Raw genomic sequence first — 57,671 nt, 5'->3', positions numbered from 1 at the left:
CATCGGCCGGCCGGGTCGCGTGCGGCCGGCCGACGACGCGCTCCTACTTGATCGCACCGGCCGCCATGCCGCGCTCGAACTGCTTCTGCAGGGCGATGTAGGCGACGATCGTGGGGATCGCCGTCACGACGGCGGCGGCGAGGATCTTGGGGGTGTCGTCGTTGTACTGGCGCCGGAAGAACTCCGGCAGCAGGGTGACGACGCCCATGTCCTCGTTGATCAGGAACACCTTGGGCAGCAGGTAGGCGTTCCAGGCGTTGATCAGCACGAGCACGATCAGCGCGACGGCCATGGGCTTCGCGAGCGGCAGGAGGATCGACCAGAACATCCGCCACGTCCCCGCCCCGTCCAGGCGGGCGGCCTCGAAGAGCGTGTCCGGGATCCCGTCGACGTAGCCGCGGGTGATCAGCACCGTGAACGGGATCTGCAGCGCGGCGATCGGCAGGATCACCGACCAGAAGGTGCCGAGCAGGTCGAGCTGCACCGCGGTGGCGTAGAGCGGGGCGATGAGCACGACCTCGGGCAGCGTCAGCGCGGCCATCATCATCCAGAAGAAGACCTCCTTGCGCCGGATGCGGAGCTTCGAGAAGCCGAAAGACGCCATCATCGTCGCCAGGTAGATGATGACGATCGACCCGCCCGCGACGATCGCCGAGTTGAGGAAGAAGCGCGCGAACCCGGGCACTGCGAGGACGGCGGCGTAGTTGCCCCAGCCGGCGCCGGCGAACGAGCGCGTGACCATCGCGTAGATCGGGATCGCGAACGGGATGATCGCGATCGTCACCACGAGCTGCAGCAGCAGCCGGGCGCGCACCGAGCGGGTCTCAAACACGGGGGGCCTCCTTCGTCACCGGCACGACCGGCACGCGCTCGCGTCCGCGGACCTGGATGATCACCGACGTGCCGACCGCGATGACCAGCAGGATCACCGAGAGGGCCGCGGCGTAGCCGAGGTTCCGCGAGGACCCGGCGGTCTCGGCGTAGATCATCGTCCCGAGGAACTCGGACGAGTGCGCCGGCCCGCCCTGGGTGAGCAGCCAGACGTTGTCGAAGAGCTTGAGCGCGGTGATGAAGTTCAGCACCGCCAGCGACACCGTGATCGAGCGCAGGTTCGGCAGCACGATCGAGAAGAGGATGCGGAGGTTCCCGCCGCCGTCGATCCGCGCGGCCTCGAGCATCTCGGGGTCGATCTGCGCCATGCCGGCGTAATAGAGGATGAAGCCGAACCCGACCGAGCCCCAGCAGCCGACGACGATGATCACCAGCAGGGACGTGGCGGACTGGCCCAGCCAGCCCTGGGAGACGGCACCGAGGCCGACGGCGTCGAGGATCCGGTTCAGGGTCCCGTCGGTCTGCCAGACCTGGATGTGCGCCGGGGCCAGCGTCGCTGGAGCGACGACGACCGGGATCACGATGATCACCTTGTAGACGTTCGCGAGCAGGATCCTCGAGTGCATCGCGGCGGCGAACAGCACGCCTCCGAGCACCTGCACCGCGAACACGACGACGAAGTAGACCGCCGTGTTGCGGATCGCGCCCCAGAACACCGGGTCGCTGAACGCCTGCACGTAGTTGTCGACGCCGACCGGGATCATCCGCTGCCGGCCGCCGCCCCACTCGAAGAAGGAGAGGTAGCCGGAGTAGAAGATGCTGTAGTAGATCAGGCCGACCGAGAGGATGAACCCGGGGAGGATCCAGGGCAGCCCCCCGGGGAGGAGGTGCGAGACCCTGCGGATCGGGCCGCCGGGCTTCTCCTCCCGAGGGGGCCGGCCGGTGCCGGTCGGACGCTGGACCGTCGCGGTCATGGCGAGGTGTCTCCGATCCCGATCACGCCGCTCAGTCGATCCCGATGGAGCTGGCCTCGGAGCCCGCCTGCATGTCGGCCGCGATCTGCTCGATCGTGCGGTCGAGGGTCGGGTCGAGCACCTGCTGGATCGCGATGACCACGGCGTCGAGCGTGGTCTCGGTGGTCTGCCACTGGCGCGACTGCTCGGTCGAGGTGCTGGCGGCGAGGAGCTCCTCGATCGCGGGGCGCTGCACGGCCTCGTCGACGAGGGACACCTGCGACCAGTCCGGCTCGATGCCCTGGAGCGCGGGGAGCAGGTCGAGGGCGTTCGCCACGTTCTGCTGACCGTTCTCGGACATGGTCATCCAGGCGACGAAGGTCTTCGCTGCGGCGATGTTCGGCGAATCGCCGTTGATGGCCAGCCCGTAGTCGGCCTCGCCGAAGTAGGCCGATCCGTTCCCCTTGCCGGCGACGTCCGGGAACGGAGCGGGCAGCTGCACGAAGCAGGTCGGGTCGCTCACTCCGGCGGCCTCCATGGCCGACTTGCAGGACTCGGCGCCCGAGTACTGGGTGTACCAGAAGCCCATCTGCACCATCGCGGCGTCGCCCTTCATGAAGGCCTCGTTCGCGAGCGGGTACTGGGTGCCGTCGAGGGCGTCCGGGCCGATGATCCCGTCCTCCTTCATGTCCTTGATGATCTGGAGGACCTCGATGCCCTGCGGGTCGTCCCACTTCGCCTCGCCCGTGGCCGCCTCGATGAAGAAGTCGGGATCGACCGAGTTGGCGATCGCGTGGTACAGCTCGCTCGGGAAGGTGTCCTCGCCGCCGGCGCCCATCGTGAAGCAGGTCTTGCCGATCGCGGCGACCTTCTCGCAGGTGTCGACCCAGGAGTCGTAGTCGGTCGGCATCTCGGCACCGGCCTCGTCGAGCACGTTCTGGTCGTACCAGAGGAACCCGGCCGACATCCCGCCGAGGGGGAGCGAGACGAGGCGGCCGTCCGAAGCGGTCAGCTGGTCGGTGTAGCCGCCGCCGAGCCTGGTCGACCAGTCCTGGCCGAGGGTGTCCTCGGCCAGCGGGGCGAGGTCGATGGCGTAGGGGCCCCAGGTGTCGGGCGATCCGCCAGCGGGGGAGAGGTCGAAGACGTCGGGGCCCTCGCCGGAGTCGAGCGCCGGGGTCAGCGCGGTGCGGAAGTCGACGTTCTCGAAGTTCTTGTAGGTGACCTCGATGTCGGGGTACTCCTCGTTGAACGCCGCGATGTAGCGCTCGGCGACCGGAGTGTCGGGCGTCCAACCCCACCAGGTCACCTGGCCGCTGTCCGAGGGGGCGGCGGATTCGTCGCCCGCGTCTCCACCGGCGCTGCAGCCGGCGAGCAGCAGGGAGGCGGCCGCGACGACCGCTGCGGCCGCGAGGGGGAACTTGCTCATCCTGAGTCCTTCCATCACTTCTTCGTGGGGAGTCCGCCTCGAGGGTCACGGTGCGGCGGGGCGTGAGCGACGGCCGGTCGTGGGAGGTGGTGGTAGCGACGCTAGCCGCGTCGAAGTCGTTTGGGAAGTACTAACGTTTCTTTTGTTATTAAGTTCGCGACGACGTCGGTCGTCCGCGTTCGGGAGGGGCAGCGGGTGAGTGCGTCGGGGCCGGGCGCTGCGGCGGCCGGGGCGGGCGCGGTCAGCGGGAGCCGGTCAGCGCGAGCAGACTGCTCAGCCCCTCCTGGCTGCCCGGCCAGTGCCGTCGGATCGCCTCCGGCCCTGCGCGGCGGATCGCGAAGCGCAGGACGAGGGCGACGACGAGGACGTCGTCCGCGACTCCGAGCACGGGGATCACGTCCGGGATCAGGTCGATCGGGAGCAGGAGGTAGCCGAGCAGGCCGACCAGCGACCAGCGGACGGTGCGCGGCACCGTCCGGTCGGCGAGGAGGGCGCGGAGGAGCCGGACGACGTCCGGGATCAGGCGCAGCGCCTCCCGCCAGTCGATGGCGCGGCCCCTCCGCCGCTGCTCGCGCCAGAGCACGAGGACGAGCGCGCACCAGACGAGCACGGCGCCGCCGAGCACGGCGAGGGCGAGCGCCCACCAGCCGTCGGCGGTCATCGGGAGACGGGTGCGGGGCGGGTCACTCCGTCACCGTAGCGAGCCGCCGGGCGCGAGCGCGGCTCCGAAGCGGTCGGGGAAGTGTGCGATCTGCAGGTACTTCGCACAGGAATGCGGTTCCCGCCGCGGCACGAGGGCGGAGGGGCGCCGGATCCCCTGCAGATCGTGCATGCGCACACCCGCAGAGGGTCCGATGGGGGGCGAGCGCTACTCCGCGTCGCCGTCGAGCCGGTCGCGGACCGAGGTCTGCACGTCGATGCGCTCCTTCCGCACCGAGTCAGAGACGGTGCGCATCTCGACGATCCGGTCGACGAGCACGCTGACCCGCTCGACGGGCACGACGCGGGTCGTCGGCACGAGCTCCTCGGCGTGCAGCACGAAGGTGATCGGGGCGGGAGGCTCGGCATCGATCGCGGGCCCGGCGCCGTCGATCGGCTCGCGCTCGATGACCAGCTCCTCGCGGCGCAGCGGCACGGTGACCGTGCGCTCCTCCGTCACGACGACGCGGCGGATCCGCACCCTCTCGGTGGCGGTGCGCGCGGTCGTCGCCGAGAGGCGCTCCTCCGAGCGGATCACCGTGACGGCGTCGTCGGACGGGTGGTCGGCCGGGGGTCGGCTGTCGGGCACGGGGTTCCTCACGGGCTGCGGAGTGGGAGGGGTGCCGGCGGCGGGTGGGGTCCCGCCGCCGGCGACGGGGATCAGAGTCCGTCGCGGTCGCGACGTGGGGTGACTCCGTCGTCGTCGACCTCGATCTCCTCGTGGCGGACGTCCTCGGTGACCTGCTGCTGCTCGGTGACCGTCTCGGTGCCGAGCGAGACGCGCTCGACGGGGACCGTCTCCTTCGCGGCGACGACGCGGTCCTCGGTCAGCACGACCTCGTGCTCCTCCTCGCTGAGCTCGGGGCCGGAGGTGGCGGCGCCGACGTTCGCGTCGGTGATGGGCTCGCGGACCACGCGGACCTCGTCGTGCGAGACGGGGACGGTGACGCTCTCCTGCTCGGTCACGATGTGCTTGCGCAGGCGGGCGCGGCCGGTGGTGACCTGCTCGGTGCCGACGTGCAGCTGCTCCTCGGAACGCGTCATGGCGTCGTCGGTGGTCGGGCCGGAGGTGTCGCGGCCGACGTTCGTGTCGACTCCGGTGGTGCCGGTGCCGGTCGCGTCGAGCCCGGTGGTGCCGGTGCCGGTCGTGGTGTCGGCGTAGCCCGCCGCGCCGTCGACGCCGTCCGAGACGGAGGCGGCGCCGGAGAGGTTGTAGTAGCGGTACAGCTCGGCCTCCTCGTCCTCGGTGAGGGAGCCGTCGGCGTCGACGTTCGGAGCGTCCTTCACGAAGGACTTGTCGTACGGGACGGTGAGGCGGTCGCCGTCGAAGGAGGCGCCCTCGAGGGGGACGAAGGTCTCCTTGGTGCCAAAGAGGCCGGTGCGCACGGTCGCCCAGACGGGGTTCCCGGTGTCGTCGGCGAGATAGACCTGCTCGACCGAGCCGATCTTGTCGCCGTCCGATCCGTAGACGGTCGAGCCGTAGATGCTGTCGATAGCGGTGGTGTCGATCATGGGACTTCCTTGCTTCTCGAGTTCCGGTGGGGCGGAGGAAGGACGGCCCGAGTCGACGCCGTCCTCGATGCCGACGGTAGGCAGGATGGCCGCGGAGCGAAGGCCCGTTGACAGTTCCCTCGGGCGGGGGAGTATGCTCCCGCGCCTCTCCTGAGGAGGCACCGAGGTTGGGAGCGTGAGGCGGCGAGTTTGGAGATCATCCCGTCGCGGACCGCCGTCGCCTCGCCCGCTCACGCTCTTGTGGGCGCGTCCGGACTGTCGCTGCCCGACGGCTTCGAGCGAGAGCGGGGGCGATGCAGCGCGAGCAGTGCGGTCACAGCACACGAGAGGACGAGTGCGCCGTACCCGTACGCGATCTGGTCGGGTGCGAGGACGTCCGCGAGGCGTCCCGCGGCAAGTCCCGGGATCGCGGCGCCGCTGTAGGAGATGAGGTAGAGCGTCGCGAGGAGTCCGGCGCGAGCTCGAGAAGCTCATCCTCTCCACCCTGCGGACGCGGTTCGAGATCCGCCTCGACGACATCCCGTCCTCCGCCGATCCCCGCGACCACTCCTTCCGTACAGCGTTCTGACCCGCACCAGGACCCTCTCCGGTGCTGCCGCTGCGACTGCTCGGACCCGATCCTTCGACTTCCACTGCGCCCGTTCGTTCCGTGTACGACCCACCTAGGAAGCACACCCATGAAGAACATCACTGCTCGATCCTCAGAAGGCCCCCGCAACGTCGGCCGCCGGAGCATCCTGCTCGGCGCCGCGACAGCTCCCCTCGCTGTCGCACTCGCCGGCTGCACGCCCGCCGCCTCCGACACCCCGTCACCGAGGACTGCCGCCGGCACCACCACGAGCACGGTCGCCTCAGCGACCACGCTCTCCGGCCGCCGGATGCTCGCAGAGCTGGAGGTGTCGAGCGTCGGACTGGGAACGCAGACGCTGCACGGGCTCCTCTACGGCCCCGTCTCCAGCCGCGAGAACGTCGTCGACCTCATCCGCACCGCCGTCGATCAGGGCGTGACCTTCTTCGACACCGCGGAAGCCTACGGACCGTTCGAGTGCGAACGGATCCTCGGCGAGGGACTGCGATCAGTGCGCGACGACGTCGTCATCGCGTCGAAGTTCGGGTGGAACGTCGACCTGGAGACCGGACAGATGCTCGGAGGCTTCAACAGCCGCCCCGACCACATCCGCGACGCCGTCGACGGGATGCTCGAGCGCCTCGGAACCGACCACATCGACCTGCTCTACCAGCACCGAGTCGACCCCGCCGTCCCGATCGAAGATGTCGCCGGGGCCGTCCAGGACCTCATCTCCGAAGGGAAGGTGCTGCACTTCGGGCTCTCCGAGCCGGGCCTGGAGACGATCCGACGCGCCCACGCCGTCCAGCCGCTGACCGCGATCCAGAGCGAGTACTCCCTGCTCTGGCGTGGACCTGAGGAGGGAGTCCTCCCGCTCTCCGCCGGGGTGGTGATCTCGACCGCTGCGACGAGGTCGTCCTCGATGGTCAACGTGACGTCCTGATGGGAGGGACCGGACCCGTACCACCCCTCTGCGAAGTACTCACCGTCCTCGTACGACGTCACCTCGACGTCCGGGGCCGGCGAAGGGTTCGTGGGAGTGACGACGGGTGCGGGGGCCGAAGCGGTCGCGTTCTCGGACGCGGTCGATGTCCCGGGCTCGGCCTGTTCACTGGAGCACGCGGACGTCATCGCGCTGAACGCGATCACCCCGAGAGCCGCGGCGGTCCGTTTCGTGGTGCTGCGTGCACGTGTGCCGGAGAAGTGAGTCGATGCGGGCATGCGGGCAACGCTAGGCGCGGACCGGCAGAGGAGGGAGGGACCAGTACTACCCCGATGATCCTGGGGAGACCCCTCGCGTAAGAGGGTGAGTACCAGCCACTGCCGCCCCGCTCAGGTGCTGCCTACGGTGATGCATGGCGGGACGGAGTTCTCGGCGGTGACTCGCCGGCCTTCATGGCCGACGCCGACGCGGAGCTGTCATCCGACGGCCGCGACCACTGGCCAGTGGTCGTGGCGAAATCGGCCGCTCTGCACGAGATCGCCCCGCTGCTGAGCGTCGAGGACCTCGCGCGGCGTGCGATGCCGGTACTCGTCGTCGCCGGGGACGACGACGAGGTGCGATTCGAGGACCTCGTCGAGATGTGTGCGGCATCGCCTGACGGCGAGTGGCAGCTCAGCCCTTGAGCCCGCCGGCGAGGAGGTCGGCTCGCCAGAACCGCTGCAGGACGAGCACGAGGATGATCAGCGGGATGACGGAGACCGCGGAGCCCATGATGACGAGCGGGTAGAGGTCGGAGTCGCCGGCGCCTTTCGAGAGGAAGGTGTAGAGCCCGAGGGTGATGGGGTACTTGTCCTGGTCGCTGAGCATGATGAAGGGGAGCAGGAAGTTGTTCCAGATGCCGACGAACTGGAGCAGGAACACGGTGACGAGTCCCTGGGACATCATCGGCAGCGCGATCGCCCCGAAGATGCGGATCTCGCTTGCGCCGTCGATGCGGGCGGCTTCGAGGGTGTCGTCCGGTACGGCGGCGGCGGCGAAGACGCGGCAGAGGAAGATGCCGAACGGGTTGATGATGACGGGCAGCAGCACGGACCAGTAGGTCCCGGCGATACCGACGCTCGCGAGCAGCAGGTACTGCGGGACGGCGAGCACGATGCCGGGCACGAGCACGCCCGCGAGGATCGCGGCGAAGAGCGTGTCGCGGCCTCGGAAGCGGAACTTGGCGAGTGCGTAGCCGGCCATGGCCGAGACGAGGGTCGAGGCGACGGCGCCGACTCCGGCGTAGAGGACGCTGTTCAGTCCCCACTGCCAGAACTGCCCTCCGCCGTAGGCGCTGAGCGCGACGAGGTTGTCGAGCATTCCGGAGCCGGGCGCGAACGAGAAGGTCGTGAACAGTTCGCGCGGCGACTTCGAGGCGGCGATGACCACCCAGAGGACGGGGACGAGGCAGTACAGGGCTCCCAGGAGGAGCGCGGCGGTGGCCAGGGTCGAGCCGAGCGGTCGGCGCGGTGCTCGGGGAGGAGTCCGACGGTCTCCTCGAGCGGACGTCGCCCGCTGCTCCTGAGCGTCGGTGGGGGCGGAGGAGTGCAGTGCGGTGCTCATCAGTTGTCTCCGAAGGTGCGGCGCTGGAAGAAGCGGAGGACGAGCAGCGAGAAGCCGAGGATGCCGATCGCGAGGACGACGGAGGCGGCTGCAGCGCCTCCGAGGTTGTCGTTGGTGAACGCCTCGCGGTAGATCTTCATCAGAGGCACCCAGGTCGACGAGATGGTCGTCGTCAGGGGCCGCAGGGTCGCGGGTTCGCTGTAGAGCTGGATGGTGCCGATGATCGAGAACAGGCCGGTCAGAACGAGCGCCGGGGTCACGAGCGGGATCTTGATCCGCCAGGCGATCTGCAGCTCGTTCGCCCCGTCGATGCGGGCCGCTTCATAGATCTCGGTGGGGATCGCTCGGAGCGACGTGAAGATGATGATCATGTTGAAGCCGACGCCGGACCAGAGCGCGATGTTGGCCAACGAGAAGTACAGCGCGGGGCCCTCGAAGAAGCCGACGGATCCGCCGCCGAGCGCACGGGTGATCCAGCTCACCGGGCTCGTGCTGGGCAGGTAGAGGAAGCCCCAGAGCAGGCTCGCGATGACGCCGGGGACGGCGTAGGGCAGGAAGATGACGGTCCGCGAGAAGCTTCGGGCCCTCACGCGCGGAGTGTCGAGCAGGAGCGCGAACAGCAGGGCCAGGCCCAGGACGCTCGGGATCGCGATGAGTCCGTAGAGCAGGACCCGGCCGAGGCCCGCGACGAACTCCGGATCGGTGAGCGCGGCGACGTAGTTGTCGAAGCCGACCCAGGTCTCCACGCGTCGGCCGAAGGCGCCGCCCCCGTCGACGACGAAGCCGCGGAAGCTGAGGTAGATCGCGTAGAGGATCGGGATGATCAGGAAGGCGACGAAGAAGGCGATCGCCGGTCCGGCGAACATCCACGGCACGAGGGCGCTGCGCGCTGATCGGCGCCGGGTGGTGGCGGGTGGTCGCTCCCGCAGGGCGGTGCTGTCGACGGTGGCTGACATCAGCGGCTCGTGCTCCGTTGCTCGGTGGTGCTGGGGAGTGGTGCGAGGGAGGAGGGGCGGTGGGTGCCGCCCCTCCCGGTGGTCACTCGGTGACCGTGTAGCCCTGCTTCTCGAGGTCGGCGACGACCGCGTCCTGCGTGGCCGTGTAGACGTCGCGGAAGGAGGTCTTGCTCAGCGCCGCCTCGTTGAGGGCGTCGCCGAAGGTCGACGCGGCGACGTTCACGTTGGGGCCCCACACGACCGGCACCGTCGTGTTCGCGATGACCTCGTCGGCGACCTGGTAGAAGTCCGTCTGCTGCGGCATCAGCTTCGGGGGCGCCGCGCTCAGCGTCGCCTCGCGGCCGGCGTTCCCGCCCGGGAAGATGTCGAGGGTGAGCAGCAGCTCCGAGCCCTCGTCCGACGCGCCGAGCCAGGCGGCGAACTTCGCGGCCTCCTCCGCGTGCTGCGACTTCTCGGGAACGAGGTAGGCGGATCCGCCGAGGAACGGCACGGCCGCGTCGCCGGCGGTCCACTGCGGAAGGGGTGCGGACTCCCACTTGCCCGCGGTGTCCGGGGCGACGGAGTAGATGACGCTCGGTGCCCAGGAGGCGGCGGCCCAGCTGAGGATCTTGCCGCTGTTGGCCTTCGCGTTCCACTCCGGAGTGAGCAGGGGCTCGACCGTGACGAGGTCGCGATCAACCAGGTCCTGCCAGAAGTCGGCGGTCTGCAGCGACTCCTCGCTGTCGATGTCGACCGACCAGGAGTCGCCGTCGTTCGTCCACCACTGAGCGCCGGCCTGCGCGGCGTGCGAGGCGAAGAACTCGAACTGGGTCGCCGAGAAGCTGGCGATGTACGCCTCCGGGTCGGCGGTGTGGATCTTCTCGGCGGCGTCCGCGTACTCGGCCCAGGTGGTGGGGACGGCGACGCCGTACTGCTCGAAGAGGTCGGCGCGGTAGGTCAGCATCATCGGGCCGATGTCCTGCGGGACCCCGTAGACCTCGTCGCCGAACGTGGTGAGGTCCCAGATGTTCTGCTCGACGCCGCCCTTCACATCGGCGACGTCCTCGGTGATGTCCTTCACCGCTCCCGAGACGACGAGCGACGGCAGGGCGAAGTACTCGACCTGGACGACATCGGGCGCCTCGTCCGCACGGTCGGCGGCGAGGAGCTTCGAGGCCGTCTCGGCGGTGCCGCCCACCTCCGAGAGCTTCACCGTGACGTCGGGGTTCTCCTCGTTGTACCGGTCGATGATCGCCTGAGCGGCGGGGTCACCACCCTTGAGGCTGTACGTCCAGAACTCGAGCTCGACCGGGCCGCCGGCCTCAGCGCCGCTGGAGCAGGCGGACAGCGAGAAGGCCAGTGCTGCCGCGGCGAGCACCCCGCCCGCTCGGATGGTGCGACGGCGGCGTGCTGCTGCCGAGGCGTGTGCAGTTTCGGAACGGGCTGCGGACATCCCACATCTCCTTCGACGTGTACCCGCCCCGGTGAATCCCGGGTGCGGTGCGGTGCTGTTGAGGGCTCTTGGCGCCCGGACCTATGCTGATGTTAACGTTGTCATCTGTCAAGCGCATCAGCGCCGCATCTCGAGGGAAGCCATGGCCGTCTTCACCAACCCCGTCCTCCCGGGGTTCCATCCCGACCCGTCGGTCTGCCGGGTCGGCGACGACTACTACCTCGTCGTCTCCTCCTTCGCCTACCTCCCCGGCATCCCCCTGTTCCACAGCACGGACCTCGTGTCGTGGACCCCGATCGGCCACGTCTTCGACCGCCCGGACGTCATCGACCTCGACGGCCTGGACGTCTCCGACGGGCTGTGGGCTCCGACGATCCGGCACCACCGCGGTGTCTTCTACGTCGTCACCACCATTGCCCGCGAACGGCAGGGGATCCTCACGCTGCTCGCGACGGCCACCACCCCCGCTGGCCCCTGGTCCGACCCGGTCACCCTCGACGCGGAGGGGATCGACCCGTCCCTCTTCTTCGACGACGACGGACGCTGCTGGTTCACGGGATGCCGCGACGCGCTCCATCCCGCCGTCGGAGGGCCGGGGGAGCTGTGGATGCGCGAACTCGACCTCGACACGCTGCGACTGATCGGTCCGACGCACGTCCTCTGGCACGGCGCCGTCCGCGGAGCGTGGGTCGAAGGGCCCCACATCCACCGACGCGGCGACGACTACTTCCTCATCGCGGCCGAAGGGGGCACCGAGGGGAACCACTCGGTCACCGTCGCTCGCGCTGAGACGGTGGCCGGCCCTTACACAGGCGACCCTCGGAACCCGCTCCTCACCCATCGGCACCACGGTCCGGAGGAGCTCATTCAGAACGTCGGCCACGCCGACCTGGTGGAGACGGCGACGGGGGAGACCTGGGCAGTGCTGCTCGGCACCCGCCCGAGCGAGGGACACCACGTGCTCGGCCGCGAGGTGTTCCTGGTACCGGTGTCGTGGAGCGCGGCGGGGCCGGTCTTCGCCCCGGGCACCGGCCGCGTCCGGAGCTTGGAGACGCGACCACGGATGACCGCGTCGGCCGAGAGCAGTGCGACGAGTCGCCGCGAAGCACCGGATGGATCCGGTCTGCGTCCGGACGTGAACGGTGCGCTCGGACCGGAGTGGCTCTCCCTGCGCGCGCTTCCCCCTCGCTGCCCCGATGGCGTGCTCTCGCTGCCGACCGGATCGGGGACCCTCGCCGGTCGCGGCCGCCCCTCGTTCGTCGGCCGCAGGCAGACGTCGATGCACTTCACCGCCACCCTCGTCGTCGACTTCGCACCGCTCGAGGCGGGGGAGGAGGCGGGGCTGGCGCTGCACCAGGGCGAGTCGGGGCACGTCACGGTGACCGTGCGCCGCGGGCGGGAGGGGCGCGAGCTCGTCCTGTCGGAGTTCGCCGCAGGTGTCCGCACGGACACGGCTGTCGCGGAGCTGCCGGACGGCGACGTCGAGATCCTGGTGGGCGCGGCGGGCCTCGACTACACGATCGCCTTCCGGCCCTCCGGTCACCTGCTCCCGACCCGGCTCGGGCAGGCGGATGGACGACTGCTCAGTACGCAGACCGCCGGCGGCTTCGTCGGAGTCCTGCTCGGCCCCTATGCCACGGCGAACGGACACCGGTCCACCGCATCAGCGCGGTTCCCGCACTTCGACTACCTCGACGTGAGTGCAGAGGAGGACGTGCGCAGCGCCTTCGCGGAATCAGCCGCTCGGCTGGTTCCGGCGGTCTGACCGACCAGTCCGCTCCTCGGCGCAGCGGTGCTCTCACGCAGGACGAGGTCCGGGGGGATCCGCGCCACACGCGGCGCGTCCCCCCGCATCATCTCGGTCAGGATCCTGATGGAGAGCGACCCGAGATTCACGAAGTCCTGACGGACGGTGGTCAGGGCCGGCACGAGGTACCCGGCGCCCGCGATGTCGTCGAAGCCGACGAGGGACACGTCCTCCGGCACGCTGACACCTCGACGCGCGAAAGCGGCCAGGACACCCATGGTCATGTGGTCGTTGCCCACGAAGATCGCCGTCGGCAGAGCCTCCGGCCGCTCGAGCAGCTCGTTCGCGAGACGGAATCCGCTGTCGGCCGTGAAGTCGCCCTCGAGCAGCAGGCCCTCGCCTCGACCGGCGGAGTGCAGTTCTGCACGCCACCCCTCCACGCGCGCGCGAGCATCGAAGGTGCGCAGCGCGCCGCTGATGTGAGCCACCGAAGAGTGCCCCAGCTCGAGCAGGTGACGGACGGCCAGGCGGGCCCCGAGCACCTGATCGAGCTCGACGAAGCTCAGACCGGTCCCCTCGACCTGACCCGACATGACGACCGTCGTGGGGACGCGCGTGTGAACGGACGCGAGCGCCTCCACGGCGAGCGGACGGTCGGCGATGACGGCGATGCCCTCGACGGCCTGATCCGACAGCCTGCTCAGCGTCTCCTCCAGGTCGCCCTGGTCGCCCCCCTGCCAGCTCGCGAGTGTCACCCAGAATCCGGCGCTCTTCGCCTCGCTCTCGACACCGAGCAGGATCCGCGGCAGCTCGAACAACTCCGACCCGGCGATGACCACTCCGATCGTCGACGATCGGCCGCTCTTCAAGGCTCGCGCGAGGCTGTTCCGGCGATAGCCGAGTTCCTCGATCGCGGCCTCCACCTTCGCGCGCGTCTCCGGCCGGACGGGAGGGTGCCCGTTCAGGACCCGCGACACCGTCACATGCGACACGCCTGCCAACCGAGCCACGTCCACCATGCCGGGTGCCTTGACCATGGATCCTCCCGACATCGCTGTGAGCTGTACCGACGCCGAAGATTGCGCAAGCGCCATGACAACGTTACCCGTAGCAGACCAAGGACCCACGGGATCGTGAGCACGACTGTCCGACGGCAGCCCCGCGTGGCCCCGCTACGGCCGTCGGTACGGAGCGGGGCCACGCGGGGCTGCCGCTCCGCTACTTGATCGAGCCGCGCATCACTCCGCTGACCACCCAGCGCTGGGCGAACAGGTAGACGATCAGCAGCGGGGCCATCGCCATGAGGTAGGACGCGAAGGCGACCGTGTAGTTCGTGTTGAACTGCCCCTGGAAGACGTACTCGGCGAGCGGGAGGGTGCGGGCGGCGGGGTCCGAGAGCACGACGAGCGGCAGGATGAAGTCGTTCCACGCCCAGACGCAGGTCAGGATGCCGACGGTGGCGTTCATCGGTCCGAGCAGCGGGAAGATCACCTGCCAGTAGGTGCGCCAGGTCGACGCCCCGTCGGTGCGCGCCGCCTCCTCGAGCTCGATGGGGATCGAGCGGATGAAGGCCGTGTAGATGAACGTGTTGATCGACAGGCCGAAGACCGCGTAGAGCAGGATCAGGCCGACCTGGTTGTCCAGGCCCAGCAGGGCGGTCTCCTTCACGACCGGCAGCATGATGATCGGGAAGGGCACGAAGACCGCGGCGAGCAGGTAGAAGTAGACGCCCTTGAAGAACGGCTTGTCGAGGTTGCGGGCGACGGCGTACGCGACCATCGAGTTCGAGAAGAGCGTTAGGACGACGGCTCCGACCGTGATGAGCGCCGTGTTCACGAACGCCTGAGGGAACCGGGTCGCGGTCCACGCCTCGGCGAAGTTGCCCCACGAGATCGAGGTCGGCAGCTCGAAGCCGGTGCCGCCGAGCTGGTCCGGCGTCTTCAGCGCCGTCACGACGGCGAAGTAGAGCGGCAGGAGGATCGTGAGCGAGCAGACGGCGATCAGCGCGGTCGCCCACCAGTTGATCCGGTAGGTGTCGCGGGAGGGGCGGCGCTTACCGGTGCCGTCCTGGCCGAGGGCGATGGCGGTGGTGGGAGTGACGGTGGCGGTCATCAGAACGACGCCTCTCTGCGGCTGAGGACCCGGAACTGGATCAGCGAGACCACGATGATGATGAGGAAGTAGAGGACGGCGTTGGCCGTCTGGTAGGCGTACTCGCCGCCCTGGAAGCCGCCGCGGTAGATGAGCAGCGTGATCGACTCCGTCGAGGTGCCCGGCCCGCCGTTCGTCAGCGCCACGATGTGGTCGAAGACCTGCAGGAAGTTCTTCATCGAGATGACCATGTTGATGGTGAAGAACGAGGCGATCAGCGGGAACGTGATCGAGGTGAACTGGCGCCAGGTCGACGCTCCGTCGAGCGAGGTCGCCTCGTACAGCTCCCCCGGGATCGTCTGCAGGCCGGCGAGGTAGATGATGATCGAGAAGGCCGACGCCTGCCAGACCGCCAGGACCACGATCGCGACCCAGGCCCAGTCCGGGTTCGCGAGGATGTTCTCCCCGACGACCGGGATGCCTCCGAGGATCTGCGGCAGCGAGTTCGCGAAGAGGTACTGGAACACGTACCCGATGACCAGCGTCGAGAGCACGTACGGGATGAAGTAGATGCCCCGGAACGCGGTCTGGAACTTGATCTTCGCGTTCAGCGCGATGGCGATGGCCAGCGAGATGACGTTGACGAGGATCGTCGCCACGATCGCGAAGCCGAAGGTGAAGCCGTAGGCCTTCCAGACCCGGTCGTCCTGGAGGAGGGCGACGTAGTTGGAGAAGCCGATCAGGTCCCACGCGCCGTAGCCGGCGTAGTTCGTGAAGCTGAAGAAGATGCCGGTGAGCACCGGCACGGTGTGCAGCACGAAGAAGAGGAGGACCGCGGGGATCGTCATCCAGTAGAAGGTCTTCGAGGTGCGGCCGATCGTGCGCTTGCGCGGCGAGCGGGGCGGAGTCGTCGCGAGCGTCTGCGCGGGCGCCGTGGTGGTCGTGGTCATGGGCCGGGTCACTTCCTGGTCGTGCGTGCCGCGACTTTGCGCCACTCACTGTCGAGGGTCCGGAGCGCCGCATCGGCGTCCCCGTCGGCGAGGAACGCCTGGAGGGTGGGGTTGAGCGGGATGCTCGCGGGGATCTGGTGGTCGACGAAGCCGATCAGGCGCCCCTCGGCGAAGTACGGCTGCAGCTCGGCGAGGGTCGGGTCGGCGTTGGGCGCGGCGTCGACGAGCGGCGAGTACGCGGCCTGGCTGGCGACGTACGGCTCGACGACACCGGGGGTGAGCAGGAAGTCGACGAAGCGGCGGGCCGCCTCGAGCTTCGGGGTGCCGCGTCCGATCGCGATCGCGACGTCGACCCCGGAGGTGACGCGGGTCTCGGCGGGATCGTCGAGCACCGGGTAGGGGAAGACGCCGAGGTCGATGTCGGGGTTGTTCGTGCGGACCGGGTTGATCGCCCAGATGCCCTGCGCGTACATCGCGGCCTCGCCGGCGGCGAAGGCCTGATTGCCGTCGTCGTAGCCGCGGCCGAACGCGCCCTCCTGGGTGTAGGAGAAGAGCGTGCCGAGTCGCTCCATCGTGGTCGCGTAGTCCTTCGAGAACGAGACCGGAGAGTCGGGGCCGAGGTCCGCCCCCTCCTGCCGCAGCGCCTCGAAGAAGCCCTCGGGCTGGAGCTGCCCGCCGATGGCGTTGAAGGCGGGGGCGCCGGTCCAGTTGTCGAGCAGGGCGCCGTAGAACGGAGTGACGCCCGCGGCGACCAGGGCGTCGCAGACCGCGATCAGCTCGCTCCAGGTCGTCGGCACCTCGAGGCCGTTCTCGGCGAAGATCGTGCGGTTGTAGAGGATGCCGTCGGCGTTGTTCGCGAACGCGAGGGCGTTGATCTCGTCGCCCTCGAAGCTGCCGAGGTCGGCGAGGATCTCGAGCGCCGCGGGATTCACCCGGTCGACGAGCTCGTCGCCCGTGAAGTCGTGGAAGACGCCGGCTTTCGCGAGGTCCGCGTAGTAGCCGCTGCCGTTCAGGGTCAGCACGTCGGGGACCTTGTCCTTGACCAGGAGCGTTCGGATCGCCGTGTCCGGGTCGGGCACGTTGTTGGCGATCACGCGGATGTCGGGGTTCGCCGCCTCGAAGTCGCGGATGATGCGCGCGAAGTCCTCGACCGCCTCGGCCTTGAACTGGAAGAAGTCGAGGGTGGTCACGCCGTCCGCAGCCCCGGGGGAGGCGCAGGAGGCGAGGGCCGCAGCGGACGCCGCGGCGAGGGGGACGGAGAGGAAGAGCCTCCGGGAGAACCCGGGGGGATCGTGTCGGGGGGTCATGCAGCGCCTCCTTGCGCGGGGGGATGAGATCGAGCGCGCTGGCTCACGAGGTGATGCCGGCGCGGGGATCGGCGAACGGTCCGCCGGTGGAGTGAACGAGGAAGGCCGATCAGATCGCCGTGAGGATGAGGACGACGAGCTGCTCGGGAGCGAGGACGGGCGCCTGCAGGCCGACGGTCGCCAGCACTCGTCCGCTGAGGACGGTCTCGCGTTCGGTCCAGGGGAGCGGCGACTGCCCGGGACCGCCGAGGGGCGAGGTGACCGGCGCCAGCCGCACGGAGTAGGCGGCGTCCGGGTCGAGTCCGGGGAGGGTCATGCGTCCCGGCGGGTAGCTCTCGCCGGTGCGCAGCTGGGCGAAGGTGAACAGGGCGGCCGAGTGGTCGGCGGCGACCACGCCCGAGAGCGCGGCCGCATCATCCGCGAGGTCGGCGCGCACGGCGGTGCCGGTGTGCAGCAGTACGCGGTGCTCGCGGTGGAAGGCGACCCAGGCTGCCAGTTCGTCCTCGACGGCGGGGTCGAGATCCGAGACGTCCCACTCGATGCCGAGGTGCCCGGGCAGTGCAGTGCCCGCACGGAACGCGAGCGACTGGGTGCGGCCGGTCGAGTGCGACCGGGGGCCGCCGATGTGCTGTCCCATCAGCTCAGGTGGAACGACGAGCTGCGTGTAGGGCTGGATGGTCTGCCGCTCGAGTGGGTCGATGCAGTCGCTGGTCCAGATCCGGTCGGTGCGAGCGAGGATCCCGAGGTCGACACGGGCGCCTCCGGAGGCGCAGGACTCGATCTCGACTCCTGGGTGCCGTGCACGCAGCTCGTCGAGCAGCCGGTAGAGCGCGAGCACGTTCTCGCGCACGGCCGCTCGCCCCGTGGCCGGGGACACCGCCTCGATCAGGTCGCGGTTATGATCCCACTTGAGGTAGGCGATCGGGTATTCGGCCAGCAGCGCGTCGAGAGCGCCGAGCATGTGGTCGAACGCGCCCGGCTGCGAGAGATCGAGGACCTGCTGCTGCCGTCCCGAGGGCGGCAGATGCCCGGCTGGTCCGAGGATCCACTCCGGGTGCGCGCGCGCCAGTTCGGAGTCGGGGCTGATCATCTCCGGCTCGACCCAGAGGCCGAACTGCATCCCGAGCCCGGTGACGGCGTCGATGATCGGCGAGAGACCCTGGGGCCAGACGTCGGGATCGACGGTCCAGTCGCCGAGGCCGGCGGTGTCGTCGCGCCGACCGAGGAACCAGCCGTCGTCGAGGACGAACCGCTCGACGCCGATCCGTGCGGCGCGCGCGGCGAGGGTGGTGAGACGCCCGAGGTCGTGGTCGAAGTAGACCGCCTCCCAGGTGTTGAGTGTGACCGGTCGCGGAGTCGAGGGGTGCTGCGGTCGCGCACGGACCGATGCGTGGAACCGGGACTGCAGCGCGGTGAGGCCGTCACCCCAGGAGCCGTAGGCGACGGGGGTCTCGTAGCTCTCGCCCTGCGCCAGCTCGACCTCGGCCGGGCGCAGCAGCTCCCCGGCAGCGAGGAACGAGACGCCCTCGACCGTGCGCTCGGCGCGGACGGCGGAGTTCCCGCTCCAGCCGAAGTGGACGCCGTGCACGAGACCGCGCTCCCATCCGAAGCCGGGAGTGCCGACGGCGAGCAGGAGGGTCGCATCCGCTCCGGGGCGTCCGCGCCGCGTCGTACGGACGTGCTCACCGATCGTCAGTTCGTGGCGCTGCGGGTGGCGTTCCCGCAGATGGTGACCGGTGGTGTCCAGGATCTCCCGCGCGGTGGCGGGAAGGGGGAAGCCGAGCTCCAGTCGCTCGAGGCGGAAGGGTCGGGCGTCGAGGTTCTCGACCCGGGCCCTCTGGGTGAGCAGACCGGCGGTGTCGACTTCCAGGTCGATCGTCACGCGCACGCCTGCTCCGATCGCGCTGATGCGCAAGGAGGAGCCGATCGACTCGATGCTCACGACGTCGAAACGCTCCGACGCCGTGCTGCGGTCGTGCGTGCCCTCGAACGTCGGCGCGTGCTGCCAGCCGTCGGCTTCGACGGCGACGAGTCCCAGGGGAGCGAAGGCGTCGAGTCCGCCGGACACGCGCTGCGGAAGAGCGGCGTCGGCGAGAGACGTTAGTTCAGTGGAGGAAAGATTCCCGAGCGCGGCACCCCAGTGGACGATCGTCGGGAAAGTCTCGAGCCGGGCGTCGACCACGACGCTCGTGCCGCCGCTCTCCAGGTGGAACAGGCGGGATTCGAGGCCGATCCGGGCGAGGGACTCGTTCGTGGACGCGATGCTGCGGTGCATGCGTTCTTTCTATAGCAGAAGTAATAGGGGTGTCAAGGCGATCCGAGCGGTGCTCTTTCTGTGCCGGACCGCCCGCGAGCCGCTACATTCCTGTTGAAACGAAAAGAAGGGGTGCCGTGACCGACACCATCGGGTCCGATGACGGTTCCGGCAGCTCGGCCGAGCTGCTGGCGCGCGAAGTCCTCATCCACGGCCCCATCGCCCGCTCCGACCTGGGGCGCCGTCTCGGGCTCTCACCCGCCAGCCTCACCCGTCTCGCTCGTCCCTTCATCGACGGCGGCCTCTTCGTCGAGGGCCCTGAACTGACCGCGGGCGTCGGCCGACCCGCCCGACCGCTCGACATCAGGGCCGACGCCCTGAGCTTCGTCGGCGTCAAGGTCACCGGCAGCGAGATCCTCGCTGTCCGGACCGATCTGCGCGCCCGGACCGAGGTCGAGTTGGTGCGCGCTCTACCCGGCAGGCGTCCCGAGGAGGTGATCGCGGCGATCACAGGTGTCGTCGACGAGCTCGGTGGAGCCACCGTCTTCGCAGGTCTGGGCGTGTCCTTGGGTGGCAGCATCGGCGCCGACGGCAGGGTCAGCCGCGCGCCGTTCCTGGAGTGGCGCGACGTCGACCTCGCCGGCCCGCTCTCCTCCGCACTCGGCCTCCCGGTCGCCCTCGAGAACGACGTCGTCGCGCTGACCGGCGCCGAGCACTGGTTCGGCAGGGGACGCGGCATCCCCCATTTCGCCGTCCTCACCGTCGGTGCGGGTGTGGGCTACGGTCTGGTCGTGCACGACCGCGTCGTCGCACCGCCGTCCGCGGGTCTGGGGCTCGGCGGGCACTACCCGCTCGACCCGGGCGGGCCGGTCTGCGAGGCGGGCCATCGCGGCTGCTCGACCGCCATGCTCAGCCTGCCCTCGCTCACCCGGCAGCTCTTCATCGCAACGGGGCGGGAGCTGTCCCTCGCCGAAGGGTTCGCGGCCGCTCGCGACGGCCATGCGGGAGCGGCGAGGATCCTCGACGACTCCGCGCGCGCGCTGGGGACGATGATCGCCGCCATCGCGAATCTGTCGATGGCGGACACCGTCATCCTCGCCGGCGAGGGGGTCGCCCTCTACACGGAGCAGCCCCAGGTGGTGGACGCGGTGATCGCGGGCACCCGCGACCCCGACGCGGATCCGCTGACGCTGATCGTCGATGACGGAGGGCTCGTCGAATGGGCGAGAGGAGCCGCCGCGACAGCGATCCAGCGCCTGCTGCCGCGGATCGCGCTGGGAACGCTGTAAGCACGCCGAGTGCGCCGTCAGGCGCGGGACTCTGCGGTGGAGGGGGCGGTGGACGCGGGTGCGGTGGGCCGCGATCGCGGCGACCCTCGGCGCCGTGCAGCTGCTGCCTCGTCCGCGCTGATCCCGCCATGGCTCCGGCCGCTCCGCCACAACCCCCTGGTGCGCCCGGTTCTCCCGCGGTGTCCTGGAGCATGCGCGAAATGAAGTTCGTGAGACTCGTCAGCCGCCTCGAGAACGCCGCCGCTCTGGATCCGCTCGTCGAGCGGGCCCGCGCGGTCGTGAACTCCGTGATCCGCCCCCAGCCCGTGCGCGACGTGCTGCACGGCGTCCCGGTGGGGCATCCCGTGCATCCGCTGCTCGTGCTCGTGCCGACCGGCGCGTGGGTGTCGGCCGCGGTCCTGGACCTGCTGCCCGGCAACGACCGCGCGGCGCGCACCCTCGTCGGCCTCGGTGTCGTCAGCGTGCTGCCGACAGCGGCGGCCGGATGGACGGACTGGTCCGAGCTGCACGAGCAGCAGACACGGGTCGGCCTCGTGCACGCCTCCGCCAACGTGGTCGCAACGGCGCTCTACGCCGCCTCCTTCGTGCAGCGGGCGCGGGGGCGCCGGACGAGCGGCAAGGTCCTCGGCATGCTCGGGCTCGCCGTCGTCTCGGGCGGCGGCTACCTCGGCGGCCACCTCAGCTACCGGCAGGCGGCGGGTGCGAACCACGCCGAGGACGTGCCGCACCGCTTCCCCTCGGGCTGGCAGGACCTCGGGCCGCTGGACGAGCTGCCCGAGCGCGAGACCGTCGTGAAGGAGGTCGGCGGTGTGCCGTTGCTCGCCTTCCGCCGCGGCGACCGGGTGAGCGTGCTGTCGAACGTCTGCAGCCACCTCTCCGGACCCCTCGACGAGGGTGCCGTCGGCGACCGGTCCGGCGAGGCGTGCGTCGCGTGCCCGTGGCACGGGAGCGTGTTCTCGCTCGACTCGGGCGAGGTCCTCCGCGGCCCGGCCACGTCGCCGCAGCCGAGGTTCGAGACCCGGGTGTCCGACGGCCGCGTCGAGGTGCTGCTGCCGAACGCGGGCTGACGGAGGAGCGCCGCGCCCGGCCGGGGTCGCGGGCCGCGGACGGACGGATTGACCGCTCGCGAGGCGCGATGTTACCGTGAACAAGGCCGGAGGGCCGCGGGGGCGAGCAGGTCGAGGACGACCAGGCGCCCCTCCGCACCAAGGCCTCCCGGCTGTCCGCAGCGCACCGCGTCCCCGCGACGCACCCTCGACGATGGAGTCACCCATGACAGCAGCCCCCTGCCCCACGAGCATCTGTCCCCGGGTGGTGACGACGTGCTGACGTCCGTGCGCCGCCGCCTCACGGCCGGGCTCCTGATCCTCCTCGCGAGCCTCGTCGCCCTCCCGATGCTCGCCGCCGCTCCGGCCGCGGCGCTCGGGGAGCCGACCTTCACCAACCCGATCGACCCGGACACCGCCGACCCGACGATCGAGTTCCACGACGGCAACTACTACATGGTCGCCACGACCTGGGACAACCGCGTCGTGATGCGGAAGGCCCCGACCCTCGCGGCGCTGGGCACGACGACTCCGGTGACCGTGTACACCGACACCAACCCCGGCCGGAACGCCAACATGTGGGCTCCGGAGCTGCAGCGCCTGAACGGGCCGAACGGGCCCCGCTGGTACCTGATGTACACGATGGGCACCGCCGGCAACTTCGACCGCCAGCACCTGCAGGTCATCGAGAGCGCGGGCGATGACCCGATGGGCCCCTACACCTACAAGGGCCGCCCGATCCCGACCGACGACTGGAACATCGACGGCGCGTACCTCGAGCTGAACGGCGAGCTCTTCGTCACCTGGTCGGCGTTCTCGCCCGGGCCGAACCGCCTGCAGAACAACTACATCGCCCGGATGTCGGACCCCTGGACCGCCACCGGACCGCTGAACGTGCTCTCGCAGCCGGTCGAGCCGTGGGAGACGATCGGCGCCCCTGTGAACGAGGGCCCTGTCCCGCTGCAGAAGGACGGCCGCACCTGGATCGTCTACTCGGCGAGCTTCTGCGGCACCGAGGACTACCAGCTCGCCACCCTCGAGTACGACGGCACCGGCGACCCGGTGCTCGCCTCCTCCTGGACCAAGAGCGACGGACCGGTCTTCTCGAAGGCGAACGGCGAGTTCGGCACCGGGCACAACGACTTCTTCGACTCGCCCGACGGCACCGAGACGTGGAACCTCTACCACGCGAACGCCCGCCCCGACGGCGGCTGCTCGCGCGAGCGCTCGGCGCGTGCGCACATCGTCGACTGGACCGCCGAGGGCGAGCCCGACTTCGGGACCCCGCTCGGCACGAGCGCGCAGATCCCCGTCCCCAGCGGCGAGAACGCGCCGATCACGGCCCGCGTCGAAGGCGCTCCGTGGCAGCTCGTCAACCGCAGCACGGGCCAGTGCGCCACCGTCTCGCCGACCGCGAGCGGCGACGGCGCCGCCGTCGTGCAGGGCTCCTGCTCGACCCCCCGGGCGAACTGGAAGCTCGACAGCACGGGTGACGGCTTCGTCCGCATCGTGAACGCCAGCAGCGGCAAGTCCCTCGGGCCGGTCGGCTGCTCGACGGCCTCGGGCGCGGGGATCCAGCAGTCCTCGTGGCTCGCGACCGGCTGCCAGCAGTGGAGCGTGAACCCGGGGACCGGCGGGTACTCGACGCTGACCTCGCGCACGAGCGGCCGACTGCTCGAGGCGTCGGGCACCGCGGTGCGGCAGGCGACGGCATCGGGTGCGGCTGCGCAGGAGTGGTCGCTCCGACCCTCCGGAGCGGTCGCCGTGAGCTCGTTCGCCACCGGCAAGACGTTCGACCTGCCCGGCTGCTCGACCGCCGACGGCACGGCCCTGCAGCAGCGGGAGTGGACCGGCGCCGCCTGCCAGCGCGTCACGTTCACGCCGACCGGCGCGGGCGACGTCGAGATGCACCCGGTGACGGCAGCGGGCAAGTGCCTCGCGGTCACCGGAGGCTCCACCGCGAACGGCGCGACCGTCACGCAGGGCGCGTGCGGCGTCACCGGGAGCGCCTGGCGCCTCCGTCCAGCGAACGACGGCACCGTCGAGCTGCGCGCCGTGCACAGCGGCAAGGCGCTCGACCTGTTCAACTGCTCGGCCCTCGACGGGACGCTGATCGGCCAGTGGGACGTGCTGAACAACGACTGCCAGCGCTACCGCGTGTCGGTCGGTGCCCCGGAGTCGACGACGCCGCTCACGGTCACCGCGACCACCACCGCACGGTGCATCTCGGGCAAGGCGGTGCTGACCACCACGGTCCGCAACACCGACGACCTGCCGGCGGATGTGACGGTCGCCTCGGTGTCCGGGACGAAGACCTTCCCGGCGCTGGGCGGCGGGAAGACCGCGACGGCGAGCTTCACGACGCGCCAGGTGGCCCTGCCGGCCGGATCGACGACGGTCACCGCGGCCGGGATCGACGACGCCGGGCGCAAGGCCGCAGTGCAGTCCGCGTACGCGGCGCTGACCTGCGGCTAGGCCCGCACCCTCGCTGATCGAGTAGGCCGCTGCGCGGCCTCCGCTCTGCTGATCGAGTAGGCCGCGCAGCGGCCGTATCGAGATCCGCGTCTTCTGGAGTCGTGGGTCTCGATACGCCGCTGCGCGGCTACTCGACCAGCAAGGGTGGCGGCCGGAGGCCTTCCCTCTGCTGATCGATGGCGGCGCGTGCCTTCTTCTTGCTGATCGAGTAGGCCGCTCGGCGGCCGTATCGAGATCCGCGTCCTCTGGAGTCGCGGGTCTCGATACGCCGCTCCGCGGCTACTCGACCAGCAAGGGGCCGCGCGGCGGCCGTCTCGAGATCCACCCCGACACCCCCTCGTGCGAAGGAGCACACCATGACCACCAGCACCAGGCGCGCACCGCTGCGCGCCGCACTCGCGACACTCGGGCTGGGGGCGGTGCTGCTCTCGGGCCTCGTCGCCCCTCCGGTCGCCGCCGCGGAGCCCGCGCAGATCCCGCAGTCGGGACTCCTCGCGGAGTACCGCTTCACCCAGGCGACGGGCGCGAGCGTGCCCAACACGGCGGCCTCGGCCGTGGGGCCCGCGCGCGTCGTGAACGGGACCGACTCCCTGTGGACCGGCACGTCGCTCCGTCTCCCCGGCGGCGCCAAGACGAGCGCCGCGCCGTGGGTCGAGCTTCCCGACGACCTGCTGACCGGCCGCTCGTCGGCCACCGTGACGGTCGAGACCCGCGCCGACGCGTCGATGCTCTCGACCTTCCACTTCCTCTGGAACATCGGCAGCGACAGCACGAGCCAGTACTGGTTCGCGTCGGTCCGCGACCGCGTCCGCACGGCGATCACGACGAACGGAGGCGGGGCCGAGAACAACGCGCGCGGCGCCTCGGGCATCGCCGCCGACCGCTGGTACAGCCTCACCTCGGTGATCGACGGCGCGGCCGGCACGATCTCGTTCTTCGTCGACGGCGTGCGCGTGGCCTCGGCACCGACCGCGCTGCGTCCGTCCTCGGTGACGGACCAGTCGCTGAACACCATCGGCCGCGCGCCGTACCCCGACCCCTTCTACAAGGGCGAGGTGTCGACGTTCCGCGTCTACGACCGGGCGCTCACCGGCACCGAGGTCGCCTCGGTCTCGACCGCCGACGCGCAGCTGCACGCGAGCACCTTCGCGCCGCTCGCCTCCGCGGTGCTCGACGGAGTCGCTCCGCTGACCGTCGACGACTCGACCACGAACCTCCCCGACTACGGGGGAGCGGTGACCTGGAGTTCCAGCGACCCCGCCCTGCGGATCGGCGCCGACGGCCGCACCCTGAGCGCCGACCGCCCGGCGGCCGGCCAGCAGGCGCGCACGAGCACCCTGACCGCCACGGCGAGCATCCGCGGAGTCGCCGCCACCCGCCAGATCGCCGTCACCGTCGAACCGCAGGTCGGCGTCGACACCCCCTACGGGTACCTCATGGTCCACTTCATCGAGGACGCGCAGGGCTACGCCGAGAAGATCTACCTCGACGTCTCGCGCGGCGACGACCCCGAGAAGTGGGACCCGCTGAACGGCGGCAAGCCGATCCTCGCCTCCGATCTCGGCACGACCGGCGTCCGCGACCCGTACCTCACCTACAATCCCGAGACCGAGAAGTACTACATCATCGCCACCGACCTCCGGGTCTTCGGCGGCGACAGCGGCACCGGCTCCTGCACCTCCTGGTGCTACTGGACCACCCAGGGCAGCGTGAAGATGAACGTCTGGGAGTCCACCGACCTCGTGTCGTGGAGCGACCTGCGCCAGTTCGACGTGTCGCTCGACGACGCCGGGCGGCGGGCCCTCGAGGCCGGCATGATGTGGGCGCCCGAGGCGACCTGGGTCGACGACTTCGACGGGCAGGGGAACGGCTCGTTCGTCCTCTACTGGTCCTCGACCGTCTACCCGACCGCGGCGCACACGCCCGGCACGGGAGCGTCGCGGATCCTCTGGGGCTCGACGACCGATTTCACGCAGGAGACCTACTCCTACGGCGGCACCTTCGTCGACACCGGAGCCGACGTCATCGACACGACGCTGATCCAGGACGGCGGCACCACCTACCGCATCTCGAAGGACAACGGCACCGGACGCGGCATCTACATGGAGTCGACGACCGCCGCCCAGTGGTGGCTGCCGACGGCACGGTGGACGCCGATCCAGGACCGGATCGGAGCGGTCTGGGCCGGCGGCAACGCGGGCGGAGTCGAAGGACCCGCGGTCTTCAAGGACCACGACGAGGACCGCTGGTACCTGTACGTCGACGTGATCCCCTCGACCGGCTACCGCCCGATGGTCACCACCGACCTCGACGCGGGCTGGACGCAGCTGACCGATCCCGGGTTCTCGATGGCGCCGTCGACCAAGCACGGCGGCATCGTGTCGCTGACCGCGGGGCAGTACGACGAGGTGCGGAAGGCGGACGCGGCGTCGGCCGTGCGCGCCGACCTGGGCGACGTGAGCGTCGCCTCCGGAGCGAGTGCCGCGGCCGTCACCGCCGCGCTGCCCGCCCGGACCGACGTGGTGCTCGCCTACGGGCGCGGCACGGCGTCGCAGCCCGTCACCTGGGACACCTCCGCGGTCCGCGCCTCCACTCCCGGCCGCTACGCGGTGACCGGAGTGGCGCGCACGATCGGCGCGAACGAGAACCAGTGGGTGGGTGCCGGCGGATCGACGGCGTGGAACGCGACGGGCAAGGTGCTGTCGAGCTCGACGGCGGTACGCGTCACGGCGACGGTCGTGGTGACGGCGCCCGCCGTGTCCGCGACGCTCACCGCGTCGACCCGTTGCATCGGCGGCAAGGTCGTGGCGACCGGAGTGGTGCGGAACACGGGCGCCTCGCCGGCGAGTGTCGTGCTGCGCTCGGCCTGGGGCACGTCGCCCGTGCTGACCGCGGCGCCCGGAGCGGCCGCGACCCACGCCTTCACCACCCGCGCGGTGTCGGTGGCGGCCGGGTCGCTGAGCGCGACCGTGACCGTCGGAGGCGCCTCCACGGTGCTCGAGGCGCCCTACGCGGCCCGCCGCTGCTGAGCGCTGCTCCTCTGCTGATCGAGTAGGCCGCGTAGCGGCCGTATCGAGATCCGCGTCTGCCGGGCTTCTGGTGGGTGCGGGTCTCGATACGCCGCTGCGCGGCTACTCGACCAGCAAGCAGACCCTGCTGATCGAGCAGTCCGCTCGCTTTCTGCTGATCGAGTAGGTCGCGGAGCGGCCGTATCGAGATCCCCGTCCGCCGGGCTTCTGGTGGGTGCGGGTCTCGATACGCCGCGGCGCGGCTAATCGACCAGCGGAAGTCAGCGGCCGATCGGGACGCGGTGCCGTCCGCCGGGGTCATTCAGCAGTGCGGGGGGTCTCGGACGGCGCGGGCTCCTCCGTGACTCGCGAGTCGGTGAGGGAGAGCGAGCCGATCGTCGCGATCAGGCCGACGAGGACGGCGACGGCCAGGTACGCGATCCGCTCGCCGGCGAAGAAGGTCTGGACGAGGTCGGAGCTCCAGGCGCCGGACGGGAGCGTCGTCGTGACCAGCGCGGCGATGAGGGTGCCGACGACGGCCGTGCCGATGCTGGTGCCGACCTCCTGGGAGGTGTCGTTGAGCGCGGCGCCGATGGAGGTGCGGTTCTCGTCCATCGCCTCGATGAGGGCGACCGCGCAGATGGTCATGATCGTCCGCAGGCCGATCGTCAGGAGGACCATCATCGCGGCGATCGCGAGGTAGCCGTGGTCCACCGCCCAGGCCATGCCCAGAAGCGAGCCGACGAGCAGGGCCGTGCCGACGAGGCAGGCGAGGCGGTGGCCGAGGTGCGACGCGAGCCGCTCGGCGATCGGCGTCGCGGCGATCATGGTGACGATGATCGGCAGGTTCGCGATGCCGGCCTGCATCGGGCTCCATCCGTACGCGTACTGGAAGTGCAGGATCAGGCCGAACAGGACGCTGGCGAAGGCGATCGAGGCCGCGAGCTGCGTGAGCGCCGCGCCTCGGACCGGTCCGGTGCCCAGGAGTGCGAGGTCGATCATCGGCGAGGCTGCGCGCCGCTCCCGGAGGACGAAGCCGACGATCGCGGCGACCGTGCCGAGGGCGCAGGCGAGGGTCGCGAGCGAGAGCCAGCCGTCCTGCACGCCGCTGGTGAGGGTGTAGCAGCCGAGTCCGATGGCCGTGACGGTGAGGGCGGCGCCGGGGAGGTCGAGCCGCTGGGAGGTGAGATCCGCGCGCCGGTCGGCCTGCACGCCGACGCGGACGCCGATCCAGGCGAGGAGGGCGATCGGCGCGTTGACGATCAGGAGCCACTGCCAGCTGAGGTGGCTGAGGACCGAGCCGCCCAGGATCGGGCCCAGGACGAATCCGGACATGCCGACGATCATCACGATCGTGATCGAGCGCATGCGCAGTCTCGCGTCGTCGAAGAGGCGGAAGATCAGCGACATCGTGACCGGGGCCATGGCTGCAGCGGCGCCGCCGAGCAGCGCCCGCAGCGCGATGAGCTGGCCGATGTCGGCGACGAGGACGACGGCGAGGCTGATCAGGCCGAAGGCCGCGAGACCGCTCAGCAGCACTCGGCGGCGGCCGAACCGGTCGGCGGCCGAGCCGGCGATCAGCAGCAGGCCGCCGAAGGTGAGGGAGTAGGCGCCCGTCACCCACTGCAGCCCGGCCGTGCCGCTGTCGAGCGATCGGCCGATCGTGGGCAGGGCGATGGAGAGCAGCGTGTTGTCGACCATCTCGACGAAGAAGGCCAGGCAGAGCGCCGCAAGGGGGAGCGCTGCGGCGCGCAGCGAGGTGTACGCGGGGGGCGTGGTGGGCGTGGCGACGAGCGTGCTCATGATGGACCTCTCGGATCGAACGCCGTACGAGTATCGGACGACGTTCGATAACATAGAACGATGTTCGATACGATGCAACACATGCCTGCAGATCCGACCGAGAAGACCGCGCGAACCAAAGCGGCACCCACCCGTGCGCGGGGGCGCCAGCGGGCGTCGCACTCGCTCGACACGGTGCTCGCCGAGGCGATCGCGATCCTCGACGAATCGGGGGAGCCGGCGCTGACCTTCCGGGCGCTGGCGGCGCGGCTCGGCGGAGGAGTGGCGAGCATCTACTGGTACGTGGCGAGCCGCGACGAGCTGCTCGACCTGGCGACCGAGGAGGTGATGGGCCGGGTCCTCGAGGACAGCGAGCCGCTCACCCACGGACCCGATCCCGTGGCGAACCTGCGCGCCCTGGCCCTCGCGCTCTTCGACGAGTTCGTCCGTCGGCCGTGGTTCGGCCAGTTCATGCTCCGCAACAACGGGCTGCAGCCCAACTCGATGGCGATGCACGAGCGGATCGGCCAGCAGCTGATGCGGCTGGACCTGACGCCCCGGCAGCGCTTCCACGCGGCGTCGTCGATCGTGAGCTACGTCGTGGGTGTCGCGATCGACCTCGCGCAGCCGCCGCCGAAGGAGTTCCTCGAGAGCAGACTCGGCCGACTGGAGTTCCTGGCGCAGTTCGCCGACCGCTGGCGCGCACTCGACCCCGAGGCGTTCCCGTTCGCGCACCAGGTTGCGGACGAGATGGCCACGCACGACGACCTCGACGTGTTCCGCTCCGGGCTCGACCTGCTGCTCGACGGACTCCGGCTGCAGGCCGGCCTCGGGCCGTCGTGCTGATCGAGTAGGCCGCGGAGCGGCCGTATCGAGATCCCCGTCCGCCGGGCTTCCGGTGCACGGCCGGCTCGGGATCCGCCGCACCCCGCCCCCGCGCTCGGCGGGCGCCCATCGGGGGGTGGGATGCTGAGCGGATGCCTGCCGCTGGAACGACGCCCCCCTCCTCCCTCGACCGGGTGCGCGTGCGCGGCGCCCGCGAGAACAACCTGCAGAGTGTGGACGTCGACCTCCCGCGCGACGCGCTCGTCGCGTTCACCGGCGTCTCCGGCTCGGGCAAGAGCTCGCTCGCGTTCGGCACCCTCTACGCGGAGGCGCAGCGCCGCTACTTCGAGTCGGTCGCTCCCTACGCCCGCCGGTTGATCGACCAGGTCGGCGTGCCCGACGTCGACTCGATCGAGGGACTCCCGCCGGCCGTCGCCCTGCCGCAGCGCCGCTCCGTCGGCTCGGCCCGCTCCACCCTCGGCAGCGCGACCACCCTCTCGAGCGTGGTCCGCATGGTCTTCTCGCGCGTCGGCACCTACCCCGAGGGCGCGCCGATGCTCCTCGCCGAGGACTTCTCGGCCAACACCGTGCAGGGCGCGTGCCCGACCTGCCACGGCATCGGCCGCGTCTACGACGTGCCGGACGAGCTGATGGTGCCCGACGACTCGATGAGCATCCGTGACGGCGCTCTCGCCGCGTGGCCCACCGCCTGGCACGGCAAGCAGCTGCGCGACAGCCTCATCTCGCTCGGGCACGACATCGACGTGCCGTGGCGGACGCTGCCCGTCGACGCGCGCGACTGGATCCTGCACACCGACGAGTCGCCGCAGGTCCCGATCTTCACCGATCGCTCGCCGGCCGAGGTGCGGAAGGCCGTCGCGGCGGGGCTCGAGCCGCGCTACATGAGCACGTTCCTCGGAGTGCGGCGCTACGTCCTCGACACCTTCGCCGGCTCCAAGAGCGCCCGGATGCGCGAGCGCGCAGCGACGTTCCTGGTCAGCGTCGCCTGCGGCACCTGTCACGGCCGCAAGCTGAAGCCGGAGGCGCTCGCCGTCACCTTCGAGGGTCACGACATCACCGAGCTCGCCGCGCTCCCGCTCGAAGACCTCCAGGTGCTCCTCCGGCGCGTGCTCGAGCCCGACTGGATCCCCCTCGGTGCCGGCGCCCCCGCTCCCGAGACGCGGCTGGCCGCGCAGCGCCTGGTCGGCGACCTGATCGCCCGCCTCGCTCCGATCGTCGACCTCGGCCTCGGCTACCTCTCCCTCGACCGGTCGACGCCGACCCTCTCCTCCGGCGAGCTGCAGCGGATGCGGCTGGCCACCCAGGTGCTCTCGCGGCTGTTCGGCGTCGTGTTCGTCCTCGACGAGCCGTCGGCGGGGCTCCATCCGGCCGACACGGAGGCGCTGCTCGGCATCCTCCGCACGCTCCGCGCCACAGGCAACACGGTCTTCTTCGTCGAGCACTCCCTCGACGTCGTGCGCGAGGCCGACTGGATCGTCGACATCGGCCCCGCGGCGGGCACCGGGGGCGGCTCCGTCGTCTACTCGGGGGAGCTCGACGGGCTGCGGCACGTCTCCGACTCGGCGACGCGGCGGTACCTCTTCCCGGCCGCCGACTCCGTCGCTCCGCTCAGAGAGCGTCGCCGCTCGTCGCAGAGCATCGAGCTGAGCGGAGTGACGCGCAACACCCTCCGCGACCTCGCGGTGTCGTTCCCGGTGGGTGCCCTGACGGCGGTCACCGGGGTGTCCGGATCGGGAAAGTCCACGCTGGTGAACCAGGCGCTCCCGGATCTGCTGCGCGCGAGCCTGCACGCCGACCTCGCCGAGGACACCTCTCCCGACGACGACCGCGGGGGAGCGGATCCGCTGCTCGGCCCCGCGGAGGACGTCACGCTCGGCCGGGCGCGGGGACCGGTGGAGCGTCTGCGCCGGGTGGTCCAGGTGAGCCAGACGCCCATCGGGCGCACCTCGCGCTCCAACGTCGCCACCTACACCGGTCTGTTCGACCGCGTGCGAGCGCTCTTCGCCGCGACCCCGGAGGCGAAGCGCCGCCGCTACTCCGCGAGCCGCTTCTCGTTCAACCTCCCCAGCGGACGGTGCCCGGTCTGCAAGGGCGAGGGGACCATGGAGGTGGAGCTGCTGTTCCTGCCGACGGTGGAGGCGCCCTGCTCGGAGTGCGGTGGGACGCGGTACAACTCGGAGACGCTGGAGGTGACGCTCGACGGGCGCTCGATCGCCGACGTGCTCGCGCTGAGCGTCTCGGCGGCGCGCGAGGTGTTCTCGGCGGAGCCCGAGGTGGCGCGGCACCTCGATGCGCTGGTGGACGTCGGCCTCGGGTACGTCGCGCTCGGTCAGCCCGCCCCCGAGCTCTCGGGCGGCGAGGCGCAGCGGGTGAAGCTCGCCTCGGAGCTGCGGCGCGCCCAGCGGGGCGACACCCTCTACCTGCTCGACGAGCCCACGTCGGGACTGCATCCGGCCGACGCCGACCGGCTGCTGACGCACCTGCAGCACCTCGTCGACGCGGGCAACACGGTGATCGTCGTCGAGCACGACATGCGGATCGTCGCCGACGCCGACCACGTCATCGACCTCGGTCCGGGCGCCGGGCGGGCCGGCGGGACGATCGTCGCGACGGGCACGCCCGAGGAGGTCGCCCGAGTGGAGGGCAGCCGCACGGCGCCGTACCTCCGGGCGGCTCTGGAGAAGCGCGGGGCCTGACCGCGGCGGGTCTCGAGACGCCCCTGCGGGGCTACTCGACCAGCAGGGGGTGGGCGTCGAAGGTCTGCTGATCGAGTAGCCCGCGCAGCGGGCGCATCGAGATCCACCCGCACCGCCGCGCCCCCTTCGAGCCTGCTCAGCCCGCCCGCCGAAACCTCACCGAAAGGTAATTGTTAACGGTAACATTCGGCACATCCCCGTCCGCGGCGCCCCCCCGACGCCCCGGACGACGATCTCAACGACGAGAGGCACCACGAATGACGACCAGACGACGGACCCCGATCGCAGTCGCGGCGGTGATGGCGCTCGCGGCAGGACTCCTGTCGGTCGGCGCGCCCGCGAACGCCGCTCCGAGCACCTCGCTCGATGCGAAGAAGGTGCTCGAACTGCCCTTCGACGGCAGCCTGACCGACACCAGCGGCCGCAGCACCCCCACGGGCATGCAGAAGGGCACCGCGGGCTACGCCGCAGGCCTCTCGGGCCAGGCCTTCGCCTTCAACGGCTCCAACGCCGTGAGCCTGGGCACCTCGGCCGCGCTCCAGCCCGCCGACCTCACCGTCTCGTTCTGGTACAACCCGAGCGTCGCCATGACCGGCGAGCAGGTCTTCACCTGGAACAAGACGGCCTACAACTCCGACGGCTGGTACCTCACCTCCGAGGGCGACGGCACTCCGCTCGCGCTCTCGATCGGCCCCTCGACCGGTCAGCCCTACAAGGTCGCCGTCGAGTCCCCGCGCGCCTCCTTCTTCCCGACGAACACCTGGACCCACGTCGTCGCCACCTACGACAAGGCCACCAAGCAGGTCGCCTTCTACCGCAACGGCGTCAAGCAGCCCAGCGCGGTCAAGACCGCGCCCTCCACCTCCGCGTCCGGCGTCCTCGGCTCCGAGGGCACGTCGACCAAGACCATCGGCTTCAACGGCCCGCAGTACAACGGCGCGCACCTGCGCGGCCTGCTCGACGAGTACGTCCTCTACAACGGAGTCGCGACCACGACCGACGTCGTGACGCTCACCAAGGCGGGGAACCCCTCCTTCGACGCCGCAGCGGTCGCGAAGAGCGACCTCGACGCGGTCGCTCTGCCCTCGAGCACCGTCCTCGACTTCCCGGTGCCGACCACCGGAGCCAAGGGCTCCACGTTCTCGTGGACCTCCTCCGACCCCGCGCGGATCGCGATCGACGGCGGCAACGCGGTCGTCACTCCGCCCACCGGCTCCACCCCCTCCTCCGTGACCCTCACCGGCTCGGCGAGCTACGGTGGCAGCGTGCCGGTGACGAAGACCTTCACGGTCCAGGTCCTCCCCGAGGGTCTCGAGAGCTCGATCTACCTGCTCGAGGCCGGTCTCTCCGACGTCGACGTCGAGGACCCGTACCTCGAGAACGGCGAGAGGCAGACCGTCGAGTACCTGCTCAGCCTCGACCCCGAGCGCTTCCTGTACTCCTTCTACCGCGAGGCGGGCCTCGCGCCCACGACGGCCGGCGGGTACGGCGGATGGGAGCGCGACACCAACGTCCGCTTCCAGGGCCACTTCTTCGGCCACTACGTCTCGGCCCTCTCGCAGGCCTACTCCACCGCCGAGGACCCGACCACGAAGGCGACCCTGCTCGCCAAGCTGACCGCCTCGGTGGACGGTCTCAAGCGGGTCCAGGACGCCTACGCGCTCAAGAACCCGACGGACGCGGGCTACGTCTCGCCGTTCCCCGTCTCGTACCTCCCCTCGGGAGCCGACGGACTGCTCGTGCCGTTCTACAACCTGCACAAGGTGCTCGCGGGCCTCCTCGACGCCCAGAAGTACGCCCCCCGCGACGTGTCGGCCAAGGCCCTCACGGTCGCCGACGGCTTCGGCACCTGGATCCGCAACTGGGGCGGCCGCCAGGCCGACCCGACGCTGCTCCTGCGCACCGAGTACGGCGGAATGAACGAGGCGCTCTACAAGCTCTTCGAGATCACCGGCAAGTCCGAGCACAAGCGCGCCGCCGAGTACTTCGACGAGCGGGCCCTGTTCGAGCGCCTCGCGAACAACGAGGACGTGCTCAACGGACTCCACGCGAACACGACGATCCCCAAGCTGATCGGCGCGCTCAAGCGCTACACGGTGTTCACGGACGACCCGGCTCTGTACGCCACGCTGACCGACGCCGAGAAGGCGGACCTCGGCATGTACCGCCGAGCGGCCGAGAACTTCTTCCGCATGGTCGACGAGACGCACACCTACGCCAACGGCGGCAACAGCGAGTCCGAGCACTTCCACGCTCCCGGCACGCTCTACCAGTACGCCACGAGCGGTCGCACCACGGGATACGGCGAGAACTCGACGTCCGAGGGCTGCAACATCTACAACATGCTGAAGCTCTCCCGGGCGCTGTTCCAGGTGACGAAGGACGTCAAGTACGCCGACTTCTACGAGGACGCGTACATCAACGGCATCCTCGCCTCGCAGAACCCCGAGACCGGCATGGTCACCTACTTCCAGCCCCAGACCGCCGGCTACGCCAAGGTCTTCGGCAAGGAGCAGGACGAGTTCTGGTGCGACCACGGATCGGGCATCGAGAGCTTCACGAAGCTCGGCGACTCGATCTACTTCGAGGGCGAGCGCACGGTCTACGTGAACCTGTTCCGCTCCTCGGTGCTCAGCTCGCAGGCGTCGAACCTGAAGCTCACGCAGACGGCCGACATCCCCGACACCGACACCGCGACCTACTCGATCGCCGGACTCGACGGCGGCGCCGTCGCAGAGGGGACGACCGTCCGCCTCCGCATCCCCGCCTGGGTCGACGGAGCGCCGACCCTCACCGTGAACGGGGCGCCGCGCAGCATCGCGTCGATCACCGAGGGCGGCTACGTCGTCGTCCCCGTCGCGGCCGGTGACACCCTCACCTGGAAGCTCCCGGCGAAGGTCACCGTCTCGGCCGAGACCGAGAACGCGAACTTCGCGGCCTTCAAGTACGGACCCGTGCTGCTCGCGACCGAGCTCAACCGGAACAACGTCGAGGCGTCCTACCCCGCGGGCGTGCTCGTGCAGATGGGCGTCGCCGACAAGTCCGTCAACTCCAGCGTGACCGTCGCCGACGCGAACGCCTGGAAGGCCGGCATCCGGGACAACCTGGTGCGCCTGCCCGACGCGGTGAACAACAACGGCCTGGAGACCATGCGGTTCGGGATGAAGAACGTCGACGCCGCCTCCGCGGCCCGCGTCTTCGAGCCGTACTACAGCCTCTACGACGCCCGGTACGCGACGTACCTGACGCTGATCGCCCCCGACTCCCCGGAGGCGCAGGCGCTGATCCTCAAGGAGAAGCAGCAGCTGCGCACCGAGGAGACGACGATCGACTCGCTCACCTCGTTCGACAACAACAACAGCGAGGCCGACAAGAACTACAAGTACAACCGGTCGAGCGTCGGGACCTGGCGGGGAGAGGGCTACCGTGACGGCGAGCGCTCGCCCGAGGCGTGGTTCCAGTACGACATGATCGTCGACCCGACGCTGCCGAAGAACTACCTCGGCGTCCGCTACTACGGCGGCGACGCGGGACGCACCTTCGACGTCCTCCTCAACGGCGTGAAGCTCAAGACCGAGGTGGTCTCGGGTGCGGCCGGATCGACGAACTGGTACATCCAGTACGACGAGATCCCGAAGGCGGTCCTCGACGGGATCGCTGCGCGGGACGGCTACAAGCGCGACCTCGCCGGCAACTACGTGCTCGACGCGAAGGGCCAGAAGGTGCCGGTCGTGACCGTGCGCTTCCAGGGCATCAACACGACGAGCAACGTCGGCGGCGTCTTCGGCGTCTACACGACCGAGTCGACCTCGTTCGGCACGAACGCCGAGCTTGCGAGGATGACGTCGGACGTCGGGACCCTCGCTCCGGCGCTGGCCACCGGCGTGCGCGACTACACGCTCACGGTGCCCGCCTCGACGACGAGCGTCTCGCTCGACCTCGACCCGGCCGTCGCGAGCGGACTGGTCCGCGTGGACGGCGTGCTGATCGACGACACCGAGCTGCGCACCGTGCGCCTGGCCGCGACGGGGACCACGAACGTCGTGATCACCTCCGCCGCCCAGGACCACACGACGACGGCGACCTACCGCCTGGCGATCGTGAAGGCGACCGCTCCGGCGCTGAAGACCACGGTGACCACGTCGTCGCGCTGCGTCACGGGCAAGGTCGTGCTGACGGTGACCGCTCGGAACGACTCGAGCGTCACGACGGGCCTGACCATCGGCTCGCCGTTCGGATCGAAGGCCTTCACCGGCGTCGCTCCGGGCAAGACGGTGACGCACGCGTTCACGACGCGCGCGACGTCGATCGCCGCGGGCTCCGTGACGGTCACGGCGACCGGCACGGTGAACGGCTCGCCCGTCACCGCGGCGACGCCGGCGACCTACACTGCGCGCACCTGCTGAGCGCACCGCACTGAACGGCGGCGGCCGTCGGGGGGATCCCCGGCGGCCGCTGTCCGTGCCGCCCGTCGTGACCTCAGGAGGAGTCGTCGATGACCGTGCTGACCCCCGCTCCGCCGCCGCCGGCGAGGAGCCGGCCCCGGCCGCCCCGGATGCTGATCGGAGCCGGGCTGCTCGGCGCGTTCCTCCTGCTGCGCATGGTGGCTCCGCCGGACGCGGCTCTGACCGACACGGCGCGGGACTTCGCAACGCTGTCGATCAGCATCGTGATCGAGTCGCTGCCGTTCGTCTTCCTCGGCATCCTGCTGTCGATCGCCGTGCAGCTCTGGGTCCCGGAGCGCGTGCTGCTGCGGGTCCTGCCCCGGCGCGCGCTGCCGCGGAGGATCGTCATCTCGCTCCTGGGCGTGCTGCTGCCGGTCTGCGAGTGCGGCAACGTGCCGCTCGCACGCGGGCTGGTCGCGAAGGGGCTGAGCGTGTCGGAGTCGGTGACCTTCCTGCTCGCCGCGCCGATCCTGAACCCGATCACCATCGTGACGACGTACCAGGCCTTCGGCTGGGCCGACGGGATCCTCGTCTCGCGGGTGGTCGGCGGTTTCGTCATCGCGAACCTCGTGGGCTGGCTGCTGAGCCTGCATCCGCGCCCGACCGAGCTGCTCACCCCCGTGTTCCGGGCGGTGTGCGCGGCGGGCGACGCCGCGCACGGCTCGGGAGCGACCCGGGTGCGCCGAGGGCTCTCGACGCTGGCGGAGGAGACCAGCGCGATGCTCCCCGCGCTGTTCGTCGGAGCCGCGATCGCGGGGCTGATCCAGGTCGGCGTCTCGCGCGACCTCCTCACGACGCTGGGCGCGGATCCGCTCTGGTCGGTGCTCGCTCTGATGGTGCTCGCCTTCGTGATCTCGGTCTGCTCGAACGTCGACGCGTTCTTCGTGCTCTCCTTCGGCGGCACGTTCCTGCCCGGGGCGATCGTGGCGTTCCTCGTCTTCGGGCCGATGATCGACATCAAGATGCTGGCGCTGCTGCGCACGACGTTCACGGCGGGGGCGCTGGTGCGGATCACCGCACTCGTGGCGCTGTGCGCCGCGGCACTCGGCCTGGCGGTGAACCTTGCCGCGTGAGCGACGGCGCGCGGAGGCTCTCGCCGGCCTCGTTCGGCGCTGGCAGGGCGTGGTCCTCAGCCTGATCGCGCTCGCGGCGACCCTCTGGCTGGCCGCGACCGGTCGGCTCGGGCTCTACATCCATCCGCGGTACTTCGTCTTCACGACCGTGCTCGCGGTGATCGCGGTGGTGCTGGTGGTGGTGGCCACGGCGGTCGTGCGAGCGGAGCCGCACACGCACGCGCACGACGGAGGGGACGAGGGCGCGCACGAGCGCCCGGGCCGCTCCGCCCTCGTCGCGATCGGCGGGTCCGCGGTCGTGGTCGGCGCGCTCGTGGCACTGCTCGTGCTGCCGCCTGCGACGCTGACCACCGCCACGGCGAGCGCCCGCCAGATGAACACCGGCGCGATCGAGGCGTCGGAGCCGACCGGCGAGTACGCCGACTACACGGTGAAGGACTGGGCGGCGCTGCTGGCGCAGGGCGAGCCGGAGCAGTTCTTCGCGGGCCGCTCCGCGACGGTGAGCGGCTTCGTCACTCCCGACGAAGACGACCCCGAGAACGTGTTCTACGTCGCACGGTTCGTGGTCACCTGCTGTGCGGTCGATGCGCAGCCGGTGGGCGTGCCGGTGCACCGGCCGGGCTGGCAGCAGGAGTACGAGGTCGACTCCTGGCTCGAGGTCTCGGGCGGATTCGCGACGAACCCGAGCGCGACCAGCGCCGAGTCGATCGTGCTGGATCCCGACGTCCTCACTCCGATCGCGGAACCGGCGATGCCCTATGTCTACTGAGTCCCGTCCGGCCGTCGGCCCCCCTCCGGAGCCCGTGGACCGGCCGATGCGCCGGTACCGGCTCGTGCTGCGCTCGGCGGTGGGGGTGCTGCTGCTCCTCGTGGCCTCGCTCACGGTGGCGACCACACGCCAGGGACCGCAGGTGACGAGCGTCCAGGTGAGCCCCGAGGGCGTGGTCGAGCGCGACGGGGCCCGGCTGCGCCTGCGGCTCGACCGCCCGGTGAACGGCTCGGTGGCCGAGCGCCTGTCGATCGAGCCGGCCGCCGAATCGGAGGTGACGGTGGTGGGCTCCGAGATCACGATCTCCTTCACCGAGCTGCTGCGCTACGGCACCGAGTACACGGTGACGATCGCGGACGTCCGCTCCCGCACCGGCACGACGTCGGATCTCGTGACACGGTTCACGACGGCCGAGCCCGAGGTCCTCGCGCTCGAGACCTCGGACGACGGGCCGGACCGCATCACGGGCCGGCCGCTCGACGGCGGCGAGGAGCGGGTGCTCTTCGAAGCCGATTCGGTGTCGGCCTACGCCGTGAGTGGGACGGTGCTGGCCTCGGTCGTGGAGGAGGGCGGCACGGCGCTCCTGGAGACGGTCGACGTCGTCACCGGCGCCCGGCGCACCGTCCCGATCCCCTCGGCGGTGATCGAGATCCGCGGTTCGTCGTCCGCTCCCCGCATCGGGTACACCGTCGCCACGGTCGACGGACCGGTGCTGCGGACGCTCGACGTCTCGGACCCCGAGGCGGAGCCCGTCGTCGTGGCCGGCGCGGACGGTGCCGAGCTCGCCATCGCGCAGTGGGCCTTCGAGCCCGGATCGACGTCGCTCGCCGCGCTCACCGAGGACGGCGTGCTCCTGCGCGTCGACGCCGGTACTGAGGCGCCGACCGTCCTCGGCGAGCACGGCGAGCTGCGCGGGTTCGTGCCCGGGACGTCCGACCTGGTGGTGTCGGACCCCGGCGGGGGAGCCGTGGTGGATCTGCGCACCGGCCGGGAGGCTCCGCTCGAGCTGCCCGCCCGGGTGGACGGCGCGGCGTCGAGCGAGGAGCGGCTGCTCGACGGATCCTCCTACCTGCGGACGGTCACGGACCGCTCGGGAGGCGCCTTCGACGTGTCCAGCGCCGTGGTCCTCTTCGACGGGTACGCCGAGCGGGAGCTGTTCCGGCCCGCGGAGGGAGCGGCCCTCGTCTCGACGTGCCTGTCGCCGAACGGCCAGTACCTGGCGGTGCACACCGCTCCCGCCGGATCGACCGTGGTCGACCGCACCGTGCTGATCGACGTCGAGACCGGCGGGTCGGACCACGTGCTGGCGGGGGCGTCGCTCGACTGGTGCTGATCGCCGCGAGATGCCACTCCGGTACGCGTTCTCCGGCGTGTCGTGTACTGAAGTGGCATCTCGCGGAGGGGATCCGGGCGGAAAGCGTTACCGAACCGTTACCGGATCGGGGCCCGCGCGACCAAACCAGAAGTACCCGGTGAACGGGCAGGTCAGGGGCGAAAACTGACGCTCATGAACGAGACAGCGGGACCCGTGCGCCAGAGGCGATTCCTCCTGCTCGCCGCCCTAGCGGGGGTGGTCACCGCCGGTGTCCTCCTCGCGGTCGCCGAGCTGATCGCCCTCGCCGTCGCCCGGACGGCCAGCCCCGTCCTCGCCCTCGGCTCCTTCATCGTCGACATCGTGCCGCGGCCCCTCAAGGAGTTCGCGATCACGACGTTCGGCGAGAACGACAAGGTCTTCCTGCTCGCCGGGATCGGGGTCGCTGTGCTCGTCGCCGCCGCGCTCGCCGGTGTGCTGCAGCTGATCCGGCCGCCGCTCGGGCAGCTCGTGCTCGTGCTCGCCGGCGTCCTCTCGATCGCCGCGATCGTCACGCGCGCCGGAGCGACTCCGCTGTCGGCCGTGCCGACCCTCGTCGGCCTCGTCGTCGCGGTCGTCGTGCTGCACCTGCTCACCTCGCGCCTGCGCCGCTGGCGCTCGGCCCGGGCCGCGGAGGCGCAGGGGCGCGTGCCCGCCCACTCGGCCGGACTCGAGCGCCGCGGCTTCCTCCGCGTGTCGCTGATCGCCGCCGTCGGGGCGATCGTCGTCGGGGCCGGAGCCCGGGTCGTCAGCGCCGCCACCTCCACCATCGCCGGGGTGCGCGAGGCGCTGCGCCTGCCGAGCCCGCGCACGGCCCTGACCGTGCCCGCCGGCGCCGAGCTCGACATCGACGGGATCACGCCGCTCTTCACCCCCAACGCCGACTTCTACCGCGTGGACACCGCGCTCACCGTTCCGAGCATCGACCCGTCGACCTGGACCCTCACCATCACCGGCATGGTCGACCAGGAGGTCGTGCTGTCGTTCCAGGATCTGCTCGACATGGGCCTGGACGAGTACGGAGTGACGCTGACGTGCGTCTCGAACGAGGTCGGCGGCGGTCTCGTCGGCAACGCGAAGTGGCTCGGAGTCCCGATCCGCGACGTGCTCGCCCGCGCGGGCGTGCAGTCCGGAGCCGACATGGTCCTCTCGCGCAGCGTCGACGGCTACACCGCGAGCACGCCCCTCGAGGCCCTCACCGACGACGGGCGCGACGCGATCCTCGCGGTCGCCATGAACGGCGAGCCCCTCCCGCTCGAGCACGGCTTCCCGGTGCGGATGGTCGTGCCCGGCCTGTACGGCTACGTCTCGGCGACGAAGTGGCTGACCGAGCTGAAGGTGACCACCTTCGCCGCCGACGAGGCCTACTGGACCCCGCGCGGCTACTCCGCCGAGGCTCCGATCAAGATGTCGGCGCGCATCGACACCCCGCGCATCGACGCCGCGATCCCCGCCGGCCCGACGAAGATCGCCGGCATGGCCTGGGCGCAGACCGTCGGCATCGAGAAGGTCGAGGTGAGCATCGACAACGGCGACTGGCAGCCCGCGACGCTCTCGACCCCCGTCAACACCGACACCTGGGTGCAGTGGTACGTCGACTGGCAGGCCGAGTCCGGCTCGCACTACGTCGCCGTCCGCGCGACGGACGCGAACGGCACCCTCCAGATCGAGGAGCGCGCCCCCATCGCCCCCAACGGCTCGTCCGGCTGGCAGCGCACCCTCGTCCGCGTCACCTGACCCCGTCTCCCTGCCACTGCGATCAGAACCTCGGCCAGGAATGCCCGTCAGCCACGATGGTGGCTGAGCCCCACTCCCGGCCGAGGTTCTGCGCGGGCCGCACTGCGGGGGGCCGACGACGGGCCTTCACGGATAAGGCTCATCAGCCCGATCCGGCGGTTCTCGCGCGGATCGCTCGTCTCAGCCTTCGTTGTGACGCTCGCGGCGTTCGGAACCGAGGTCGGGAGCGGCTGCGCGTCCCGGATCGGCCGTCGCGGCCACTCCTGACCTCGGTTGCGGACGGGGCTACTCGGTGGCCGCCGGTCGGAAGGACTCCACGTGGTGCTCGGGCGCCAGGTGCAGCCCCGCGCCCAGCATGCGCTCGCGGAAAGTCGCGCCGACCGGCTCCGGGTCGAGGCGCCCTCGGCGGCGGAGCTCCGACTGCACGAGCCGCGCCTCCCTCTCGTCGAGTACGGCGATCGCCGCCCGTCATCAAGGACGGGCGGCGATCTGAACCAATCGGTTCGCCGTAGCGGAGGCAGTGCCTCGCGTCAGCTCCCGGACACCCCCGAGACCCCGAAGCGGAACACCAGTCGGCCGTCGCGCGGCCGCACGAGGTACTCCGGATGCGTCCGCGCCCCCCAGGAGTCGTCTCCCGCGACCCCGCGCCGCCGCAGCGCCGGCCGCAGCACGGTCCGCTGCACCGGGGGCAGCTCGTTCGGGTGCTGCGCGTTCTCGATCTCGAACGGCGTCCAGTGCAGCGCCGAGAACTCCATCCCGCCGTCGCAGTCGAGACGCAGGCCCCACCCGTCGTCGCCGGTGACCTCGGCCCAGCGCACGCCGGTGCGGCTGCCCGCCTCCTGAGGCTTCAGGTACGGGGTCAGCTCCCGCCCCACGTCGCTCGACCAGACGTCCAGCCGCGCGCCGAGGCGGCGGTCGGAGTAGCACTCGTCGGGTCCGTCGCCGTACCAGCGGAGGCGGTGCGCGTCGGCGCTCGTCGTCCACTGCATCCCGAACTCGGGCAGGTCGGGCAGGCCGTCCGGCACGTCCATGGCGACCGTGACCTCGATCCGCCCGTCGCCGGTCACCCGGTAGTCGACGTCGCAGAAGGCGCGCGGGGTGGTCGGCAGCTCGTAGGTGTACCCCACGGTCACGGCGCTGTCGTCGGAGGAGACCCGCGCGGTCCGCAGCGCCCCGCCCGCCGCCCGGGCGTACCGGCTCGCGAGCAGCCACTGGCCGTCCTCGAACGGCCCGCCCCAGCCGCGCTCGTTCGAGGTGGGCGCGTGCCAGAACGACGGCATCGGCATCGAGTCGAGCAGCTCGCGCCCGCCCTCGGCCCCGCCGCCCCAGCGGTAGGACTGCAGTCCGCCGTGCAGGCGCGAGAACAGCACGCTGAACCCCTCGCCGCGGACGCCCACGTTGTGGGTGCCCTCGACGACCTCGGGTCGCGGCCGGCTCTCGACGTGCGGTCGGCCGACCACCTCGAGCACCCGCTGGCCGCTGGCCACCACGTGCCCCGCCTCGGCCCAGCGGGTCGACGACGCCAGCCGCAGCTCGACGTCGAGCGTGTACTCGCCCGGCAGCTCCGGCACCGGCACCGGGCTCGCGAAGGTCGCGCGCCCGCCGGGCTGGACCGCGGTCTCGAGCGGCTGCTCGGCCAGAACCCGCCCCTCCCGCCGCAGCGTCACGACCGCGTCGAACGCCGACGACGGAGTCGACAGCAGCCGGTTCTCGATCGCGATCCCCTCCTCCGACACGTCGATCCGGAACGGCTGGTAGAGGAACGCGACCTCCTGCAGCTTCGGCGTGGGCGTGCGGTCGGCGAAGAGGATCCCGTTGCCGCTGAAGTCGCCGTCGTGCGGCGCCTCGCCGTTGTCGCCGCCGTAGCCGAAGTAGGGCACGCCGTGCCGGTCGACCATCGCGATCGCCTGGTCGGCGAAGTCCCAGATGAAGCCGCCCTGGAACAGTGGCTCCCGGGCGGCGAGGTCGAGGTAGCGGTCGACCGCGCCGAAGGAGTTGCCCATCGCGTGGGCGTACTCGCAGAGGATGAACGGCTTGTCGCGGTGCTCGCGCAGGTACTCCTCGACCTCGGCGGCCGGCGTGTACATCTGGCTGACGACGTCGGTCGTGTCGGGGTAGCGGGAGTCCCAGTGCACGCCCTCGTAGTGCACGGGCCGGTCGTCGACCTCGCGGAACCAGTCCGAGAGGTCGCGAAGCACGCTGCCGCCGAAGGACTCGTTGCCGAGCGACCACATCACCACGCTCGGGTGGTTCTTGTCGCGCTCGACGAGACTCCGTGCGCGGTCGGCCAGCGCCGCGGCCCAGCGGGAGTCGTCACCCGGCACGGCCTCCTCGAGCGGAGCGTCGAGGTAGCGCACCCGGTCCCACACGCCGTGCGTCTCGAGGTTCATCTCGTCGATGACCAGGAACCCGTACTCGTCGGCGAGCTCGTAGAAGTAGGAGTTGTTGGGGTAGTGGCTGGTGCGGATCGCGTTCACGCCGGCACGCTTGAGGATCCGCAGGTCCTCCTCCGTCTGCTCGCGCGTGACGACGCGGCCGTCGACGCCGAACTCGTGGCGGTTCACTCCGAAGAACACGATGCGGCGGCCGTTCAACCGCAGCACCCCGTCCTCGATCCCGAAGCGGCGGAGGCCGACCGACTGGGGGACCACCTCCGTCTCGGCGCCCTCGGCGTCGCGCACGCGCACGATCAGGCGGTGCAGGTGCGGGTCCTCGGGGCTCCACAGCCGCGGGTCGGCGAGTCGGAGGCGGTGCCGCCCGTCCTCGTCCTGCCGCAGCACTCCGACGCCCTCGAGCTCGACCACCACCGAGCCGTCGCCGTCGAGGCTCGGCTCCACCGCGATCTCGGCCCAGGAGTCGCCGACGACGGTCGTCACGCGCAGGTCCTCCAGGTGCGTCCGCGGGCGCCGCAGCAGCACCACGTCGCGGAAGATCCCGGAGAAGCGGAAGAAGTCCTGGTCCTCGAGCCACGAACCCGCACCCCACTTGACCACCTGCGCGGCCAGCACGTTCTCGCCCTCGACCAGCAGGTCGGTGAGGTCGAACTCGGCGGGCGAGAAGCTGTCGGCCGAGAAGCCGAGCCATCGCCCGTTCAGCCAGAGCGCGATGGCGCTCTCGGCGCCGCGCACGTCGAGCGCGATCCGCTCGCCGGGCGCCGGCGGCGCGTCGAGGGTGAACACCGTCCGGTACGACGCCACGGGGTTGAAGCGCTGCGGAGCCTGCCCGGGGGCGAGGTCCTCGTGCCCGTCCCACGGGTACTGCGTGTTCACGTACTGCGGGCGGTCGTAGCCGTGCAGCTGGATGTGCGCGGGGACCGGGATCGTGTCCCAGTCGCCCGCGTCGAAGTCGGGCTGCTCGAATCCGGGGACCGTGCCCGCGAGATCGGGCGAGTAGTGGATCCGCCAACGCCCGTTGAGCGACTGCTCGAACGAGCTGACGCCGGTCGCGGCCTCGTCCACCGAGCGGAACCAGCGGTGGTCGGAGTGGGCCGGGCGCCGGTTCTCGGCGAAGTACCCCGGATCCGACAGCCGCGACGGGTCGAACCCCGGCGAGGAGGCTGCGGGCGGCCGCGGATCGTGCGCGAGGCTCACTTGATCGCTCCCGTGATGCCCTCGGCGAACGAGCGCTGCAGGATCATGAAGACGACCATCGTCGGCACCGAGGCCAGCAGCACGGCCAGCATCAGCACTCCGTAGTCGGTGACGTAGCCCGCGGCGAGGTTCGAGATCAGCATCGGCATCGTCTGGAAGTCGTTGTTGACCAGGATCACCTTGGGCCAGAGGAAGTTGTTCCACGCGGTCATGAAGGTGATGACGGCGGCGGCCGCGTAGGTCGACTTCATCGACGGCAGGTAGATGCGCGCGAAGATGCCCAGCTCGCTCACTCCGTCGATCCGCGCGGCCTCGATGATCTCGTAGGGGAACGAGCGCGAGGCCTGGCGGAACAGCAGGATCAGGAACGGCGTCGAGATCGCCGGGATGATCACCGCGGCGAGCGAGTTGACCATCCCGACCTCGGCGAAGACCTGGAACAGCGGGATCATGGTCGCCGCGAACGGGATCATGATCGCGATCAGGAGGATCGCCATCACGAGGTCCTTGCCCCGCGAGTGGAAGACCTCGAAGCCGTAGCCGGCGATCGAGCAGACGATCAGGGCGAGGATCGTGGTGCCGACGGCGACGGTGGCGGAGTTCCACATCGCTCCGCCCACGTCCTGCAGCCCCGAGAGCTTGCTGAAGTTCTCGAACAGCTGCGTGCCGGGCAGCATCCGCGAGTCGAGCACGTCCTGGCTGGTGTTGGTCGCCGAGACGGCCATGAAGTACAGCGGGAAGATCGAGAAGATCGCGAAGACCGTGAGGAACGCGTACTTCGGTACCGCGCGCAGGCGCGAGGCCACCGGGACGGAGCGCTTGGCCGGGGTCGTGGGCCCGGAGGACTCCGTCTCGGGGAGCGAGAGGACGGCATCCGTCACGGGGAGGGTGCGGGCGGGGTCAGTCACGCTTGTCACCGACTTTCAGCTGAGCGAACGCGAGGACCGCGACGAGGATGAGGATCACGTACGACAGCGCCGACGCGTAGCCGAAGTTCGGGTTCTTGAGGAACGAGACCTCGTAGAGGTAGTGCGACATCGACATCGTCGTGTACGCCGGTCCGCCCCGGGTCAGCGCCCACGACTCGTCGAAGAGCTGCAGGGTGCCGTTCGTCGACATGATCGCGGTGAGCAGGATGATCGGCTTCAGCTGAGGGATCGTGACGTGGAAGAAGGTCTGCAGCGAGCTCGCGCCGTCCATCTTCGCCGCCTCGATGCTCGAGTAGTCGACGTTCTGCAGGGCCGCCAGGTAGAAGACCATGTTGTAGCCGGTCCAGCGCCAGAGCAGTCCGAGGATGATGACGAAGCGCGCGGTGTCGGGGTTGCCGAGCCAGTTGACCGGGCTGTCGATCAGGCCGATGCCCAGCAGCAGGTCGTTGACGAAGCCGTCGTTCGCGAAGATCGTGCGGAACACCAGCGAGTAGGCGACGAGCGAGACAGCGCAGGGCAGGAAGATCGCGGTGCGCCAGAAGGTCTTGTACTTCAGCGTGCGGTCGTTGAGCAGGTTGGCGAGCACCAGCGCCATGATCAGCATCACCGGCACCTGGATGAGCAGGTAGATGAAGGTGTTCTGCAGCGTCAGGCGGAAGATCTCGTCCTGCAGCAGCCGCTCGTAGTTGAGCCAGAAGGGCTCGGCGAACGAGAGGTTCGCGCCGCGTCCGGTCTGCAGCGAGAGCAGGAACGCCTGCGCCATCGGCAGGAAGCTGACCAGCAGGATCAGCAGCGACGCAGGCAGGAGGAAGGCCCAGCCGGTGAGGCTGCGGCGGCGCTCGCCGGTCATCCTCACGGGTCGGCGGGAGTCGCGCTGCCTCTGCGGCGGAACGCGGGGTCGGGTGCGCGGTGGCGCGGAGGTCGTCACGGGGTGCTCGCAATCTGCAGGAGGAGAGGGAGGGGGGACCGGGCCGGGGCGTGCGCCCCGGCCCGGTCTGGAGCGGTCAGCTCATCGCGAACTCGACGTTCGCCTGCGCCTCCTCGAGCGCCTTGGCCGGGTCGGCGCCTCCGATGATCTGCGTGATCGCCGCGCTGACGGAGTCGCGGCCCTCGTAGTAGTACGCACCGGTGTTGTTGCTGGGCACCTCGGCGCCGAACTGGGCGACCTCCGAGAAGATCGGCTGTCCGCCGAAGTACTCGCTGGGCTGCTCGTAGGCGGCCGACGAGGCGGCGGGGAGCCAGTTGGCGACCGCTCCGGTGGCGGGGAGGATCGTGTCGTACAGCTCGGTCGAGCCGGCGAAGGTCGACGCGAGGAAGTCGGTCGCGAGGTCGACGTCGGCGTTCGAGCTGATCGTCCACGACGATCCGCCGTTCGCGGTGTAGTTGGTCGCACCGTCGACGCTGTCGAGCGACGGCACGTTGGTGACCTGCCACTTGCCGGCCTGGTCCTCGGCGGCCTGGATGGAGCCGACGATCCAGATGCCGTTGATGGTGCCGCCGACCGAGCCGTTCACGAAGGTGCCGAGGTACTCGTCCCACGAGTTGACCTCGACGAAGACGCCCGACTCGACGAGCTGCTTGTAGGTGTCGATGGCGCTGAGCAGCGCGTCGTTGTCGCTGATCGTGGGCATGCCCTCGTCGTCGAAGAGGCTCGCTCCCGCGCTCTGCAGCATCATCATGATCATGTCGGCGGAGCCGGCCTGGCCCGACAGCAGCGGCGAGCCGGTCTTCGCCAGGACGTCCTTGCCCTTGGTGAGGAAGTCGTCCCAGGTGATGTCGGTGAAGTCGTCGATCGTGTAGCCGGCCGCCTCGAGGACGTCGGTGCGCAGCGCGGTGACCGCGGTGCCCGAGTCGAACGGGATGCCGTAGTTGACGCCGTCGACGGTGGAGTACGCGGTGACGGCCTCGGGGAACTCCGAGAAGTCGACGGCGTCGGTCGAGATCTCGCTGAAGATCTCGGGGTAGTTGAGCGCGTTCTTCTGGAACGCGTTGTTCTGCATGAGGAAGATGTCGGGCAGCTCCTCGTACTGCCGCGACTGGGCGAGGGTCGTGAGCTTGGGCTGCAGGTCCTCCCACGGCGTCTCGATGATGTCGAGCGAGAAGTCCGGGTTGTCCTCCTGGTAGATCTTCTCGGCCTCCTCGAGGGCCGCGATGTTGAACGCCGGGTCCCAGGCCCAGACGGTCAGGGTGTTGTCCCCGTCGCCTCCGCCGTCGCCGCCGGAGGACGAGCCTCCGCCGGAGCAGGCCGTGAGGGCGAGAGCGAGGGGGAGGGCGACGGCCACGGCGGTCGTGACCTTCTTGGAGAGAGTTCGCACGGTGTCTGTTCCTTGTCTGTGATGGCAGGTGCTGTGTCGGGTGCTGGAGGGTTTCCGTGGCGTTCCCGGAGGGGCGGATCGTGGTCGGATCCGCTCCTCCGGGGTCGGCCGGGGGCGCACTCGGGGGTCCGAGTGCGAGCGGAGGGAGGTCAGCGCAGGGGCTGCCAGGGGCCGTACGGGTCGCCGGGGGCCTGGTTGCGCGTCCACCACTTCGCGCGGAAGCGCTGTCCCTGGTGGACGACGACGTCGCCGGTGTCGAAGATGCGCGAGGCGGTCCAGATCGCCGTGCCGTCGGGCGCGGTCAGGATCTGCTGCCACGGTCCGTTCACATCTCCCGGCTTCTGGTTGCTCGAGTACCAGGAGGCGCGCCACTCGGATCCGGCGTAGAGCACCGCGGCACCCTTCTGGTAGACGGCCTTCGCGTTCCAGGCCGGCAGCACCGACACGGTGAGGGGGGCCTCGACGGTCGCCCCCTCGGCGAGGAGCGCCGGGAGGACCGCGACGGTCGCGGTGCGCACGCCCGCCGTCGTCGTCACGAACCCGGTGACCCGGTACTCGCTCGCGGCGAGGGTGCGGGTGCCGCCGTCGGCGAGCGTCGCGGTGACCGTGATCGAGGCGGGGTCGAACGCGGCTCCGACCGGCACGAGCACCGTCGCCGGAGCGACGACGATCGAGCGGACGGCGGGGACGAGCGCGGCGCGGGCCGCCTCCAGCGCGGCGCGGGCGGCGTCGACGGCGGCCTGCGTCGCCGGACCGGCGAGCACGGCGGTCGCCGCCGACCGGGCCTCGGCGAACGGAGCCCAGCTGCCGGCCGTGGAGTCGGCGGGCACGAGGCCGGCCGTCGCGTCGACGAGGGCTTGCAGCGGCGCCGTGTCGACGCTCTGCTTCCGCAGCGACAGCGCGTCCACGCTCACCGACTGCCCGCCCGTGCCGGTCGCGGTGATCGCGACGCGGGCGGCGCCGGCCGGCAGGACGAACTGCTCGGACGCGATGTCCGCCCATCCGGCGGTCACGGGGATCGCGGTCGTGTGCGTCACGCCGTCGGCGCCGGTGACGGACACCTGCGCCGCGGTGAGGCCGCCCGGGTTGCTCGCCTTCAGGGCCAGGGAGTAGACGCCCGCGGGCACCTCCTCCTCCTGCTGCACGCCGCCCGAGAAGGCCTCGGCCGCACCGAGCCGGAGGGCGAAGCGGGAGCCGTCGGCGCCCGGCGAGGTGTTCTGCACGAAGGCGGTGGTGGCGGAGGAGGGGTCGGTGACCTGCGTCCATCCGGTCACGGTCGTCACGGCGATGCGGTCGGCGGCGAAGTCGGGGTTGAGGATCCAGTTGTTGCCCTCGCCCACCTCCCACGCGCCGGTGCGGGCGTTGATCTCCCACTCGCTGAGCGAGTTGAACGACACGTCGGCGCCGGTGCCGGAGAGAGGCACCCACTGGTTGTAGCCGAGGCCGTTCCAGGCGAAGTCGGCCCAGCGGTCGCCGGCGTAGATCACGGTGTCCTGCTCGGTGCCCTGCACGGTGAGGAAGAAGCCGCTCTGCGTGACGTGGCTGTAGTCCTTCTCGGTGCCCGGCAGCACGTACATGCTCGAGTAGGGGCCCTGGATCCGTCCCTCGAGCGAGCGCACGAGGTAGGTCTGCGAGGTGTTCCAGCCGTGCAGGTCCGAGCTCGCGACGTAGTACTGGCCGTCGAGCTTGAACATCGCGTTGCCCTCGCGGCCCGCGCCGCGGTACACCTCGACGGCGGTCTCGACCGAGAGCGAGTCGGCGTCGCTGATCTTGCCGACGTAGGTGCGGCTGCGGCCGTCGCGGTAGGAGAAGACCAGGTAGTCGGAGCCGTCGTCGTCGGTGAAGACGGTCTGGTCGCCGGTGCCCTGGTTCCAGCCGGGCTTGTTCGGGTTGTTGTAGACGCCCGGGATGTGGGTCTGCAGGTTCGCGTACTCGAAGTCGTCGACGGGGGAGTCGCCGCTGAGGAACAGCACACCGGCGTTGGTGATCCGGGCGGGGTCCGGGCTCTCGAACTGGGTGAGCAGCACGTAGCGTCCGGTGTTCTCGTTGTAGGCGACTCCGAGGCGGCCGATCCAGACGGCGTCGGCGAGCGTCTCCATGTCCGAGAAGTAGGAGCCCGTGACGTCCTTCGACGTCGGGATGTGCAGCGGGGTGTCCTTCGTGGCGACGTCGTTCTCGAACGTCCAGTTCACGAGGTCCTCGGAGGAGTACGCGGTGACGGCCACGAAGTCGACCTCGCCGGCCCGCGTGTAGGTGCGGGTGGGGGAGTCGTAGTACTGCTGCGAGCCGGTGTACTCGACGCCGTACCAGTAGTAGCGGTCGCCGAAGCGGAAGATGCCGCCGCCCTGCGAGAAGATCGGGTCGCCCGCGGTGTCGAGCCAGAAGCGGTTGTTCTGGATGGTCTGCAGGTCGCCGTCCGAGAGCGGGTCGAGCGCGGCGGCCGTCGTCTGCAGGCCGTTCTTCGCGTCGACCACGGCGGAGGCGCTCGCGGCCGGGTCCTCCAGGACGTCGCCGGCCGTCACGGTCGCGGCGGCGAAGGGCGCCCACGACTCGGCCGTGTAGGCGGAGGGGACGCGGGTGCGGTACTGCTCGAGGATCTCGCGCAGCCCCGAGACGCGCACCAGGGCGGTCTCGGCCTGCTCGAGGTCGGCGCGGGCGGCGATCAGCTCGGCGTCCGTGGCGGCGGCGGAGTCGCGCACCGCGGTGGCGGCCGCGAGCTCGGCCGAGAAGGCGGTCCAGGAGGAGGCGGTGAAGTCGTCGGCGGACGACGCGCCCAGCCGGTCGAGTGCCTCCGTGAGGCGCGCCCGCTCGTCGACCTGCGTCGTGGCGGTGAACTCGGCCGAGGCGTGGTTGATGAAGCCCACGGTGACCACGCGCAGGACGTGCTCGCCCGGCTGGAGGCCCGTGTGGCTGAAGATCGGCACCGTGGTGGTCGACCGGGCGCCGCGGTAGTCGGCCGAGCCGACCTTCACTCCGTCGACGAAGACGTCGGCCGTGCCGTTCGTGGTGGCCTTGCGGCCCGAGAGGGCGATGGTCTCGCCGGTGAACGCGATCTCGAACGCGGCTCCGCCGGTCGCCCAGGTGTGGGTGCTGTTCTTCGACCAGGCGCCCTCGTAGAAGGTCTTCAGCGGCGTGCCGCGGACGGTCGTCGTGTCGGTGAAGGCGACCGTGGAGGTCTGCACCTCGGCGGCTTCGGCGCTCGACACGGCGGTCTGGCCGGTGAGCACGAGCAGTCCGGCGAGAAGCGCCGCGACGAGGGCGGTGAGCCGTCGAGTCGCGGGCCGGGTGGCCGGGCGGGTGGTCGATCGTGGGATCGATCGCGTCAAGGGAGTCCTCCGTCGTCGCAGGTCCTACGTGGTACAGCGCTGTACCACGGGGGCGAATCTAGACCGAGGACGGCTCCGTCCGCAAGAAGCGTTTTCCGACAGTCCTCGTCGTCGCCCGCTCGATCACCCTGGAGTGGGCGAACTCGGTCGTCGGCGCGCCCGCCGCGCGGTCGATCCGGGCGATCAGCTTGTCGAGCGCGGTCTCCGCGATCCAGTCGATCCGCGAGTCCATCGTCGTGAGCGGCGGATTCAGGTACGCGGACTCCTCGACGTCGTCGAAGCCGATGACCTGGACGTCCTCGGGGAGGCGCAGGCCCCCCTCGCGCAGCGCCGAGACCGCTCCGATCGCCAGGCCGTCGTTGAGGCAGACGAGGCCGTCGAACGACCGTCCGGACTCGATGAGATCGCGGGCCACCCGGAATCCCGAGCCGATGGTCCAGTCGTAGCCGGTCACTCCGACCAGGCGCGGATCGAGGGTGCCGCCCCACGCGGTCACCTCCTCGAGCACCCCGCGCAGGCGCAGCTCGGCGTTCCCCTCGCGCGCGGCGCCGATGCCCGTAGCGTCGAACGGCACGTGCGCGCCCACCACCGCGATCGACGTGCTGCCGCGCTCGAGCAGGTGCGCGGTGGCGGTGCGGGCGTCGTCGACGTCGTCCGTGGTCACCCGATCGGTCAGGCCGTAGGTGTTCCGCGAGCCGAGGCAGACGAGCGGATACGGCACGTCCAGCGCCTCGCGGTCGAGCGTCTCGTGCTCGGACAGCGAGAGCAGCAGCCCGTCGGTGAGCTGAGAGTTGAACTGCTGCAGCAGCCGGCGCGAGCCCGTGCGGCCCTCGTCCGGGTACGTCGTCACGTAGACGACGAGGTCTCTCCGGCGCGCGGTGTCGACCACGACCTCGGCGAGCTCGGCCAGGTAGGCGGCCTTCAGGGTGGGCACCGCCAGCGTGACGGAGTCGGTGCGCCCGCGGGTCAGGTTCCTCGCGGCGACGTTCACGGTGTAGCCCAGCTCGTCCACCGCCGCCCGCACGCGCTGACGGGTCTCGTCGGCCATCCGCCCGGTGCCGTTGACGACGTTCGACGCGGTCTTCAGCGACACCCCGGCGTGCTCGGCGACGGCCAGCAGCGTGGCCTTCCTGCGCGGCGGTGCCATCGCGTCCCCCTCCGGTGCGGCGCGGTGCCCGTGCACCGTGCTCCCGCCCATGGATACACCACGGCTCGTGGGACGCGGCAGGGTGCCGCTACGCTGACGCGGGTCCGGCCGAGGGGAGCGACGCGATGACCACCGCTCCGACGAGGCGATCGCTGCTGCTCGAGAGCGTCGTCGACCACATCCTCGAGCACGGCGTGGCGACCGTGTCGCTGCGTGCTCTGGCCCGCGCGGCCGACTCCAACAACCGCATGCTGCTCTACTACTTCGGCTCCCGCGCCGAGCTGCTGTCGGAGGCGCTCATCGCCGCGGCCGTGCGCTTCCCCGACATGCAGCGCGCGGCCGACGAGCTGCTGGTGCCCGGCCGCCCGCTCGGCGAGCGGCTCGACCGATCCTGGGAGGCGCTCGCCTCGGCGGGCAACCGGCCCTACCTGCGGCTGTTCTTCCAGGTCTTCGGGCTCGCGGCGTTCGAGCAGGCCGAGGAGTGGCGGGCGACGCGCGGCCGCTTCGACGAGTTCCTGCAGCCGGAGCTGCGCCGGGCGCTCGCCGAATCCGGCGTGCCGGCGGAGGAGGTGCCCGTGCTGGCCCGCGAGATCGTGGCGTTCTGGCGGGGCCTCGAGATCCTGCTGATCTCGCTCGACGACGACGCCGGCGTGGATGCGGTGCGCGTGCGCGCCCACGCCGACCTGCTGGCGCGCCTGCCGTCGCCTCGTCAGCAGAACTCAGGCTGAGGGGCTCGATCCGCGCCGATGCGACGGATCGGCTGCGCTGAGCCTTACTTCTGCGGGTCGGAGCGCTTCGAGAAGCCTTCGCGCTCGCCCAGCAGCCCCGCGATCACCGCACCGAACTCCGCCCGCAGCCGCGCCTTCTGCTCCGGTGGGCAGAACGCGGCTTCCACCCCGTTCCGTGCGATCGTGCAGGCCTCCTCGATCCCGAGCCCCAGCGCGGGCAGCGCCTCCCGGTACTCGCGGCCGATGTCCGTGCGGAAGAACACGGCGTCGTCCGTCGACACCGTGACGCGCAGCCCCGTCCGCACCATCTCCGCGATCCGGTGCTGCGGGTCGAGCATCCATCCCGAGCAGATCGTCGTCGACACCGGAGTGGTCGTGAATCCGATGCCGGAATCCCGGGCTCTCGCGACCAGATCCGGGTCGTCGAGGATCCGGTAGCCGTGGTCGATCCTGTCGACCTGCAGCACGTCGAGCGCGATCCGCACGGAGTCGGGCTCGGAGCGGTCCGTCTCGCCGACGTGGGCGGTGAGCGCGAGTCCCGAGCGGCGCGCGAGCGCGAACGCCTCGCGGAACCGGCCGGGATCCTCCGCGCCCTCGGGCGTCAGATCGTCCATGCCGAGGGCGACGACCTCCTCGCGCGGGTGCCGGCGGATCGTCTCGACCAGCTCGACGGCGCTGCCCGCGGACTCCCTGCGGTTCACGGCCACGATCATCCGGAATCCCACGCCGAGGTCGGCCTCCGCGGCGCGCAGTCCGTCGAGGATCGGATCGAGCACGTCGGCGTACCCGAGCCCGCTCCAGCCGAGGTAGGCCGAGTCGGCGAAGTACTGCGGGTTGATCGCGTACTCGCGGTAGCGCAGTCCCTGGGCCGCCGCCGCGCGCACCCCGTCGTAGGCGACCGTCGCGAGGTCGGCGGGCGTCCGCAGCACCCGGGGAGCGGCGCGGAAGGCGACCAGGAACTCCTGCAGGTCGGCGAAGTCGAACAGCGTCGCCGGGTCGGTGGACGGCAGCTCCACCCCGTAGCGGTCCGCCGAGGCGACGAGATGCGCGGCGCTCATCGTCGACGCGAAGTGGCAGTGCAGCTCCGTCTTCGGCAGCCTCCGCAGAACCTCGTCGTCGTCGATCCCGGCCTGCTGCTCCACTGCACTCATGCCCCCATGCTGCCAGCGCCCGCCTCACCCTTCGCAGACCGCGGCGCCCTCCTCGAGCGCTGGTGGATCTCGATACGCGCGCTGCGCGCGCTACTCGATCAGCAGGGGTGGCCCGGCCTCTCCTTCGCTGGTCGAGTAGCGGCCGCAGGCCGCGTATCGAGACCCCCGTCCTCCAGTGCTGGTGGATCTCGATGCACCCGCTGCGCGGTCCACTCGATCGGCAGGGGAGTCGCGGCACTCCAGGGGACGCGAACCGGGCTTCGCGCCTGCGCCGGAGCCCGTTCCCCGCCCAGTCGGCGTCACTGGCCCCGCCGAGTCGTCGCGAACCGGGTCGTCGATGTGCTTCAGGCCCCGCTTCGCGTCCAGTCGACCTCGGGCCGGGCGCCGTTGTCGAAGTTGGACACCCAGAGTTTATCCAGTGCTCGAATCAATTCGACTAGGCTTCGAGCATGACTGAGAACACCTCCGAGCTCCGGGTCGGCGTCGTCGGCCTCGGCTTCGCCGGCACCACCCACCTCGACGCCTTCCAGGCCCTTCCCGGCGCGCGCGTCGTCGCCCTCGCCGGTCAGGAGGAGGCGCGCCTGCGCGAACTCGGCGCGACCCGCGACGTCCCCGACCTCTACTCCGACTGGGAGGACCTCGTCGCGCGCGACGACCTCGACGTCGTCTCGATCGGCGTGCCCAACCACCTGCACCACCCCATCGCCGTCGCCGCGCTGGCGACCGGCAAGCACGTCTTCTGCGAGAAGCCGCTCGCGACCACCGCCGACCTCGCCGCCGAGATGGTCGAGGCCGCTCGCGCCGCCGACCGCGTGCTGGAGATCGCCTACAACCATCGCCGCCGCGCCGACGTGGCGTACCTCCGCCGCTACCTCGACGACGCTCCGCTCGGCGACGTCTACCACGCCCGCGCGAGCTGGCAGCGGCGCACCGGCATCCCCGGCATCGGCTCCTGGTTCACCAGCAAGGCGCTGGCCGGAGGCGGTCCGCTGATCGATCTCGGCTCGCACGTCCTCGACATCGCGCTGCACCTGCTCGACGAGCCGCGCGTCACCAGCGTCTCGGCCGTCGCCTACGGCGAGATCGGGCGCTCCGGGCGCGGCGGCCGCCCCTACGGAGTCGCGGCGAGCGGCACGCACGCGTTCGAGGTGGAGGACTTCTCGAGCGCACTCCTGCGCCTGGACAACGGACGCAGCCTGCAGCTCGACGCCTCCTGGGCCAGCTACTCCAAGGTCGACGAGGACATCGAGGTCGAGCTCCTCGGCTCCGCGGGCGGCGCCCGCCTGCACGTCGCCGACTACGCGACGGAGGGCACCGTGACCCTCTACTCCGAGGTCGCCGGCGCCCCCACCACCTCGCGCCCGACCATCCCGGTGCCGTCGGGCCACCACCGCTCGGTCATCGCCGAGTTCCTCGACGCGATCGCCTCGGGAGCCGACGTCCCGGCCGGCGAGCCCCGCTACTCCGGTCACTACGGCGAGTACGCGCTGCACCGCAGCCGCGTGATCGACGCGATCTACCGCTCCGCAGCCGAGAAGAAGGAGGTGGCGGTCGCATGAGCGCCCTCGACACGACCCCCGCGAGCACCCCGGCCGGACCCGTCGAGGTCCTCGTCTGGAACGAGTTCCGCCACGAGACCCGCGGCGACGAGACGGTGATGAAGCACTACCCGGAGGGCATCCACCGGGTCATCGCGGAAGGCCTCACGGAATCGCTCGGCGACGGCGTCGCGGTGCGCACCGCGACGCTCCCCGAGCCCGAGCACGGTCTCACCGAGGAGGCGTTGGCACGCACCGACGTGCTCCTGTGGTGGGGCCACATCGCGCACGGCGAGGTGTCGGACGAGGTGGTGCAGCGGGTGCTGCGGCACGTGCAGGAGGGGATGGGAATCCTGGTACTGCACTCCGGCCACTACTCCAAGATCTTCCAGGCGCTGATGGGCACGACGTGCTCGCTGAAGTGGCGCAACGATCAGGACCGCGAGCTGGTCTGGACGATCGCTCCGACGCATCCGATCGCGCAGGGTGTTCCGAGCCCGATCGTGATCCCGCAGCAGGAGATGTACGGCGAGTACTTCGACATCCCTGTGCCGGAGGAGACGGTGTTCCTCTCGACGTTCACCGGCGGCGAGGTGTTCCGCTCGGGAGTCACCTACACGCGGGGCCTCGGGAAGGTGTTCTACTTCTCGCCCGGCGACCAGGACTACCCCGTCTACCACCACCCCGACATCCAGCGCGTGCTCGCGAACGCCGTCCGCTGGGCCCGCCCGACCCGCGAGCGCACCCCGCTCACCGCCGACCACCACCCCCGCGGCTGGTTCGAGAGCTGACGCCCCTCCTGCTGGTCGAGTAGCGCCGCAGGCGCGTATCGAGACCCACCAGGTCCGGAGTCGGCGGATCTCGATACGCCCGCTGCGCGGTCCACTCGATCAGCACGGGGAGGCGGCGCCCCTTCCCTTGCCGGTCGAGTAGCGCCGCAGGCGCGTCTCGAGACCCGACACCCGCAGCCCGGCCGCCTAGAGTGCCGGGGTGACCGACCTCCTCGACCTCGTGACGCGCGGGCCCGACGCGGTCCTGCGCTACGGAGCGGCTCCGCAGCAGATCGTGGACAGGTACGCCGCGCGGTCACCCGGCCGCGGACCCGTCGTGCTCGTGCACGGCGGGTTCTGGCGCGCCCGCTGGGATCGCACGCACCTCC

General features: G+C 70.7%; 42 protein-coding genes (1 of these 42 running past the window's edge). 19 read left to right on the top strand and 23 right to left on the bottom strand.

What is annotated here, in order from left to right:
• Positions 1 to 43 precede the first annotated feature (43 nt).
• The 6 genes from LRG51_RS09590 to LRG51_RS09565 form a co-directional block, all read right to left on the bottom strand.
• A complete protein-coding gene (locus tag LRG51_RS09590; protein ID WP_055785668.1) occupies positions 44 to 832 on the bottom strand; it encodes a carbohydrate ABC transporter permease in 789 nt (262 codons plus the stop codon).
• Complete coding sequence (locus LRG51_RS09585; protein ID WP_230672461.1) at positions 825 to 1,805, bottom strand: carbohydrate ABC transporter permease; 981 nt, start codon at positions 1,803 to 1,805, stop codon at positions 825 to 827. Before LRG51_RS09585 ends, LRG51_RS09590 begins: the two co-directional genes overlap by 8 nt.
• A gap of 31 nt (positions 1,806 to 1,836) precedes the next feature.
• Positions 1,837 to 3,210 (bottom strand): ABC transporter substrate-binding protein, encoded by a 1,374-nt coding sequence (locus LRG51_RS09580; RefSeq protein WP_230672459.1) that lies wholly within the window; start codon positions 3,208 to 3,210, stop codon positions 1,837 to 1,839.
• Positions 3,211 to 3,451: 241 nt separating this feature from the next.
• Complete coding sequence (locus LRG51_RS09575) at positions 3,452 to 3,871, bottom strand: YkvA family protein (RefSeq protein ID WP_107574272.1); 420 nt, start codon at positions 3,869 to 3,871, stop codon at positions 3,452 to 3,454.
• 207 nt (positions 3,872 to 4,078) lie between these two features.
• Positions 4,079 to 4,498, bottom strand: a complete 420-nt coding sequence (locus LRG51_RS09570; RefSeq protein WP_230672457.1) for a YsnF/AvaK domain-containing protein — start codon at positions 4,496 to 4,498, stop codon at positions 4,079 to 4,081.
• A 71-nt stretch (positions 4,499 to 4,569) separates the two neighbouring features.
• Complete coding sequence (locus tag LRG51_RS09565) at positions 4,570 to 5,421, bottom strand: DUF2382 domain-containing protein (RefSeq protein WP_230672455.1); 852 nt, start codon at positions 5,419 to 5,421, stop codon at positions 4,570 to 4,572.
• A 677-nt stretch (positions 5,422 to 6,098) separates the two neighbouring features.
• On the opposite strand from LRG51_RS09565, the gene LRG51_RS09560 reads away from it, so the two are divergent.
• From LRG51_RS09560 to LRG51_RS09550, 3 genes are all read left to right on the top strand, one after another.
• Positions 6,099 to 6,932 carry an aldo/keto reductase gene (locus LRG51_RS09560; RefSeq protein WP_230672453.1) on the top strand — a complete coding sequence of 278 codons (834 nt, stop codon included), beginning with the start codon at positions 6,099 to 6,101 and terminating at the stop codon, positions 6,930 to 6,932.
• A gap of 96 nt (positions 6,933 to 7,028) precedes the next feature.
• A complete protein-coding gene (locus tag LRG51_RS09555) occupies positions 7,029 to 7,196 on the top strand; it encodes a hypothetical protein (RefSeq protein WP_230672451.1) in 168 nt (55 codons plus the stop codon).
• 188 nt (positions 7,197 to 7,384) lie between these two features.
• Positions 7,385 to 7,615: a hypothetical protein gene (locus LRG51_RS09550; RefSeq protein WP_230672449.1), complete on the top strand. Its 231-nt coding sequence runs from the start codon at positions 7,385 to 7,387 to the stop codon at positions 7,613 to 7,615.
• On the opposite strand, the gene LRG51_RS09545 is transcribed toward LRG51_RS09550, so the two are convergent.
• The 3 genes from LRG51_RS09545 to LRG51_RS09535 all read right to left on the bottom strand — a co-directional run bounded on the left by LRG51_RS09545 (position 7,605) and on the right by LRG51_RS09535 (position 10,922).
• Positions 7,605 to 8,534, bottom strand: a complete 930-nt coding sequence (locus LRG51_RS09545) for a carbohydrate ABC transporter permease (protein WP_157603020.1) — start codon at positions 8,532 to 8,534, stop codon at positions 7,605 to 7,607. The two genes, LRG51_RS09550 and LRG51_RS09545, sit on opposite strands and share 11 nt — an antisense overlap.
• Complete coding sequence (locus tag LRG51_RS09540) at positions 8,534 to 9,490, bottom strand: carbohydrate ABC transporter permease (protein WP_055785696.1); 957 nt, start codon at positions 9,488 to 9,490, stop codon at positions 8,534 to 8,536. The genes LRG51_RS09545 and LRG51_RS09540 overlap by 1 nt, the downstream gene beginning before the upstream one ends.
• Positions 9,491 to 9,572: 82 nt before the next feature.
• Positions 9,573 to 10,922: an ABC transporter substrate-binding protein gene (locus LRG51_RS09535; RefSeq protein WP_230672447.1), complete on the bottom strand. Its 1,350-nt coding sequence runs from the start codon at positions 10,920 to 10,922 to the stop codon at positions 9,573 to 9,575.
• A 142-nt stretch (positions 10,923 to 11,064) separates the two neighbouring features.
• Here LRG51_RS09535 and LRG51_RS09530 point away from each other — a divergent pair, with 142 nt between their 5' ends.
• Entirely contained in the window at positions 11,065 to 12,687 is a 1,623-nt protein-coding gene (locus LRG51_RS09530; protein WP_230672445.1) for a glycoside hydrolase family 43 protein, read from the top strand.
• On the opposite strand, the gene LRG51_RS09525 is transcribed toward LRG51_RS09530, so the two are convergent.
• From LRG51_RS09525 to LRG51_RS09505, 5 genes are all read right to left on the bottom strand, one after another.
• Positions 12,609 to 13,706 carry a LacI family DNA-binding transcriptional regulator gene (locus LRG51_RS09525; protein WP_230672443.1) on the bottom strand — a complete coding sequence of 366 codons (1,098 nt, stop codon included), beginning with the start codon at positions 13,704 to 13,706 and terminating at the stop codon, positions 12,609 to 12,611. The two genes, LRG51_RS09530 and LRG51_RS09525, sit on opposite strands and share 79 nt — an antisense overlap.
• 181 nt (positions 13,707 to 13,887) lie before the next feature.
• On the bottom strand, positions 13,888 to 14,781 hold the full coding sequence (locus LRG51_RS09520) for a carbohydrate ABC transporter permease (protein WP_082480923.1): 894 nt from the start codon (positions 14,779 to 14,781) through the stop codon (positions 13,888 to 13,890).
• Positions 14,781 to 15,710: a carbohydrate ABC transporter permease gene (locus LRG51_RS09515; RefSeq protein ID WP_055785705.1), complete on the bottom strand. Its 930-nt coding sequence runs from the start codon at positions 15,708 to 15,710 to the stop codon at positions 14,781 to 14,783. The genes LRG51_RS09520 and LRG51_RS09515 overlap by 1 nt, the downstream gene beginning before the upstream one ends.
• 8 nt (positions 15,711 to 15,718) lie before the next feature.
• On the bottom strand, positions 15,719 to 17,017 hold the full coding sequence (locus LRG51_RS09510) for an ABC transporter substrate-binding protein (RefSeq protein ID WP_055785707.1): 1,299 nt from the start codon (positions 17,015 to 17,017) through the stop codon (positions 15,719 to 15,721).
• A gap of 109 nt (positions 17,018 to 17,126) precedes the next feature.
• On the bottom strand, positions 17,127 to 19,292 hold the full coding sequence (locus LRG51_RS09505) for an alpha-galactosidase (protein WP_230672441.1): 2,166 nt from the start codon (positions 19,290 to 19,292) through the stop codon (positions 17,127 to 17,129).
• 116 nt (positions 19,293 to 19,408) lie between these two features.
• Here LRG51_RS09505 and LRG51_RS09500 point away from each other — a divergent pair, with 116 nt between their 5' ends.
• From LRG51_RS09500 to LRG51_RS09485, 4 genes are all read left to right on the top strand, one after another.
• The gene (locus LRG51_RS09500) at positions 19,409 to 20,560 is read left to right on the top strand and encodes an ROK family protein (protein WP_230672439.1); all 1,152 of its coding nucleotides are present in this window, start codon (positions 19,409 to 19,411) and stop codon (positions 20,558 to 20,560) included.
• A 191-nt stretch (positions 20,561 to 20,751) separates the two neighbouring features.
• Entirely contained in the window at positions 20,752 to 21,627 is an 876-nt protein-coding gene (locus tag LRG51_RS09495; RefSeq protein WP_230672437.1) for a Rieske 2Fe-2S domain-containing protein, read from the top strand.
• A 255-nt stretch (positions 21,628 to 21,882) separates the two neighbouring features.
• Complete coding sequence (locus tag LRG51_RS09490; protein WP_230672435.1) at positions 21,883 to 24,081, top strand: RICIN domain-containing protein; 2,199 nt, start codon at positions 21,883 to 21,885, stop codon at positions 24,079 to 24,081.
• Between the two features lie 356 nt (positions 24,082 to 24,437).
• Positions 24,438 to 27,110 carry a LamG-like jellyroll fold domain-containing protein gene (locus LRG51_RS09485; RefSeq protein ID WP_230672433.1) on the top strand — a complete coding sequence of 891 codons (2,673 nt, stop codon included), beginning with the start codon at positions 24,438 to 24,440 and terminating at the stop codon, positions 27,108 to 27,110.
• A gap of 297 nt (positions 27,111 to 27,407) precedes the next feature.
• On the opposite strand, the gene LRG51_RS09480 is transcribed toward LRG51_RS09485, so the two are convergent.
• Positions 27,408 to 28,892, bottom strand: coding sequence for an MFS transporter (locus LRG51_RS09480; RefSeq protein ID WP_230672431.1), 1,485 nt, complete (start codon positions 28,890 to 28,892; stop codon positions 27,408 to 27,410).
• Positions 28,893 to 28,973: 81 nt separating this feature from the next.
• Between LRG51_RS09480 and LRG51_RS09475 the strand changes: the two genes are divergently transcribed.
• The 7 genes from LRG51_RS09475 to LRG51_RS09445 all read left to right on the top strand — a co-directional run bounded on the left by LRG51_RS09475 (position 28,974) and on the right by LRG51_RS09445 (position 41,788).
• Positions 28,974 to 29,717: a TetR/AcrR family transcriptional regulator gene (locus LRG51_RS09475; protein WP_055785721.1), complete on the top strand. Its 744-nt coding sequence runs from the start codon at positions 28,974 to 28,976 to the stop codon at positions 29,715 to 29,717.
• A 131-nt stretch (positions 29,718 to 29,848) separates the two neighbouring features.
• On the top strand, positions 29,849 to 32,413 hold the full coding sequence (locus LRG51_RS09470; protein ID WP_230672428.1) for an excinuclease ABC subunit UvrA: 2,565 nt from the start codon (positions 29,849 to 29,851) through the stop codon (positions 32,411 to 32,413).
• Positions 32,414 to 32,670: 257 nt separating this feature from the next.
• Positions 32,671 to 36,819, top strand: a complete 4,149-nt coding sequence (locus tag LRG51_RS09465) for a beta-L-arabinofuranosidase domain-containing protein (protein WP_230672426.1) — start codon at positions 32,671 to 32,673, stop codon at positions 36,817 to 36,819.
• A gap of 89 nt (positions 36,820 to 36,908) precedes the next feature.
• Positions 36,909 to 37,931 carry a permease gene (locus LRG51_RS09460; RefSeq protein WP_230672425.1) on the top strand — a complete coding sequence of 341 codons (1,023 nt, stop codon included), beginning with the start codon at positions 36,909 to 36,911 and terminating at the stop codon, positions 37,929 to 37,931.
• A 49-nt stretch (positions 37,932 to 37,980) separates the two neighbouring features.
• Complete coding sequence (locus LRG51_RS09455; protein ID WP_230672423.1) at positions 37,981 to 38,700, top strand: TIGR03943 family putative permease subunit; 720 nt, start codon at positions 37,981 to 37,983, stop codon at positions 38,698 to 38,700.
• A gap of 46 nt (positions 38,701 to 38,746) precedes the next feature.
• Complete coding sequence (locus tag LRG51_RS09450; protein WP_230672420.1) at positions 38,747 to 40,033, top strand: Ig-like domain-containing protein; 1,287 nt, start codon at positions 38,747 to 38,749, stop codon at positions 40,031 to 40,033.
• A gap of 174 nt (positions 40,034 to 40,207) precedes the next feature.
• Positions 40,208 to 41,788 carry a molybdopterin-dependent oxidoreductase gene (locus LRG51_RS09445; RefSeq protein WP_055785740.1) on the top strand — a complete coding sequence of 527 codons (1,581 nt, stop codon included), beginning with the start codon at positions 40,208 to 40,210 and terminating at the stop codon, positions 41,786 to 41,788.
• Between the two features lie 285 nt (positions 41,789 to 42,073).
• Here the strand turns inward: LRG51_RS09445 and LRG51_RS09440 are convergent, their stop codons facing one another.
• The 7 genes from LRG51_RS09440 to LRG51_RS09410 all read right to left on the bottom strand — a co-directional run bounded on the left by LRG51_RS09440 (position 42,074) and on the right by LRG51_RS09410 (position 53,146).
• Positions 42,074 to 42,214 carry a hypothetical protein gene (locus tag LRG51_RS09440; protein ID WP_157603021.1) on the bottom strand — a complete coding sequence of 47 codons (141 nt, stop codon included), beginning with the start codon at positions 42,212 to 42,214 and terminating at the stop codon, positions 42,074 to 42,076.
• 104 nt (positions 42,215 to 42,318) lie between these two features.
• Complete coding sequence (locus LRG51_RS09435) at positions 42,319 to 45,378, bottom strand: glycoside hydrolase family 2 TIM barrel-domain containing protein (RefSeq protein WP_230672418.1); 3,060 nt, start codon at positions 45,376 to 45,378, stop codon at positions 42,319 to 42,321.
• Entirely contained in the window at positions 45,375 to 46,286 is a 912-nt protein-coding gene (locus LRG51_RS09430; RefSeq protein WP_230672416.1) for a carbohydrate ABC transporter permease, read from the bottom strand. The genes LRG51_RS09435 and LRG51_RS09430 overlap by 4 nt, the downstream gene beginning before the upstream one ends.
• Positions 46,279 to 47,157: a carbohydrate ABC transporter permease gene (locus tag LRG51_RS09425; protein WP_055785743.1), complete on the bottom strand. Its 879-nt coding sequence runs from the start codon at positions 47,155 to 47,157 to the stop codon at positions 46,279 to 46,281. The genes LRG51_RS09430 and LRG51_RS09425 overlap by 8 nt, the downstream gene beginning before the upstream one ends.
• Positions 47,158 to 47,311: 154 nt before the next feature.
• Positions 47,312 to 48,622 carry an extracellular solute-binding protein gene (locus tag LRG51_RS09420; protein WP_230672414.1) on the bottom strand — a complete coding sequence of 437 codons (1,311 nt, stop codon included), beginning with the start codon at positions 48,620 to 48,622 and terminating at the stop codon, positions 47,312 to 47,314.
• A gap of 149 nt (positions 48,623 to 48,771) precedes the next feature.
• Positions 48,772 to 51,948 carry a carbohydrate-binding protein gene (locus LRG51_RS09415; protein WP_230672412.1) on the bottom strand — a complete coding sequence of 1,059 codons (3,177 nt, stop codon included), beginning with the start codon at positions 51,946 to 51,948 and terminating at the stop codon, positions 48,772 to 48,774.
• Between the two features lie 58 nt (positions 51,949 to 52,006).
• Positions 52,007 to 53,146 carry a LacI family DNA-binding transcriptional regulator gene (locus LRG51_RS09410; RefSeq protein WP_230672410.1) on the bottom strand — a complete coding sequence of 380 codons (1,140 nt, stop codon included), beginning with the start codon at positions 53,144 to 53,146 and terminating at the stop codon, positions 52,007 to 52,009.
• Positions 53,147 to 53,220: 74 nt separating this feature from the next.
• On the opposite strand from LRG51_RS09410, the gene LRG51_RS09405 reads away from it, so the two are divergent.
• Positions 53,221 to 53,823, top strand: coding sequence for a TetR/AcrR family transcriptional regulator (locus tag LRG51_RS09405; RefSeq protein ID WP_055785752.1), 603 nt, complete (start codon positions 53,221 to 53,223; stop codon positions 53,821 to 53,823).
• A 44-nt stretch (positions 53,824 to 53,867) separates the two neighbouring features.
• On the opposite strand, the gene add is transcribed toward LRG51_RS09405, so the two are convergent.
• Positions 53,868 to 54,974, bottom strand: coding sequence for an adenosine deaminase (gene add, locus LRG51_RS09400; RefSeq protein ID WP_230672408.1), 1,107 nt, complete (start codon positions 54,972 to 54,974; stop codon positions 53,868 to 53,870).
• A gap of 449 nt (positions 54,975 to 55,423) precedes the next feature.
• Between add and LRG51_RS09395 the strand changes: the two genes are divergently transcribed.
• The 3 genes from LRG51_RS09395 to LRG51_RS09385 form a co-directional block, all read left to right on the top strand.
• Positions 55,424 to 56,533, top strand: a complete 1,110-nt coding sequence (locus tag LRG51_RS09395) for a Gfo/Idh/MocA family protein (protein WP_055785758.1) — start codon at positions 55,424 to 55,426, stop codon at positions 56,531 to 56,533.
• A complete protein-coding gene (locus LRG51_RS09390; RefSeq protein ID WP_055785761.1) occupies positions 56,530 to 57,303 on the top strand; it encodes a ThuA domain-containing protein in 774 nt (257 codons plus the stop codon). Before LRG51_RS09395 ends, LRG51_RS09390 begins: the two co-directional genes overlap by 4 nt.
• A 199-nt stretch (positions 57,304 to 57,502) precedes the next feature.
• A protein-coding gene (locus LRG51_RS09385) for an alpha/beta hydrolase (protein ID WP_230672406.1) crosses the window boundary here: on the top strand, positions 57,503 to 57,671 show its 5' portion. Its footprint extends 545 nt past the window's final position; the window shows 169 of its 714 coding nt (coding positions 1–169); the start codon lies at positions 57,503 to 57,505; its stop codon lies off the right edge, out of view.

This window comes from Rathayibacter sp. Leaf248 (genome assembly GCF_920939495.1).
GTDB lineage: Bacteria > Actinomycetota > Actinomycetes > Actinomycetales > Microbacteriaceae > Rathayibacter > Rathayibacter caricis.
This window is presented reverse-complemented; position numbering and strand designations above follow the sequence as displayed.

Excerpts from the sequence above, each read along its gene's own strand:
- LRG51_RS09585 (WP_230672461.1), bottom strand. The coding sequence starts at position 1,805 with ATGACCGCGACGGTCCAGCGTCCGACCGGCACCGGCCGGCCCCCTCGG.
- LRG51_RS09580 (WP_230672459.1), bottom strand. The coding sequence starts at position 3,210 with ATGAGCAAGTTCCCCCTCGCGGCCGCAGCGGTCGTCGCGGCCGCCTCC.
- LRG51_RS09575 (WP_107574272.1), bottom strand. The coding sequence starts at position 3,871 with ATGACCGCCGACGGCTGGTGGGCGCTCGCCCTCGCCGTGCTCGGCGGC.
- LRG51_RS09565 (WP_230672455.1), bottom strand. The coding sequence starts at position 5,421 with ATGATCGACACCACCGCTATCGACAGCATCTACGGCTCGACCGTCTAC.
- LRG51_RS09560 (WP_230672453.1), top strand. The coding sequence starts at position 6,099 with ATGAAGAACATCACTGCTCGATCCTCAGAAGGCCCCCGCAACGTCGGC.
- LRG51_RS09550 (WP_230672449.1), top strand. The coding sequence starts at position 7,385 with ATGGCCGACGCCGACGCGGAGCTGTCATCCGACGGCCGCGACCACTGG.
- LRG51_RS09545 (WP_157603020.1), bottom strand. The coding sequence starts at position 8,534 with ATGAGCACCGCACTGCACTCCTCCGCCCCCACCGACGCTCAGGAGCAG.
- LRG51_RS09540 (WP_055785696.1), bottom strand. The coding sequence starts at position 9,490 with ATGTCAGCCACCGTCGACAGCACCGCCCTGCGGGAGCGACCACCCGCC.
- LRG51_RS09535 (WP_230672447.1), bottom strand. The coding sequence starts at position 10,922 with ATGTCCGCAGCCCGTTCCGAAACTGCACACGCCTCGGCAGCAGCACGC.
- LRG51_RS09530 (WP_230672445.1), top strand. The coding sequence starts at position 11,065 with ATGGCCGTCTTCACCAACCCCGTCCTCCCGGGGTTCCATCCCGACCCG.
- LRG51_RS09525 (WP_230672443.1), bottom strand. The coding sequence starts at position 13,706 with ATGGTCAAGGCACCCGGCATGGTGGACGTGGCTCGGTTGGCAGGCGTG.
- LRG51_RS09520 (WP_082480923.1), bottom strand. The coding sequence starts at position 14,781 with ATGACCGCCACCGTCACTCCCACCACCGCCATCGCCCTCGGCCAGGAC.
- LRG51_RS09515 (WP_055785705.1), bottom strand. The coding sequence starts at position 15,710 with ATGACCACGACCACCACGGCGCCCGCGCAGACGCTCGCGACGACTCCG.
- LRG51_RS09510 (WP_055785707.1), bottom strand. The coding sequence starts at position 17,017 with ATGACCCCCCGACACGATCCCCCCGGGTTCTCCCGGAGGCTCTTCCTC.
- LRG51_RS09505 (WP_230672441.1), bottom strand. The coding sequence starts at position 19,292 with ATGCACCGCAGCATCGCGTCCACGAACGAGTCCCTCGCCCGGATCGGC.
- LRG51_RS09495 (WP_230672437.1), top strand. The coding sequence starts at position 20,752 with ATGCGCGAAATGAAGTTCGTGAGACTCGTCAGCCGCCTCGAGAACGCC.
- LRG51_RS09485 (WP_230672433.1), top strand. The coding sequence starts at position 24,438 with ATGACCACCAGCACCAGGCGCGCACCGCTGCGCGCCGCACTCGCGACA.
- LRG51_RS09480 (WP_230672431.1), bottom strand. The coding sequence starts at position 28,892 with ATGAGCACGCTCGTCGCCACGCCCACCACGCCCCCCGCGTACACCTCG.
- LRG51_RS09475 (WP_055785721.1), top strand. The coding sequence starts at position 28,974 with ATGCCTGCAGATCCGACCGAGAAGACCGCGCGAACCAAAGCGGCACCC.
- LRG51_RS09470 (WP_230672428.1), top strand. The coding sequence starts at position 29,849 with ATGCCTGCCGCTGGAACGACGCCCCCCTCCTCCCTCGACCGGGTGCGC.
- LRG51_RS09465 (WP_230672426.1), top strand. The coding sequence starts at position 32,671 with ATGACGACCAGACGACGGACCCCGATCGCAGTCGCGGCGGTGATGGCG.
- LRG51_RS09460 (WP_230672425.1), top strand. The coding sequence starts at position 36,909 with ATGACCGTGCTGACCCCCGCTCCGCCGCCGCCGGCGAGGAGCCGGCCC.
- LRG51_RS09450 (WP_230672420.1), top strand. The coding sequence starts at position 38,747 with ATGCGCCGGTACCGGCTCGTGCTGCGCTCGGCGGTGGGGGTGCTGCTG.
- LRG51_RS09445 (WP_055785740.1), top strand. The coding sequence starts at position 40,208 with ATGAACGAGACAGCGGGACCCGTGCGCCAGAGGCGATTCCTCCTGCTC.
- LRG51_RS09425 (WP_055785743.1), bottom strand. The coding sequence starts at position 47,157 with ATGACCGGCGAGCGCCGCCGCAGCCTCACCGGCTGGGCCTTCCTCCTG.
- LRG51_RS09410 (WP_230672410.1), bottom strand. The coding sequence starts at position 53,146 with ATGGGCGGGAGCACGGTGCACGGGCACCGCGCCGCACCGGAGGGGGAC.
- LRG51_RS09405 (WP_055785752.1), top strand. The coding sequence starts at position 53,221 with ATGACCACCGCTCCGACGAGGCGATCGCTGCTGCTCGAGAGCGTCGTC.
- add (WP_230672408.1), bottom strand. The coding sequence starts at position 54,974 with ATGAGTGCAGTGGAGCAGCAGGCCGGGATCGACGACGACGAGGTTCTG.
- LRG51_RS09395 (WP_055785758.1), top strand. The coding sequence starts at position 55,424 with ATGACTGAGAACACCTCCGAGCTCCGGGTCGGCGTCGTCGGCCTCGGC.
- LRG51_RS09390 (WP_055785761.1), top strand. The coding sequence starts at position 56,530 with ATGAGCGCCCTCGACACGACCCCCGCGAGCACCCCGGCCGGACCCGTC.